This window comes from Luteimonas suaedae (assembly GCF_008312895.1).
GTDB classification, from domain to species: domain Bacteria; phylum Pseudomonadota; class Gammaproteobacteria; order Xanthomonadales; family Xanthomonadaceae; genus Luteimonas; species Luteimonas suaedae.
This window is the reverse complement of record NZ_VSSP01000010.1, coordinates 113,745-168,037: the sequence shown is the minus strand read 5'-3', so window position 1 is coordinate 168,037 and position 54,293 is coordinate 113,745. Positions and strand designations below refer to the sequence as shown.

At 69.9% G+C, this 54,293-nt stretch carries 43 protein-coding genes and 1 pseudogene (1 of these 44 only partly in view); 20 read left to right on the top strand and 24 right to left on the bottom strand.

Annotated elements, in window-relative coordinates; all coding sequences use genetic code 11:
• Positions 1 to 1,907, top strand: a 1,907-nt coding sequence (locus tag FXO19_RS14865; protein ID WP_223115519.1) for a cadherin repeat domain-containing protein, incomplete at its 5' end; no start/stop codon positions are given.
• Positions 1,904 to 2,473, top strand: a complete 570-nt coding sequence (locus FXO19_RS14860; RefSeq protein ID WP_149195892.1) for a toxin-activating lysine-acyltransferase — start codon at positions 1,904 to 1,906, stop codon at positions 2,471 to 2,473. The genes FXO19_RS14865 and FXO19_RS14860, both read left to right, overlap by 4 nt.
• Positions 2,474 to 2,624: 151 nt before the next feature.
• Here the strand turns inward: FXO19_RS14860 and FXO19_RS14855 are convergent, their stop codons facing one another.
• The 5 genes and pseudogenes from FXO19_RS14855 to FXO19_RS14835 form a co-directional block, all read right to left on the bottom strand.
• Complete coding sequence (locus tag FXO19_RS14855) at positions 2,625 to 3,293, bottom strand: MBL fold metallo-hydrolase (protein ID WP_149195891.1); 669 nt, start codon at positions 3,291 to 3,293, stop codon at positions 2,625 to 2,627.
• A gap of 303 nt (positions 3,294 to 3,596) precedes the next feature.
• A complete protein-coding gene (locus tag FXO19_RS14850) occupies positions 3,597 to 4,379 on the bottom strand; it encodes an endonuclease/exonuclease/phosphatase family protein (protein ID WP_149195890.1) in 783 nt (260 codons plus the stop codon).
• 33 nt (positions 4,380 to 4,412) lie between these two features.
• Positions 4,413 to 5,228 carry a thiol:disulfide interchange protein DsbA/DsbL gene (locus FXO19_RS14845; protein WP_149195889.1) on the bottom strand — a complete coding sequence of 272 codons (816 nt, stop codon included), beginning with the start codon at positions 5,226 to 5,228 and terminating at the stop codon, positions 4,413 to 4,415.
• A gap of 52 nt (positions 5,229 to 5,280) precedes the next feature.
• The gene (locus tag FXO19_RS14840) at positions 5,281 to 5,928 is read right to left on the bottom strand and encodes a thiol:disulfide interchange protein DsbA/DsbL (protein ID WP_149195888.1); all 648 of its coding nucleotides are present in this window, start codon (positions 5,926 to 5,928) and stop codon (positions 5,281 to 5,283) included.
• Between the two features lie 271 nt (positions 5,929 to 6,199).
• Positions 6,200 to 6,973 (bottom strand): annotated as a pseudogene (locus FXO19_RS14835) (c-type cytochrome); the annotation flags it as partial.
• A gap of 135 nt (positions 6,974 to 7,108) precedes the next feature.
• Between FXO19_RS14835 and yihA the strand changes: the two are divergent.
• The 6 genes from yihA to fghA all read left to right on the top strand — a co-directional run bounded on the left by yihA (position 7,109) and on the right by fghA (position 15,312).
• Complete coding sequence (yihA, locus tag FXO19_RS14830; RefSeq protein ID WP_149195886.1) at positions 7,109 to 7,714, top strand: ribosome biogenesis GTP-binding protein YihA/YsxC; 606 nt, start codon at positions 7,109 to 7,111, stop codon at positions 7,712 to 7,714.
• Positions 7,715 to 8,060: 346 nt separating this feature from the next.
• The gene (locus FXO19_RS14825) at positions 8,061 to 9,440 is read left to right on the top strand and encodes a glutamate--cysteine ligase (RefSeq protein ID WP_149195885.1); all 1,380 of its coding nucleotides are present in this window, start codon (positions 8,061 to 8,063) and stop codon (positions 9,438 to 9,440) included.
• Positions 9,441 to 9,837: 397 nt separating this feature from the next.
• On the top strand, positions 9,838 to 12,561 hold the full coding sequence (gene ppc, locus FXO19_RS14820; protein WP_149195884.1) for a phosphoenolpyruvate carboxylase: 2,724 nt from the start codon (positions 9,838 to 9,840) through the stop codon (positions 12,559 to 12,561).
• A 341-nt stretch (positions 12,562 to 12,902) separates the two neighbouring features.
• A complete protein-coding gene (gene frmR, locus FXO19_RS14815; RefSeq protein ID WP_149195883.1) occupies positions 12,903 to 13,178 on the top strand; it encodes a formaldehyde-responsive transcriptional repressor FrmR in 276 nt (91 codons plus the stop codon).
• A gap of 37 nt (positions 13,179 to 13,215) precedes the next feature.
• Positions 13,216 to 14,325 (top strand): S-(hydroxymethyl)glutathione dehydrogenase/class III alcohol dehydrogenase, encoded by a 1,110-nt coding sequence (locus FXO19_RS14810; RefSeq protein WP_149195882.1) that lies wholly within the window; start codon positions 13,216 to 13,218, stop codon positions 14,323 to 14,325.
• A gap of 135 nt (positions 14,326 to 14,460) precedes the next feature.
• Positions 14,461 to 15,312: an S-formylglutathione hydrolase gene (fghA, locus tag FXO19_RS14805; RefSeq protein WP_149195881.1), complete on the top strand. Its 852-nt coding sequence runs from the start codon at positions 14,461 to 14,463 to the stop codon at positions 15,310 to 15,312.
• A 134-nt stretch (positions 15,313 to 15,446) separates the two neighbouring features.
• On the opposite strand, the gene FXO19_RS14800 is transcribed toward fghA, so the two are convergent.
• The 6 genes from FXO19_RS14800 to FXO19_RS14775 form a co-directional block, all read right to left on the bottom strand.
• Complete coding sequence (locus FXO19_RS14800; RefSeq protein ID WP_149195880.1) at positions 15,447 to 16,139, bottom strand: Dph6-related ATP pyrophosphatase; 693 nt, start codon at positions 16,137 to 16,139, stop codon at positions 15,447 to 15,449.
• 40 nt (positions 16,140 to 16,179) lie between these two features.
• On the bottom strand, positions 16,180 to 16,521 hold the full coding sequence (locus FXO19_RS14795; protein WP_149195879.1) for a hypothetical protein: 342 nt from the start codon (positions 16,519 to 16,521) through the stop codon (positions 16,180 to 16,182).
• A gap of 55 nt (positions 16,522 to 16,576) precedes the next feature.
• Complete coding sequence (locus tag FXO19_RS14790; RefSeq protein WP_149195878.1) at positions 16,577 to 17,518, bottom strand: DegV family protein; 942 nt, start codon at positions 17,516 to 17,518, stop codon at positions 16,577 to 16,579.
• A 71-nt stretch (positions 17,519 to 17,589) separates the two neighbouring features.
• A complete protein-coding gene (locus tag FXO19_RS14785; RefSeq protein ID WP_149195877.1) occupies positions 17,590 to 18,213 on the bottom strand; it encodes a 2-hydroxychromene-2-carboxylate isomerase in 624 nt (207 codons plus the stop codon).
• A 298-nt stretch (positions 18,214 to 18,511) separates the two neighbouring features.
• Positions 18,512 to 19,801 (bottom strand): amidohydrolase family protein, encoded by a 1,290-nt coding sequence (locus FXO19_RS14780; protein ID WP_149195876.1) that lies wholly within the window; start codon positions 19,799 to 19,801, stop codon positions 18,512 to 18,514.
• A gap of 146 nt (positions 19,802 to 19,947) precedes the next feature.
• On the bottom strand, positions 19,948 to 21,366 hold the full coding sequence (locus FXO19_RS14775) for an amidohydrolase (protein WP_149195875.1): 1,419 nt from the start codon (positions 21,364 to 21,366) through the stop codon (positions 19,948 to 19,950).
• Between the two features lie 272 nt (positions 21,367 to 21,638).
• Between FXO19_RS14775 and FXO19_RS14770 the strand changes: the two genes are divergently transcribed.
• Together FXO19_RS14770 and FXO19_RS14765 are read left to right on the top strand one after the other, a co-directional pair.
• Entirely contained in the window at positions 21,639 to 22,409 is a 771-nt protein-coding gene (locus FXO19_RS14770) for an AMP nucleosidase (protein WP_149195874.1), read from the top strand.
• Between the two features lie 259 nt (positions 22,410 to 22,668).
• Positions 22,669 to 23,205 (top strand): DUF924 family protein, encoded by a 537-nt coding sequence (locus FXO19_RS14765; RefSeq protein ID WP_149195873.1) that lies wholly within the window; start codon positions 22,669 to 22,671, stop codon positions 23,203 to 23,205.
• A gap of 216 nt (positions 23,206 to 23,421) precedes the next feature.
• Here FXO19_RS14765 and grxD read toward each other — a convergent pair whose 3' ends face one another.
• On the bottom strand, positions 23,422 to 24,354 hold the full coding sequence (gene grxD / locus FXO19_RS14760; protein ID WP_149195872.1) for a Grx4 family monothiol glutaredoxin: 933 nt from the start codon (positions 24,352 to 24,354) through the stop codon (positions 23,422 to 23,424).
• 55 nt (positions 24,355 to 24,409) lie between these two features.
• Here grxD and FXO19_RS14755 point away from each other — a divergent pair, with 55 nt between their 5' ends.
• A complete protein-coding gene (locus FXO19_RS14755; protein ID WP_149195871.1) occupies positions 24,410 to 25,234 on the top strand; it encodes a polysaccharide deacetylase family protein in 825 nt (274 codons plus the stop codon).
• A gap of 288 nt (positions 25,235 to 25,522) precedes the next feature.
• On the opposite strand, the gene FXO19_RS14750 is transcribed toward FXO19_RS14755, so the two are convergent.
• Positions 25,523 to 26,257 (bottom strand): methyltransferase domain-containing protein, encoded by a 735-nt coding sequence (locus FXO19_RS14750; protein ID WP_149195870.1) that lies wholly within the window; start codon positions 26,255 to 26,257, stop codon positions 25,523 to 25,525.
• A gap of 45 nt (positions 26,258 to 26,302) precedes the next feature.
• Between FXO19_RS14750 and FXO19_RS14745 the strand changes: the two genes are divergently transcribed.
• The gene (locus FXO19_RS14745; RefSeq protein WP_149195869.1) at positions 26,303 to 26,740 is read left to right on the top strand and encodes a hypothetical protein; all 438 of its coding nucleotides are present in this window, start codon (positions 26,303 to 26,305) and stop codon (positions 26,738 to 26,740) included.
• Here FXO19_RS14745 and FXO19_RS14740 read toward each other — a convergent pair.
• Positions 26,701 to 27,387, bottom strand: coding sequence for an SGNH/GDSL hydrolase family protein (locus FXO19_RS14740; protein ID WP_149195903.1), 687 nt, complete (start codon positions 27,385 to 27,387; stop codon positions 26,701 to 26,703). The genes FXO19_RS14745 and FXO19_RS14740 overlap by 40 nt on opposite strands.
• A gap of 7 nt (positions 27,388 to 27,394) precedes the next feature.
• Complete coding sequence (locus FXO19_RS14735) at positions 27,395 to 28,651, bottom strand: aminotransferase class I/II-fold pyridoxal phosphate-dependent enzyme (protein ID WP_149195868.1); 1,257 nt, start codon at positions 28,649 to 28,651, stop codon at positions 27,395 to 27,397.
• A 102-nt stretch (positions 28,652 to 28,753) separates the two neighbouring features.
• On the opposite strand from FXO19_RS14735, the gene rsgA reads away from it, so the two are divergent.
• The gene (gene rsgA / locus FXO19_RS14730) at positions 28,754 to 29,857 is read left to right on the top strand and encodes a ribosome small subunit-dependent GTPase A (RefSeq protein WP_149195867.1); all 1,104 of its coding nucleotides are present in this window, start codon (positions 28,754 to 28,756) and stop codon (positions 29,855 to 29,857) included.
• Positions 29,858 to 29,941: 84 nt separating this feature from the next.
• On the opposite strand, the gene FXO19_RS14725 is transcribed toward rsgA, so the two are convergent.
• Both FXO19_RS14725 and FXO19_RS14720 read right to left on the bottom strand, forming a co-directional pair.
• Positions 29,942 to 30,682, bottom strand: coding sequence for a FadR/GntR family transcriptional regulator (locus FXO19_RS14725; RefSeq protein ID WP_149195866.1), 741 nt, complete (start codon positions 30,680 to 30,682; stop codon positions 29,942 to 29,944).
• Positions 30,683 to 30,759: 77 nt separating this feature from the next.
• On the bottom strand, positions 30,760 to 33,720 hold the full coding sequence (locus tag FXO19_RS14720; protein ID WP_149195865.1) for a TonB-dependent receptor: 2,961 nt from the start codon (positions 33,718 to 33,720) through the stop codon (positions 30,760 to 30,762).
• A gap of 235 nt (positions 33,721 to 33,955) precedes the next feature.
• Here FXO19_RS14720 and FXO19_RS14715 point away from each other — a divergent pair, with 235 nt between their 5' ends.
• The 4 genes from FXO19_RS14715 to FXO19_RS14700 are packed head-to-tail and all read left to right on the top strand — an operon-like array spanning position 33,956 to position 40,498.
• The gene (locus FXO19_RS14715) at positions 33,956 to 36,175 is read left to right on the top strand and encodes a polysaccharide lyase 6 family protein (RefSeq protein ID WP_149195864.1); all 2,220 of its coding nucleotides are present in this window, start codon (positions 33,956 to 33,958) and stop codon (positions 36,173 to 36,175) included.
• On the top strand, positions 36,172 to 38,436 hold the full coding sequence (locus FXO19_RS14710) for an alginate lyase family protein (RefSeq protein ID WP_149195863.1): 2,265 nt from the start codon (positions 36,172 to 36,174) through the stop codon (positions 38,434 to 38,436). Before FXO19_RS14715 ends, FXO19_RS14710 begins: the two co-directional genes overlap by 4 nt.
• Complete coding sequence (locus tag FXO19_RS14705; RefSeq protein ID WP_149195862.1) at positions 38,433 to 39,713, top strand: MFS transporter; 1,281 nt, start codon at positions 38,433 to 38,435, stop codon at positions 39,711 to 39,713. The genes FXO19_RS14710 and FXO19_RS14705 overlap by 4 nt, the downstream gene beginning before the upstream one ends.
• 32 nt (positions 39,714 to 39,745) lie before the next feature.
• Positions 39,746 to 40,498 (top strand): SDR family NAD(P)-dependent oxidoreductase, encoded by a 753-nt coding sequence (locus FXO19_RS14700; protein ID WP_149195861.1) that lies wholly within the window; start codon positions 39,746 to 39,748, stop codon positions 40,496 to 40,498.
• Positions 40,499 to 40,542: 44 nt separating this feature from the next.
• On the opposite strand, the gene FXO19_RS14695 is transcribed toward FXO19_RS14700, so the two are convergent.
• Both FXO19_RS14695 and FXO19_RS14690 read right to left on the bottom strand, forming a co-directional pair.
• Complete coding sequence (locus FXO19_RS14695; protein ID WP_149195860.1) at positions 40,543 to 41,442, bottom strand: LysR family transcriptional regulator; 900 nt, start codon at positions 41,440 to 41,442, stop codon at positions 40,543 to 40,545.
• A gap of 53 nt (positions 41,443 to 41,495) precedes the next feature.
• Positions 41,496 to 43,172 (bottom strand): gamma-glutamyltransferase family protein, encoded by a 1,677-nt coding sequence (locus FXO19_RS14690; RefSeq protein ID WP_149195859.1) that lies wholly within the window; start codon positions 43,170 to 43,172, stop codon positions 41,496 to 41,498.
• 310 nt (positions 43,173 to 43,482) lie between these two features.
• On the opposite strand from FXO19_RS14690, the gene FXO19_RS14685 reads away from it, so the two are divergent.
• On the top strand, positions 43,483 to 46,287 hold the full coding sequence (locus tag FXO19_RS14685; protein ID WP_187775803.1) for a TonB-dependent receptor plug domain-containing protein: 2,805 nt from the start codon (positions 43,483 to 43,485) through the stop codon (positions 46,285 to 46,287).
• 97 nt (positions 46,288 to 46,384) lie between these two features.
• Positions 46,385 to 48,127 carry a gamma-glutamyltransferase gene (gene ggt, locus FXO19_RS14680; protein WP_149195857.1) on the top strand — a complete coding sequence of 581 codons (1,743 nt, stop codon included), beginning with the start codon at positions 46,385 to 46,387 and terminating at the stop codon, positions 48,125 to 48,127.
• Positions 48,128 to 48,144: 17 nt separating this feature from the next.
• On the opposite strand, the gene gltS is transcribed toward ggt, so the two are convergent.
• The 4 genes from gltS to dgcN are packed head-to-tail and all read right to left on the bottom strand — an operon-like array spanning position 48,145 to position 53,047.
• Positions 48,145 to 49,356, bottom strand: coding sequence for a sodium/glutamate symporter (gene gltS / locus FXO19_RS14675; protein WP_149195856.1), 1,212 nt, complete (start codon positions 49,354 to 49,356; stop codon positions 48,145 to 48,147).
• 3 nt (positions 49,357 to 49,359) lie between these two features.
• Positions 49,360 to 50,997 (bottom strand): N-acyl-D-amino-acid deacylase family protein, encoded by a 1,638-nt coding sequence (locus FXO19_RS14670; protein ID WP_149195855.1) that lies wholly within the window; start codon positions 50,995 to 50,997, stop codon positions 49,360 to 49,362.
• On the bottom strand, positions 50,994 to 52,010 hold the full coding sequence (gene dgcA, locus FXO19_RS14665; RefSeq protein ID WP_149195854.1) for an N-acetyl-D-Glu racemase DgcA: 1,017 nt from the start codon (positions 52,008 to 52,010) through the stop codon (positions 50,994 to 50,996). The genes FXO19_RS14670 and dgcA overlap by 4 nt, the downstream gene beginning before the upstream one ends.
• Complete coding sequence (gene dgcN, locus FXO19_RS14660; protein WP_149195853.1) at positions 51,995 to 53,047, bottom strand: N-acetyltransferase DgcN; 1,053 nt, start codon at positions 53,045 to 53,047, stop codon at positions 51,995 to 51,997. Before dgcN ends, dgcA begins: the two co-directional genes overlap by 16 nt.
• Before the next feature lie 181 nt (positions 53,048 to 53,228).
• Between dgcN and FXO19_RS14655 the strand changes: the two genes are divergently transcribed.
• Positions 53,229 to 53,867 (top strand): response regulator, encoded by a 639-nt coding sequence (locus FXO19_RS14655; RefSeq protein WP_149195852.1) that lies wholly within the window; start codon positions 53,229 to 53,231, stop codon positions 53,865 to 53,867.
• 217 nt (positions 53,868 to 54,084) lie between these two features.
• Here FXO19_RS14655 and FXO19_RS14650 read toward each other — a convergent pair whose 3' ends face one another.
• Positions 54,085 to 54,293: the end of a hybrid sensor histidine kinase/response regulator gene (locus tag FXO19_RS14650; protein WP_149195851.1), read on the bottom strand. It continues 2,431 nt past the right edge of the window; 209 of the gene's 2,640 nt are visible here — the last part of the coding sequence; the start codon falls outside the window, past its right edge; its stop codon occupies positions 54,085 to 54,087.

The window sequence follows — 54,293 nt, the reverse complement described above, 5'->3', positions numbered from 1 at the left end:
TGGCCGCAGGCGGCGTGACCTTGACCGATGTCGACGGCGACGGCCAGAAGGAGGCGACCTATACCGCGACCGTGCGTGCAACAGACGGCAGCCTCGCTTCAGGTACACGCAGCGTCACCGTGCGAGTCGAGGACAAGAATGAGGCGCCTGCCATCAGTGCGCAAAGCTTCACTGTTACCGAAAATGCGCCGGGAGCCGGGCAGACAGTTGTCGGCAGCGTCAATTACTCCGACCCGGATTCGCAAAGCTACAACAGGAATCACCGCTTTAGCTTGACAGGTGGCGATACGAGCAGATTCTCCGTTGATTCCACTACAGGAAAAATATACCTTCAGGGTTCTTTGAACTACGAAGCTGCGACCAGTCACCAGATACAAGTTACAACGACGGATAGAGGCGGATCGGGGCTGAGTAGTAGTGCCTGGATAACCGTCAACGTTGCCAATGTCAACGAACTCCCGATATTCCCAGGGAAAGTAATCTCCATTAGCGGGCCCGGAAGCCTGCGGTTAGAGGCATCGGATCCGGACGGCGATTCGCTGTCGTTCACCATAGTCAGCGTTGTATCTAGCTGGGAGGCGATGGGTGGAACATTCTCGATATCCGGGTCAACCCTTAACTATACAAATATCTATCAGACGTATGAGCAATATTTTTACCATGTCACGATGAAGGCGACTGATTCTGGCGGCTTGTCGACAATGACCGAATATAGGATCTCCGTTCTTAAGAAGCCAGGCAGCGGAAAACCTCCCGTTGTTCTTGATCTTGATGGAGATGGTGTGGAGCTGGTTCCGTTGGCGACATCTACGGTCAAGTTTGATATGGACGATGATGGAGCTCGTGATCTAAGTGGCTGGGCTGGCGCCGACGACGGTCTGTTGGTGCTCGATAGAAATGGCAATGGCGTTATCGATGGCGGATCAGAAATTTCGTTCACGAGCGACTTGGCTGGCGCGTACTCAGACCTCCAAGGGTTGGCTGCATTCGACAGCAACGGTAATGCTCGATTCGATTCTGAAGATGTGCGTTACTCCGAGTTCCGCGTATGGCGGGATCAGGATCAGGATGGCATCAGCCAAGCTGAGGAGTTGTGGGGGTTGGCAGACCTAGGCATCGTCTCGATCGACTTGAGCGGAGTGCGGACGGGTCTGGATCCGGAAACCGCGAGCGATAATACGATCTATGCGACGTCCAGTTTTCAAAGAGCTGATGGCTCGCTCGGCATGGTAGGCGATGTGTTCCTGTCCTATGTCGCTGTTGAGAATGTCCCCACGGGAAAGACGTCTCCATCCATGCTGCAGAGAACCGGCTCCTTGTTGGGTGAACATGATGCTTGGGCCCGATTCGCACGCTGGCGAATGGACGGGCAGTGGAGCAACAATAGAACGCTTCCTTACCTGCCGCAGGATGACGATTATCAGGACCGACATGGGAGTCACTGGCATGGTCTGGAAAATGGAAGCGATTCAGATTCTGGTGATGCTGCGCCGGGCAAAGTCGACCGCCGCGCTCATCGTGAGCTAGCTTCTGCACAGGCGATGGCATTTGCGATGCAGAATGTCGCTGGGTCAGAGGCATCGACAGGTGAGCGCACTCCAGAAGCTTCCGCTATGGATCGGGCGCAGTTTCTGCAGTCAATACCGCAGCCGCGCATCGGACAGGATGAGTCGGGATATCTTGGCCAGACGGAGAAAGCACAGAACGAGTATCGCCCGACACACGGGTATTCTCGTTCGGCTTTGCACGACAGGCTAGCGCTAAGTGAGAAAAAGCGCTTTCAGATGGTGGAAGCGATGTCCACGTTCTCGGCACAGCCCTTCGCCGAATCCGGTCTGGGGGTGGCCAACAATCCCAACGCCCTGGAGTTGTTGACCGCGTTGCCTGACCTTAGGATGACGGCATGAACGATAGCGCTGCCAAGCCATCCACAGGTGCATCCGCCCATCCGGGCGCCCCTAAGACCGTTGCCGAAGCATTGGGGCAAGTGGTCTGGCTGCTGAGCCAGTCGCCGCTGCACCGGGAACTGAAGCTGAAGGACCTGGAATGGTCTTTCATGCCAGCTATCCTCAACGAGCAGTTTCGCATCTTTCGCTTCGGCCCCCTGCCGAAGCTGGAGGGTACGGATCCGGAGGAGTTCCGGATGACCGGCTTCAGCAAGGAAGGCATCGAGCAGCTACCGTTAGGTGTGGCAATCTGGGCTCACCTCTCGGAAACGGCCGAAGCGAAGCTGGAACGTGGCGAGCATCTGGAAGCAACGGACTGGCGTTCGGGGGATCGGTTGTGGCTGGTCGAGTTCGTCACGCCGTTCGCGACGCCGGACAACAAGCTTGCAGATACGATGATGCTGGACCTGATGGGCGGCCCCTTCCGTGGCAAGGTTTTCCATCTGCACCGTACCGATCCGACGTCGGGAAGGCGAGACAAGATCAAGATGAAGGGTTTGCCGGTCAAGGCTGTTCCGGACGGCTGACCAGAAAGGTGACGAGTCACTGAGCAGTGGCTGACAAAGAACTGTGGACCTACGATTTGAGGCTATCGCTGCCGAGGATCCGCTCGTCAAGTTCCATGCCCCGTGCCGTCGATCGTGAGCTCGTGCGTGCGGGTGGCCGTCGGGCGTCCGGCTAGGACAGGCTGGCCGTCGCCGCATCCAGTGCCGAGCGCCAGCTTGCCGGCGAGACCTCGCGGCAGGTGTCCGAATTCAATGCGCCCGCGGCGAGGACCACGTCGGGGTCGACTTCGCGCAGCAGTTCCAGGCTCTTCCTGAGCCGGGGCTGGCCCGCGTCGTCCTCGAAAGCGGCCGCCATCCAGGAGTCGCGGTTCGGAACGATGGTGTCGCCGGTGAACAGGTAGGTGCGGCCGTGCGGCGACCGATAGCGAAAGCAGGTGCTCCCGGCGGTGTGTCCCGGCGTCGGAATGACCTCGATGTCGCCGAGCAGCGTCTCGCGCGCTTGCAGCGGCAGGTCGGGGCCGACGCCGCTCGCCTTGCGCACCGCGGCGGCATCGCGCTCGTGCACGCCGAGCGCGGCGTCGAACCGCTGCTTGATCCGCGGCAGCGATGACGAGGCCTCGTGCCAGTGCGCCAGCAGCTGATGGGTGATGCCGCCGAGTTCCTCGATCTGCCGCAGGTCGGCTTCGTCGTCGGCCTGGCCGATGGCCTCGCGCCCGGTGCTGTAGAACAGGATGCCGCCGCCGTCCCGGATGAGCAGGTAAGCATGCGCGGTAGCCTCGGGTTCGCTCGGCACCGGCCGTTCGGGTTGCGTCTGCCAGAGGTCTGGATAGAGCTGCTTCATGTCGCGCTCCTCTCGTGGCGGGAGAGCAGCGTCCGAATCTACACGGGCTGGTGTCGGCTCCGGGTCAAACCGGCGATCGCCGTTCGTGGCGAGCGGCGCACTGCGCCGGAGCGATGTGCGTGCATTCAGCAACCACGCATTCACGCCTGCAGCCGTTCCGCAACGCGGTCGGACGCCTCGGCAGACGGAGGAACGACATGCAGGGAACGGCCGCGCAGTCGCCGCTCCGCCGCAGGCCAAGGTCGGCGATCGCGCCGCATCACGCGCATCGCCTCGATGCCGCAACACCGTGAAGGTCGCGGGTCAGCGATCGATCCGCAGCGCGCTTTCCGGCACCTGCAGCTCCACCGACAATGCCAGGTGGTCCGACAGTGCCGCCGGCATCGCCCGCATGTTGTCGCAGGTCAGCGCACTGGTGACCAGCACGTGGTCGATCGCGCGTTGCGGACGCCAGCTGGGGAACGTGTGCACGGCGCAGGACGGCGGCTGCAGCGAGGTGCTGCGGTACAGGATGTCCATCTCCGGGCGATCCGCGGTGCAGTTGAAGTCGCCCATCAGCACCGCGTGCGGGTGGTCGTGCAGCAGCTCGGCGATGTAGCTCAGCTGCGCGCGTCGCGACTGCGTGCCGAGCGACAGGTGGGCCACGGCGACGGTCAGGCCGGCATCGCCGTCGCCGAACCGCGCCAGCAGCAACCCGCGCCCGCGCACGCGCCCGGGCAGTGGATGGTCGTGGACCTCGATCGGTTCGTACTTGCTCAGCAGGCCGTTGGCGCTGGAGGCGACGTTGGCGACGCGGCGATTGGGCTGGTGGCTCCAGTAGTCGAAACCGCCGCGCTCGGCCAGGTAGTGGGTCTGGTTGGTGAACCCGGAACGCCAGCTGCCCGGGTCACTCTCCTGCAGGCCGACGATGTCGTGCTCGCCGGCCAGCTCGGCGATCTGGTCCAGCGCCCGCCGCTTGTTGCCGGCCGGCAACACATGCGACCAGCTACGCGTCGCGTAGTCGCTGTAGCGGCGCGTGCTGGAGCCGGCCTGGATGTTGGCGCTGAGCAGCCTGAGGCGCTGGACGGAGTCGGGGGCTGACGGCATGGCGTGGGGTCGGCCAGCCTGGCGACGCGCAGCCTACGGCTGCTGCGCGGCGCGCTCGCGGGCGATCAGGTGCTCGGCGGTGTTCAGCACCTGGTCGAAGGAGCGTCCGCTCGTTACCCGGTACTTGCCGTTGATGATCAGGGTCGGCGTGGAATCGACACCGGCGCGGGCGATGAACTGTTCGGCGCGCTTGAGCTTGCCGTTGACCGCGAAGCTCTGCATGGTGCTGGCGAACTTGCCGGCGTCGGTGCCGTGCTGCGCGTAGAACTCGCCGATGGCTTCCGGGGTGGCGTCCTGCACCGGCAGACTGCGCTGGACGTGGATCGCCTCGAACATCGCCTGATGGGTCTTGTCGACCAGTCCCATCGACTCGGCGGCGAAGTACGCCCTGGCGTAGGGCATCCAGTAGCCGCCGAAGGGCGCCGCCACTGCCGTCACGCGGACGTCGGCCGGCTGGCGCCGCTTCCACGCCGACAGCAGCGGCTCGAACTGGGCGCAGGCCGGGCAGGTGTAGCCGAACACCTCGACCACCTCGATCTGGCCGTTGAGCGGCTGGTAAGGCTGGCCGTTGGGGATCTCGACGTAGTCGGTGCCCGGCTGCGGCTCGGGACCCTGCGGTTGTGGGGCCGCGGCAGCGGCCGGAGCATCCGCCGGGGCGTCCGCTGCTTCGGTCGCCGGTGCGGCGTTAGCGTTGGCACCCGGCGCAGCATCGGCGGGCGCCGCAGCGTCCGCGTTGGCCGCCAGCTGCGTGGCCGCCGCCGGTGTGGCGTCGGCGGGGGCGTCGTTCTGGGAGCAGGCCGCGAGGAGCACGGTGAGAAGCAGGGGAAGCAGGCCCAGGCGCTGGTTCATGGCGGTATGCCTCGATCGGTGGAATTCGGGAGTGGCGAACGGCGCGGCCGGGTCAGCGGCTTTCGGCGCGCACTTTTGCGATCAGCTGGTCGGAGATCCGCAGCAGATCCTGCAGGCTGCGCGCCTGGACCCGGTAGCGGCCGTTGATGATGACCGTTGGCGTGCCCTGTGCGCCACTGCGCAGCAGGAATTCGTGCGCCGCGTTCAGCTTTTGCCGGGTCTCGTCGGCGGCCATGGCCTGTTCCAGGCGCTCGCGATCCACGCCGAGTTCGCCGTAGTACGAGGCGATCTCGCCGGTGCTGGCGTTGCGGGCGAGGCCGCCGTTGCGATGCACGGCGTCGAACGTCGCCCCGTGCACCCGCGGCAGTTCACCCAGCGCCTCGGCGGCGAAGAAGCCAGTCGCGAACGGGTCCTGTGCCCGGTAGACCACCGGTAGGTAGGTGAAGCGCACGTGCTCGGGCTGGGCGCGCCGCCAGGCCTCGACCTGGGAGTGCAGTTCGTCGCAGATATGGCAGGCGTAGGAGAAGATCTCCACCACCTCGACTTCACCCTCGGCGACCGGCTGCCAGGGGCTGCCGTCGGCGATCAGTACGTAGTCGCGGCCTTCCACCGGGAGATCGGCGGCCGCGGCCGCGAGCGGCAGTGCCAGCAGCAGGCCGAGCAGCCAACGGAATTGTCGAAAGCCGGGGGAAAGCCTCATCCGGATGTTCTCCGCGCGGACAAAAAAACGCCGGCCGAAGCGGCCCGGCCGGCGGATCGATTCAAGGGCTGTGAAAGTTTCGACCCGCGACCGGCCCGGAAGTTCACTGCCGGGTCGGTTGTTCGGTTTCGGGTGTGGCTTCGGTTTCCGTCACGCCTTCCTCGTCGGAGGCGGCCTCCGGCTCGGGCGCGGTGGCGTCCGGCGCGCCGTCTCCGGCGTCGGCCGGGGCCGCCGGCAGCGGCACCTTGTCCGGGTCGACCTGCGCCATCGCCGCGCGCATGGCGGCGTCGAGGCGCGGGTGCAGGCCTTCCAGATAACTGGCCAGCGCCTGGATCTCCTCGTCGGTCAGGCCCTCGGCCACCGTGTGCATGATCTCGAACATGCCGCTGTCGCGCTCGTTGGTGGTGCCGTCGCGGTACTCCTGCAGCCGCCGCGCGGTGTACCAGGCGGGCTGGCCGCCGACGTGCGGATAAGCCGGGCCGGGATTGCCGGCGCCGGTCGGGCCGTGGCAGGCCAGGCAGGCCGGGATGTCGCGTTCGCTGTCACCGCCGCGGAACAGCTGCTGGCCGACCTCGAAGAACTTCATGTCCGCGTAGGGGCCGGACTCGACCACGGTGTCGTCGGCGATGCCGGCGCCGGCTTGCTGTTGCGCGAAATGCGCGCCCAGGTCGCGCATGTCCTGCGCGCTCAGCGGCGCGGCGAACGGCTGCATGATCGCGTTGGCGCGTTCGCCGCTCTTGAACAGCGCCAGCTGCCGGGCGATGTAGCGCTCGCTCTGGCCGGCGATGCTCGGGTAGATGTCGCGCACCGTGCTGTTGCCGTCGAGCCCGTGGCAGGCGGCGCAGGTACTGGCCAGGGTGGCGCCGCGTTCGGGGTCGCCCCATTCGGCGTCGGCCAGGTCGGCGACCGCGGACTCCTCCAGCGGCGCGGCCTCGATCGGCACCTCCTCGGGCAGGGGAACGGTCGTGGACTGGGCGAAGGCGACCGCACCGGCCACCGCGAGGGCGGCCAGGACAGCGATACCGTAAGCGCGAGCGTGGCGCATTGCTGGGCTCCGAAACACGGGGATCGGGCGCGACCTGCGCCCGGCATGACGCGGAATTATCGTCGGCGGCCGCAAGCGCGGTCAAACCAGCATCGCCGATCGGCGAGGGCGGCCCGGCCGTGCGATGCTAGCGCCATGTCCGATCCCCTCGCCCGCGCGCAATACCGGCTGGCCGCGCACACGCCGGCGCAGCTGCCGCCCGATACCGGTTACGAGGTCGCCTTCGCCGGTCGCTCCAACGCCGGCAAGTCCAGCGCGCTCAACGCCCTGTGCCGGCAGAACGCCCTGGCGCGGGTCTCGAAGACGCCCGGCCGCACCCAGCAGCTGGTGTTCTTCCAGATCGCGCCGCACGAGGACCGTCACCTGGTCGACCTGCCCGGCTACGGCTACGCCAAGGTGCCGCGCGAGCTGCAGGCGCACTGGCAGGCCTTCGTGGCCGGCTACTTCGAGCGCCGCCAGGCGCTCAAGGGGCTGGTGGTGGTGATGGACATCCGCCATCCGCTGCGCGACTACGACCGGCAGATGCTTGGTTACGCGGTGCCGCGCGGACTGCCGGCGCACGTGCTGCTGACCAAGGCCGACAAGCTTGGCCGCGGCGGCGCCGGCAACGTCCTGCAGACGGTGCGCCGCGACCTGCAGGCGGACTATGGCGACAGCGTCAGCGTGCAGACGTTCTCGGCCCTGGCCAAGCAGGGCGTCGACGAGGCCCGCGCGGTGGTCGCCGGCTGGCTCGGGCTCTGAACGGCACCTCCGCCGACCCTCTGTAGGAGGGGCTTCAGCCCCGACCTGCCGAGGATCACGGCGATGAAACGGCGAGCGCACGGTGCCGACCGGGAAGCTGGGTGCGTGGGCCTTTTTCCCGCGTCCCGTTTTCCGGGATCGGGGCTGAAGCCCCTCCTACAAAGGCAACGGGCGTGAAAAGCGAATGTCGAAGCGCCTCGGAGCACGCCCGGCGCCCGCACGACAGCGGCACGCGCGGAACACAGCAGCCCCGGTGGTGGCGCGGATCGGCCGCGGGGCAGCCGTTATAGTGCGCGATTGCGGCGGCGGAAAGGCCGTCGCGCCCGTTCCCGAACCGAGCGCGTCCTTGTCCAGCCCGAGCCACGCCAGCGACGCCCCGATCCGTGCCCGGCAGCAGCTGGTCGACTACATCGCCGAGGGCGAGAAGCCGCGGCAGGACTGGCGCATCGGCACCGAGCACGAGAAATTCGGCTTCCGCCTGGACGACCTGCGTCCGCCGACGTTCGACGGCGAGCGCGGCATCGAGGCGCTGCTGCAGGGCATGGCCCGCTTCGGCTGGGAGGAGATCCGCGAGCGCGGCCGCACCATCGCGCTGCTGCGCGACGGCGCCTCGGTCACCCTGGAGCCTGCGGGCCAGCTGGAGCTGTCCGGCGCGCCGCTGGAAAGCATCCACCAGACCTGCAGCGAGGTCGGCGCGCACCTGCTCGAGGTCAAGACCGTCGCCGATGAACTGCGCCTGGGCTTCCTCGGCATGGGATTCCAGCCGAAGTGGCGTCGCGACGAGATGCCGTGGATGCCCAAGGGCCGCTACGGGATCATGCGCGCCTACATGCCCAAGGTCGGCGGCCTCGGCCTCGACATGATGACCCGCACCTGCACCGTGCAGGTCAACCTCGACTACGCCGACGAGCCCGACATGGTGAAGAAGTTCCGTGTCTCGCTGGCGCTGCAGCCGATCGCCACCGCGCTGTTCGCCGACTCGCCGTTCACCGAGGGCCGGCCCAACGGCTATCTGAGCTACCGCTCGCATATCTGGACCGACACCGATCCGGACCGCACCGGCATGCTCGACTTCGTGTTCGACGACGGTTTCGGCTACGAGCGCTACGTCGACTACATCCTCGACGTGCCGATGTACTTCGTCTACCGCGAGGGCGCGGCTTCAGGACAAAGTTACGCGGATGCCAGCGGGCAGAGCTTCCGCGATTTCCTCGACGGCCGCCTGCCGGCCGCGCCCGGGGTGCTGCCGACGCTGCGCGACTGGTCGGACCACATGACCACCGCCTTCCCGGAAGTGCGGCTGAAGAAGTACCTGGAGATGCGCGGCGCCGACGGCGGCCCATGGAACCGGCTGTGCGCGCTGCCGGCGTTCTGGACCGGACTGCTGTACGACGATGCCGCGCTCGACGCCGCCTGGGACCTGGTGAAGGACTTCACCCTGGCCGAGCGCCACGCATTGCGCGATGGCGTGCCGCGGCACGCACTGCGGCTGCCGTTCCGCGGCGCGACGGTGCGCGAGCTGGCGATGGAAGCACTGAAGATCTCCGCCGCCGGCCTGCGCCGCCGCGACGCCCGCAACGCCCAGGGCGCCGACGAGACGCGCTTCCTCGAGCCGCTGATCGAGTTCGCCGAATCCGGCGAGACCCCGGCCGAGCGCAAGCTCGCCCTGTACCACGGCGAGTGGGGCGGCGACATCGACCGCGTGTTCCGCGAATTCGCGTACTAGTCGCCGGTTGGAAAGAATATTCAGCGATCGTCATGGACTCCCTTTCCCCCGCTTGTGGGGGAGAGGGCTGGGGTGAGGGGGAATGCCGGAGCCGGTTGACGATTCGTCGAGTGGATTGATTCGAGTGGAGCGGGATCTGCGACGTTCGACCTTTCCTCGGCGCCGTGGATCATCAGGCTCCGTCGCCCCCTCACCCCAGCCCTCTCCCCCACAAGCGGGGGAGAGGGAGCAAGCAGCGCTCGGCTCGAGCCGCCTTCGCACGACTGCGGCGAAACGCCGGACTACGAAGGCGAACGATCTCCTGCCTCCGAGACTGCGAAGACGAACGGCCTTCTGCCTCCGCAACCACGCTTGCACTCGAAACCAAGTGTCCGACGGAGTTGTGTAGGCTTGGGGCATGAATTCCCCCACCCCCGATACCGACACGCCCCTGCGTGAACCCGAATTCGCCGAGACCGACGCGCTGCTGCGCGACGACGTGCGCCGGCTAGGCACGCTGGTCGGCGAGGTGCTGGCCGAACAGGGCTCGCCGGCGCTGCTGGACGAGGTCGAGGCGGTGCGCCGCGCGGCCATCGCGCGGCGCGAGGCCGGCGATCCGGTCGACGACCTGGCCGAGCAACTCGCGCGGGTGCCGCTGGCCGACGCCGAGGCGCTGGTGCGCGCGTTTGCCGCGTATTTCGGTGCGATCAACCTGGCCGAGCGCGTGCACCGCATCCGCCGCCGCCGCGACTACCAGCGCGTCGGCGGTTCGCCGCAGCCGGGCGGCCTGGAGGCGGTGCTGGCGCAGCTGCGTGCCGACGGCGTCACCCTCGACGAGGTCGCCACGCTGCTGCCGCGCCTGCGCATCGAGCCGGTGTTCACCGCGCATCCGACCGAGGCGATCCGCCGCGCGCTGCTGGAGAAGGAGCGCGACATCGTGCGCCGCCTGGTCGTCGACATCGATCGCGGCCGCACCCCGGACGAGCGCGTGTCGGACACCGAGCGCATCCGCCAGGCGCTGACTGCGACCTGGCAAACCTCGGAGGCGCCGCCGACGCGGCCGACCGTGATCGACGAGATGGAGCACGTCGGCTTCTATCTCGGCGACGCGCTGTACCGGGTGCTGCCGGCGTTCTTCCGCACCTTTTCCGAGGCGATCGAGCGTGTTTACGGCCATCCGCTGGAGCTGCCGACGCTGCTGCAGTTCGGCACCTGGGTCGGCGGCGACATGGACGGCAATCCCAACGTCGGCGCCGACACGATCCTGGCGACGCTGGCCGCGCAGCGCGCGCAGGTGCTGGGCAACTACCGCCATGACCTGCGCCGGCTGATGAGCATCCTGACCCAGACGCAGGACCGGGTGACGATCGACGACGCGGTGACGCGGCGCATCGAGGAATACCGCACGCTGCTGCCGGGCGCGGCGGCGCGGCTCAAGCCGCGGCAGGCGGACATGGTCTACCGCCAGCTGCTGGCGCTGATGGTCGCGCGCCTGTCGGCGACCGAACGCGAGGACGCGAGCGGCTACGACAGCGCCTCGGATTTCATCGCCGATCTCGCCCTGATCGACGCCAGCCTGGCCAACGGCCGCGGCGAGCACGCGGGTCGCTACGCGCTGCAGCGGGTGCTGCTGCGCGCGCGCAGCTTCGGCTTCCACCTCGCCGCGCTCGACCTGCGCCAGGACTCGGCCGTGCACGACGCCGCGATCGCCGCGCTGCGCGATGATCCCGAGTGGCCGTCGCGTGCGCTGGATAGCCGCACCGGCGATCTGCACGCCTGGATCGAGGGCGAGGCGCCGGCGCTGCCGGACGCCGCCGAGGCCGAGTCGACGCTCGCCGTGTTCCGCGCCGTGCGCAGCGCGCGCGAACGCTACGGCGAGCATGCGTTCGGGCCGTACATCATCAGCATGAGCCGCAACGCCGCCGACGCGCTGGCGGTGCTGGCGCTGGCGCGCATCGCCGGCTGCGTCGAGGACGATGCGGTGCCGCTGGACGTGGCGCCGCTGTTCGAGACCGTCGACGACCTCGAGGCCGCGCCCGGCGTGATGCGCGCGCTGTTCGAGGACCCGCTGTATCGCCGGCACCTGGCCGCGCGCGGCGGACGGCAGACGGTGATGCTGGGCTATTCCGACAGCGCCAAGGACGGTGGCCTGCTGGCCTCGCGCTGGGCGCTGCAGCGCACCCAGGTGGAGCTGACCGCACTGGCGAAGGCGGCCGGCGTACGCATCGTGTTCTTCCACGGCCGCGGCGGCTCGGTCAGTCGCGGCGGCGGCAAGACCGAGCGCGCGATCATCGCCGCGCCGCGCGGCTCGGTCGACGGCAGCCTGCGCGTGACCGAGCAGGGCGAAGTGATCCACCGCAAGTACGGCATCCGCGCGCTGGCGCTGCGCAACCTGGAGCAGGCGACCGGCGCGGTGCTGCGCGCCAGCCTGCGCCCGCGCCCGCCGGAGCCGCGCGAGGACCGCTGGCGCGCGATCATGTCGGAGCTGGCCTCGGTCTCGCGTGCGCACTACCGCGCGCTGGTGCACGAGCGCGAGGGCTTCGTCGACTACTTCCGCGCCGCCACCCCGATCGACGTTATCGAGCGCCTGCAGATCGGCTCGCGGCCGTCGCGGCGGCGCGACGGCGGGGTTGGCAACTTGCGCGCGATCCCGTGGGTGTTCGCCTGGTCGCAGAACCGCTCCGGCCTGACCGGCTGGTACGGCGTCGGCACCGCGCTCGCGCACGGCATCGAGCGCCATGGCCTGGAGGAGATGCAGGGGCTGGCGCGCGAGTGGCCGTTCTTCGCCGCCGCCATCGACGACGTCGAGATGCTGCTGGCCAAGTCCGACCTGGCGATCTTCGAGCGCTACTCGCTGCTGGCCGGCGAGGCGCACGCCGCGTTCTTCGACGATATCGCCGGCGAGTTCGCGCGCACCCGCGACGCGATCCTGGCACTGAAGCAGCGCGACGAGATCCTCGCCGACGACTACCGCCTGCGGCTGTCGATCCGGCTGCGCAATCCCTACGTCGATCCGATCAGCCTGTTGCAGGTGGAACTGCTGCGCCGCTGGCGTGCCGGCGGCGGCGAGGATGCCGCCACCCTGCGCGCGCTGATCGCGACCGTCAACGGCATCGCCGCGGGCATCCAGAACACGGGGTGAGCGCCGGCGAATCGCGCCGGTGCGATTGCCGACACGTCCGCCCTCGTAGGAGCGCGCCATGCGCGCGATGCCGCGGGTATCGTGCCGCCTGCGAATTTCGGTGACCCGCGCGCCGGCCGGTCCGGAATCGCGGCGTCCACCGGATTCCGCTGGCACCCGCGGCATCGCGCGCATGGCGCGCTCCGCGGGGTACTGCCCGTAGGAGCGGCCCATGGCCGCGAAGCCGCGGGCGGCTCCGGTTGCCGTGGCGGCGAACCGCGGCGGCTTCCAGCTGCGACGGCATCGCGCGCATGGCGCGCTCCTACGCGCTATACTCCCCTCCAGTATTCAGGGCGCCGCGAATGCCGCACTCCCCAGCCGAAAAGAAGCGCGTCCTCACCCGCCTGCGCCGCATCCGCGGCCAGGCCGAGGCCCTCGAGCGCGCGCTCGAGGCCGGGGCCGAATGCGGCGCGGTGCTGCAGCAGATCGCCGCCATCCGCGGCGCGGTCAACGGGCTGATGTCGGAGGTGCTGCAGAGCCACCTGCGCGAGGAACTCGGGCAGATCGCCGCGCCGTCGCCGCGCAGCCAGGCCAGCATCGACGACGCCGTCGCGCTGGTCCGCTCCTACCTGAAATGAGCTATCCCCAAATGATCCGGATCCGGGAGGAAACCCCATGAAGTCACGTGCCGCCGTCGCGTTCGCAGCCGGCAAGCCGCTGGAGATCGTCGAGATCGATGTCGCCCCGCCGCAGGCCGGCGAGGTGCTGGTGCGGATCACCCATACCGGCGTCTGCCACACCGATGCCTTCACCCTGTCCGGCGACGATCCGGAAGGCGTGTTCCCGGCGGTGCTGGGCCACGAGGGCGGCGGCGTGGTGGTGGAGGTCGGCCAGGGCGTGACCTCGCTCGCGCCCGGCGACCACGTGATCCCGCTGTACACGGCCGAGTGCCGCGAGTGCAAGTTCTGCAAGTCCGGCAAGACCAATCTGTGCCAGGCGGTGCGCGCCACCCAGGGCAAGGGCCTGATGCCCGACGGCACCACGCGCTTTTCCTACCAGGGCAAGCCGATCTACCACTACATGGGCACCAGCACCTTCAGCGAGTACACGGTGGTGCCGGAGATCTCGCTGGCGAAGATCGATCCCGAGGCGCCGCTGGAGAAGGTCTGCCTGCTCGGCTGCGGCGTCACCACCGGCATCGGCGCGGTCCACAACACCGCGAAGGTCGAGGCGGGCGCGACGGTCGCGGTGTTCGGCCTCGGCGGCATCGGCCTGGCGGTGATCCAGGGCGCGGTGCAGGCGAAGGCGGCGCGCATCCTCGCCATCGACACCAATCCCGGCAAGTTCGAGCTGGCGCGGTCCATGGGCGCGACCGACTGCGTCAATCCGAAGGACCACGACCGGCCGATCCAGGAGGTCATCGTCGAGATGACCGATGGCGGCGTCGACTACAGCTTCGAGTGCATCGGCAACGTCGACGTCATGCGCGCCGCGCTCGAGTGCTGCCACAAGGGCTGGGGCGAATCGGTGATCATCGGCGTCGCCGGCGCCGGCCAGGAGATCCGCACCCGGCCGTTCCAGCTGGTCACCGGCCGTGTCTGGCGCGGCTCCGCGTTCGGCGGCGTCAAGGGCCGCACCCAGCTGCCGGGCATGGTGGAACAGTCCATGCGCGGCGAAATCGACCTCGATCCCTTCATCACCCACACCTTGCCGCTAGAGCAGATCAACGAAGCCTTCGACCTGATGCACGAAGGCAAGTCGATCCGCACCGTTATTCATTTTTGAGAGCCGTGATTGGGGATTCGTGATTCGTGATTCGCAACAGCGAAGAGCGGCTGCCGGATCACCAACGATCGCCCCCTTGCGGCTCTACCGCTCTTTCGAATCACCAATCACCAATCACGAATCACGGCCCCCCCCATGACACAACGCCTCGAACACCGCGCCTGCTTCGGCGGCTGGCAGGATGTCTATCGGCATCGTTCCGAAGTGCTCGGCTGCGAGATGACGGTCGGCGTGTACTTTCCGCCGCAGGCCGATCCGGCGCACCCGCGGCACGCGCCGTGCCCGGTGCTGTACTGGCTGTCAGGGCTGACCTGCAACGAGCAGAACTTCATCACCAAGGCCGGCGCGCAGCGCTACGCGGCCGAGCACGGGATCGTCCTGGTGGCGCCCGACACCAGCCCGCGCGGCGAAGGCGTCGCCGATGCCGAGGGCTACGATCTCGGTCAGGGCGCCGGCTTCTATCTCAATGCCACGCGCGAGCCGTGGGCGCGGCACTACCGGATGTACGACTACATCGTCGACGAGCTGCCGGCCTGGGTGGAAGCCGATCCGGTGGTCGGCGATGCACGCGCGATCAGCGGTCATTCGATGGGCGGCCACGGCGCGCTGACGATCGCGCTGAAGAATCCCGGGCGCTACCGCAGCGTCTCGGCGTTCGCGCCGATCGTGGCGCCGTCGCGGGTGCCCTGGGGCGAGAAGGCGTTTGCCGCCTATCTCGGCGACGATCGCGAGGCATGGCAGGCGCACGACGCCACCGAACTCGTGCGCTCGGCCACCGAAAGGCTGCCGCTGCTCGTCGACCAGGGCGGAGGCGATGAGTTCCTCGACACCCAACTGCGTCCGCAACTGCTGCAGGCCGCCTGCGAGGCGGTCGGCCATCCGCTGCAGCTGCGCATGCGCCGCGGTTACGATCACAGCTACTACTTCATCGCCAGCTTCATCGGCGAGCACATCGCCCATCACGCCCGCGCCCTCGCCTCCTCGTAGGAGCGCGCCATGCGCGCGATACCGCGGGCATGGCGCCGCCTGTGAATTTCGGTGGCCGGCGCGCGTGCCGGTCCAGAATCGCGGCATCCACCGGATCCTGCCGACGCCCGCGGCATCGCGCGCATGGCGCGCTCCTACGAAGCTGGGTCGTGCAGCAGGAAGTCGGTGTAGGCGAAGCGATCGTCGCGCAGCACGGTCTCGCCGCGCACCAGGTCGAGTGGAGACGCGAACATCGGGCCGTCGCCGACGCAGGTGTGGAATTCGCCGTTCTCGCCGCAGGGATCGACCCCTTCCGGCAGCTCGGCCAGCAGCGCGCGATCGAAATCGCGGCCGGCGAACCCGGCATCGAGTTGCTGCGTATCCACGCAGCACAGGTGCGTGCGCATGCCGGCGGCGAGCATTCCGGCGGCCAGCGCCGCGGTGTCGGCGCCGAACAGCGGGAACAGCGGCGTCCAGTCGAGCCGTTCGCACAGCGCCTCGCGCCAGGCGCGGATATCGGCCAGGAACAGGTCGCCGAACGCGATCCGCCGCAGGTCCGGCCAGCGCTGCCGCGCCTGCGCCAGCGCCTCGGCGAACGCCGCCTCGTAGATCGCGTTGTCGCAGTCGCGCGGAATGCACGCCTCGATCAGCGGCAGCCCAGCCGCGGCGGCCTGTGCCAGCAGCACTTCGCGCCGGACGCCCTGCATCGATGAACGCCCGTAGCCCTCGGTGAGCGTGGTGACCAGCGCGATCACTTCGACATCGTCGCGCTGCCGCAGCACATGCAGGGTCCACGCCGAATCCTTGCCGCCGCTCCACGACAGCAGCACCGGATCGGGGCGGCTCACCGCGGCGCTCCTGGTGCTGCCTTGACCTCGCGGGCCGGGCTCATCCGGCGCGGACGTCGCGCAACTCCCACGCACTGCCGGCCAGCAGCCGCAGGCGGTGTTTGAACACACTGCCGGGAATCGAGGTGGTGGCCACCAGGTCGATCTGCAGGTCGTTCTGCTCGCCGCGCACGTGTGCCTCCGGATCGGTGACGCCCAGGGCCGGGTCGACGTTGTCCGGATCCTCCTGCGCATCGCGCCAGCGCGAGAACAGGGTGTCGGTGCGCAGGGCCTCCTGCAACTCGTCGGCGAAGCCCTCGGCGCCCTGCGAGCGGAACGAGAACTCGCCGCTGCCGCGCAGTGCGTCCGGGTCGGGCAGGCGGATGAAGTAGCGTGCAGTCATGAGTGGTCCGATGGTGACGGAGCGGCAGCGTGCCGCGCAAGCCGTGAGCAGATCGTCACGAGAACGTATGCGCCTCGGCGGCGAAGCCGATCGTCAGCGAGCCGACGCCGACGTTCACCATGCCCGTCAGGCTCATCACTGTCTCGAACACTTCGACGTTGTGCGCCTGGCAGGCGGCGATCAGCGGCTCGTAGCCGGGCAGCCAGCGCATCGCATCGATTTCGCCGCCGTAGCTCAGGCACAGCGTCGGGGTGAGCAGGCCAGCCTCGACGCGCCGGGTGGCGAATCCGAACAGTTTCTCGATGGCAGGGTCGAACCCGCGCAGCTTGGCGACCGGGCCGGTGTCGCCGCGATGGCAGTGCAGGATCGGCTTGATGTCGAGCGCGCCGCCGATGGTCGCGGCCAGCAGGCCGACGCTGCGGTCGCCGCGGTGCTTGGTGCGCGCGCGCAGGTAGCCGAGGTCGCGGGGCACCATGTAGGTGTAGCTGCGGCTGGCGAGGAACTCGAGCCGCGAGCGGATGTCCGGCGCCGCGGTGCCGGCGTCGCGCAGGCGCACCGCCTCCACCGGCAGGATGCCCTGCCCGGCGAACACCTGCTGCGAGTCGATCACCCGCAGCGCGAACGGGGTGTTGTGCCCGGCCTGGACGCGGATCAGCCGGTATTCGTTGAGGATCGCGAAGCTGGCGGCGGTGGCGTTGTCATAAACCTGGCTGCGGCTGCGGGTCACCGTCAGGCAGAACACGTAGTCGTAGTCGATCACCAGCTGGTCGAGGAACAGGTCCTTGATCTTCTCGGCCGGGAATGCCGCCGTTTCGGCGGTGTGTCCGCGTTCGACCACGTGCGCATGGACGAAATCAAGGGTGGCCCGCTCGTCGCGATGATCGGCCAGTTCGGCGCCGCCGATGCGCACGGTGACCGGCAGCAGCCGCACGTCGTTCGCCTCCAGCCACGCCAATGGCAGGTCGCAGGCCGAATCGACCACGATGCCGATGCGCATGTGCATCCCTCCCTGGGAGCGGTCCTCCAACGCACTTTACGCCATCCCCGCGCGGCGATCACCGCGGGCGGTCAGCCGCGCGTGACGCCGACCGGCAGCGAGGCCAGCCGCCGCATCTCCGGATCGTCCAGCAGGTCCGGCTGGCGCAGCACCGCCATCGCGAACTCGTGCGCGTCGTCGCCCCAGAAGCGGTCGTCGCCGATCGCCAGGGTCGGCACCCCGAACACGCCGGCCTCGATCGCGGCACGGGTATTGGCGTGCAGCGCGGACTTGACCGGCGGATCGGACACCGCCGCCGCCCGCAGACCCAGGTGCTCGATCACCGGCGCCAGCGCCAGCACGCTGTCGCCGGCGTTGCCCTGTGCCCAGATCCAGTCGAACACGGCGTCGATGGCGTCCACCGTACTGCCGGCGGCGATGCACAGCCGCAGCGCCGCCAGCGGGTTGAACGGGTGCGCCGGCGGAAACCGCAGCGGCACGCCGTCGCGGCGCGCGCGCCACAGGACGTGGCGGTAGGCGAACTCGCGCTTGCCGGGGATCTCCGCCGGTCCCCGGTTGCCGACCGCATCGAGCACCGCCGCGAACAGGATCGGCACCGGCGTGATGGCGTGCGCTTGCAGCGGGCCGCTGCGCAACTTGCGCCATTGCAGGTAGGAATAGGGGGAAATGAAGTCGAAGTACCAGCGGGCTGTCATGGGAGCCTCCGCGATGGGATTTCGATTGTCGCCGATCGGCGGGCGATGTCCTGTCATCGGTTTCCGTCGTCCGCCAGCCTGGGGCACATCGACATTCGCTCCCATGCCCGCTGTCCTAGTAGGAGGGGCTTCAGCCCCGACCGCGCCAAGCAACCCTGTCGGCGGCGACCACGATGAACGCGCCGCCGCGCGTTGCGAAGGCAAACAGCGGCAGAGAGTATCTACCGTCGGACCGCGCGCGCTGTCGGGGCTGAAGCCCCTCCTACAGGTGGGCGGAGGGAGCGACCGTAGAGACGGTTTAGTGCGAATAGGCCCTCGGCAGCCCGCCCTCCGACGCCGGCGTCAGCGTACGCAGGTAGCGGTCGCGCAGCTCCGTCTGCCGCGAGCGCATCGGGATCGCGCGGCCGTCGAACCAGACCTGCTCGGCGACACTGGCGACGTCGAGCGGATCGCCGCTCCACAGCGCCAGGTCCGCGCGCATGCCCGGGGCGATGGTGCCGAGGCGGTCGGCGACGCCGAAGGCCTCGGCGGGCACCCGGGTCAGTCCGGCGAGGCCGTCCTCCCAGGGCAGGCCGTTGGCGACCGCGTTGCCGGCCAGCTGGCGCACCTTGCGGGCGTTGTGCGAGGCGTCGCCGGACTGGGTGAAGCCGACCTCCACCCCGGCGGCGCGCAGCCGCGCCGCATTCTCCAGCGTGGCGCCGAGCTGGTCGAAGTTGCCGGGCAGGTTGGCCAGCGGATCGACGAACACCGGCACCTTGGCGGCGGCCAGCTGCGGTGCCAGCTTCCAGGCCTCGGCGCCGCCACTGATGGCGATGCGCACGCCGTGCTTCTTCGCCCAGCGCAGCAGCTGGCGGATGTCGGCGGCGCGATGCACGCCGACCACGATGCGGCCGTTGCCATCGAGGTAGCGCGCCAGCGTGGCGCGGCCGGCGGGCGTGAGCAGGGCGGCGTGGGAGTCGGCGGCGATGCGGCCGCGGGCCTCGTCCACCAGCTGGTCGAGCAGCATCCACTGCGCCGCGCGCGCGTTGCCGGTCAGCTCGGCCGTGTGCGCGCCGATCTGCACGAACAGCAGCTTCGGCCCGGCCGGCTCCGGATCGCCGTCCAGGCGCATCACCGCGCCCTGGCCGCCGATGATCGATCCGCCGGCGTTGCTGCCGGCACTGAGCACGGTGAAGCCGATGCCCTCGATCGTCGAGACCGGGATCAGCACCGATTCCGGGTTGTAGCCCAGGGTGACGTCGAACTCCGGCCGCACCACCATGTGCTTGGCGTCCATGCCCAGCGCCAGCGCGGTATCGTTGGTGCTGTCCTCGGCGGACACCTCCTCGATGCCGAGGCCGGTGATGCCGCCGAACAGCGCCGGGGTCAGCGGCTTGCCCTGCGCATCGACCGTCTGCACGCCGTCGGCGACCAGGCCGCTGCCGACCTCGACGATACGGCCGCCGCGCACCAGCACGTCGGCGTTCTGCAGCGTGCCGCGGCCGGTGGCGGTGTGCACGGTGGCGTTGCGGATCAGCAAGTCCTGAGCGAGGGCGGGAGCTGCCAGGGCCAGTGCCAGCAGGCAGGCGAGGCCGGTTTTCGTCGCCATCTCTGCGGATGCAGGAAGCGCCTTGCAACGGCTTGCAAGGCTGGTCATCCATTTTGTTTTTCGCCTTCCGATCGAAGAGGCAGGATCAAAATGGATTCCAGCGTTCGCTGGAATGACGGCGCGGGGGTTGGCACGGTTGCCGGCGTTCATCGCACACCTCCCTGCGGGCCGTACTGGCCGAGCATGAAGTCCGAAACCGGCTGCCGCGAACGATCGCCGCGGTCGTAGATGCGGGCGCCGTCGACGTAGACCTGTTCGGCCTGCGCGTACACGCTGAAGGGATTGCCGTTCCACAGCACCACGTCGGCCATCTTGCCGGGCTCCAGGGTGCCGGTCTGCTCGAGGATGCCCATCGACAGCGCCGGATTGCGCGTGACCCAGCGGATCGCGCGTTCCGGCGGGATGTCCATGCCGGCGCGGCGGGCGTTGGCCATCACCTTGGCCGCCTCCTGGTTGAGGCGCTGGATGCCCTCGCTCGAATCCGAATGCACGATCGCGCAGCTGTTGGCAGGGCGGTCGACCAGGGCGATGTTCTCCTGGATGCCATCGAAGGCTTCCATCTTGAAGCCCCACCAGTCGGCCCACAGCGCACCGCAGATGCCTTCCTCGGCGAGTCGGTCGGACAGCTTGTAGGCCTCCACGCCGTGGTGGAAGGCGGCGATCCTGAAGTCGAACTCCTTCGCCAGGTCCATCATCACCGCCATCTCGTCGGCGCGGTAGCAGTGGATGTGCACCAGGATGTCGCCGTTGATGGCGCCGGCCAGGGTGTCGAGCTTGAGATCGCGCTTGCCGTTGTCGCCGTTGTCGTCGTCGCTGGACGACGATTGCCACCAGCGTCGCGGCTTTTCGTCCTTCGGCTTGTGCTTGCCGAGGTATTCGGCGGCGTCGATGAACGCGGCGCGGTAGCCGGCGACGTTGCCCATGCGCGTGGCCGGGCCGCCCTTCTCGCCGTAGACGCGCTTGGGGTTCTCGCCGCAGGCCATCTTCAGCCCGTGCGGTGCCCCGGGAAACTTCATGCCCTGCACGGAGGTGGCCGCGACGTTCTTCAGCGTGACCCCGCGGCCGCCGACCAGGTTGGCCGAGCCGGGCAGGATCTGCAGCGCGGTCACGCCGCCGGCGAGCGCCGCGGCGAAGCCGGGGTCCTGCGGCCAGACCGAATGCTCGGCCCAGACGGCGGCGGTGACGGGACTGGTCATCTCGTTGCCGTCGCTGTGCGCGCGCATGCCCGGGCTGGGATAGACGCCCAGGTGCGAGTGCACGTCGATCAGCCCGGGCGTGACCCACTTGCCGCTGCCATCGACCCGGGTGGCGCCTTCCGGCGCCTGCAGGCCGGCGCCGACCGCGGCCACCTTGCCGTCGACCAGCAGCACGTCGGCGCCGTCGAGGCGTTCGCCGGTGCCGGTCAGCACTACCGCGCCGGTGATCAGTACCGGCGGCGCCGAGATCGGGCGATAGGTGCTGGCATAGGGATCGTCGGCGAAACGCGACTTGCGTGCGTCGTCGTCGGCGTGGGCGGGAGCGATCAGCAGCACCGCGGCCAGCGCGGCGGTCAAGGGTCGGAGCATCGGCGGTTCCCCGGGAGCGACGGAGCAAACCTGCAAGCTAGCCCGCGCCGGGCCGGCTGCCAACCCGACGGAAGTCATGGGGGGCGCAGACCCGTGTCGCCCCGTGGGAGCGCGCCGCGCGCGCGATGCCGCGGGCATTTCGCCGCCCGCGAATTCCGGTGGCCGGCGCGCCTGCCGGTCCAGGATCGCGGCATCCATCGGATCCTGCCGGCACCCGCGGCATCGCGCGCATGGCGCGCTCCTACGGAGATCGGCGGTTATGATCGGGTCCCATGAAGGAAAAAGAACAGATCGTCGAAAACTGGCTGCCGCGCTACACCGGCGTGCCGCTCGAATCGTTCGGGGAACACATCCTGCTGACCAATTTCGGCGGTTATCTCGGCCATTTCGCCAAGATGACCGGTGCCGAGGTGATCGGCATCGACCGGCCGATGCCCAGCGCCACCGCCGACGGCATCACCATGATCAACTTCGGCATGGGCAGCCCCAACGCCGCGACGATGATGGACCTGCTGTCGGCGATCCGGCCGAAGGCGGTGCTGTTCCTGGGCAAGTGCGGCGGGCTGAAGAAGAAGAACAAGCTCGGCGACCTGATCCTGCCGATCGCGGCGATCCGCGGCGACGGCACCAGCAACGACTACCTGCCGCCGGAGGTGCCGGCGCTGCCGGCATTCGCCCTGCAGCGCGCCGCCTCGACGATGATCCGCGATCTCGGCCACGACTACTGGACCGGCACCGTGTTCACCACCAACCGCCGGGTGTGGGAGCACGACGAGACCTTCAAGCGCTACCTGCGCCGGCTGCGCTGCATGGCGATCGACATGGAGACCGCGACGATCTTCGCCGCCGGCTTCGCCAACCGCATTCCCGCCGGCGCGCTGCTGCTGGTCTCGGACCAGCCGATGATCCCGGAAGGGGTGAAGACCGAGGCCAGCGACGCGCGGGTCAGCAACGAATACGTCGAGAGCCACATCCAGATCGGCATCGAGGCGCTGCGCCTGATCCGCCGCAACGGCAAGTCGGTGCGGCACCTGCGGTTCTGAGGCGTTGCCGCAGATTGCGGGCGTAGTGGTGCCAGGACAAGAACTCCGCGGGGGCGCGGCGTCGCGACTTCCGTCGCTCCCACAAAAGAAGGCAGGCTTGCCGCGTCACCTGGTCGCCGCCACACCTGTGGGAGCGACGGGAGTCGCGACAGGGCCATCCGGCGTGATGCGCCATCGCAGGCCCGCTGCCCATGCGACGGGTGCCGGACGCGCGCGCGCCGGCTATCCTGCGGGCCTGCTTTTCAGGAGAGCGCAGCCTATGACCACCGCCGTGGACGTTGTCACTTTCTGGCGCGAAGCCGGCTACAAGAAATGGTTCCAGGGCGGCGACGTCTTCGATCGTGAATGCGAGACGCGCTTCCTGGACGCGCACCTGGCCGCGGCGCGGCGCGAATACGAGCACTGGCTGGACAGCGCCGAGGGCGCGCTCGGCCTGGTGCTGCTGCTCGACCAGATCCCGCGCAACGTGTTCCGCGGCAGCGGCCACGCCTTCGCCACCGACGGGCTGGCGCTGCACTACGCCGGGCGCGCGGTGGCGGCCGGGCTGGACCACGAGATCGAACCGATCTTGCGCGCCTTCCTCTACCTGCCGTTCGAGCACTCCGAGGATCCGGACGACCAGCAGCGCTCGGTGGAGCTGTTCGCCACGCTCGGCGATGCCGGCTACGACGAGTACGCGATCGCGCACCGGGAGGTGATCCAGCGCTTCGGCCGCTTCCCGCACCGCAACCGCGCGCTCGGGCGCGAGAACACGCCGGAGGAGCAGGCCTGGCTGGATGCCGGCGGCGGCTTCTGAGACGTCCGCCGGATGCCCGGCATGAATCAACTTCATGCGTAGGAGCGCGCCATGGGCGCGATACCGCGGGTGCCCGCCGGATCCGGCGGATGCCGCGATTCTGGACCGGCAGGCGCGCCGGTCAGCGGGATTTGCGGGCGGCGCGATGCCCGCGGCATCGCGCCCATGGGGCGCTCCTACGGGGGGCGGGTCATCCCTGCTGCCGATGGACGCCGATCAATACCGCGGAATCGAGGCGTCCACGTCCTGTGCCCAGGCCTCGATCCCGCCTTCGACGTTATAGACCTCGCCGAAGCCCAGCCCGCGGAAGTGCTCCGCCGCCTCCCGGCTGCGCTGGCCGGTGTGGCACAGGAAGGCCAGCGCGGTGTCTTTGGGCAGCGCCTCGAGCGTGCGCCGGGCGTCGCCGTCGAGCACCTCGAACGGCGCGGTCAGCGATGCCTGCGCGCGCTCTTCCGGCGGCCGCACGTCGACCAGGGTCAGGCTGCCGGCGCGCACGCGGGCGTCGGCCTCGGCCGGCGTCAGCGCCTGCACCGGCTTGGGCGCATTGGGATTGTCGATCGCCAGGCCCTTGCCGCGGATGTCGTCGACCCAGTCGATGGTGATGCCGTCGGCGCGGCGCGCGCTGGCGGGATCGAACTGGATGCGCACGCCCTCGCATTCGACCGTGATCGCGTTGTCGCTGGCCGCGGCGATTTGGAAGCGCGGCTGGAAGCGTGCGTCGATCGCCAGCGCCAATGCGGTGTCGGCACCGGCATCGGCCAGCGCCTGGCGCAGCATCTGCGCCGCGGCCGGGGTGACGGTGACGTCCTTCGGCGGCGTGCGGTCGACCGGCGGCAGCCCGAGCGCCTGGTTCAGTTCGCCGGAGTTGGCCATCTCCTCGATGATGTCGCTGCCGCCGACCAGCTCGCCGTCGATGTACAGCTGTGGGATCGTCGGCCAATTGCCGTAGGCCTTGATGCCTTCGCGGATCTCCGGATCGGACAGCACGTCGACGTGCGTGAAGTCGACGCCGAGGCCACTGAGGAGGCCGGTCGCCTTGGCCGAGAAGCCGCACTGCGGCATGTCCGGCCGGCCTTTCATGAACAGCACCACGCGGTTGCCGTGCAGCAGCGTGTCGATGCGTTCGCGCAGGGCGGGATCGAGGGTCATGGCGGAGCTCGGTGCGGGAGAACCGGCCATTTTACGCGCGTGGCATCATCGCGGGATGAGCGGCCGGCAAACACTGCATCGCATTCCCCGCCGCCCGCACGCGTGGCTGGCCTGGCTGCTGCCCTCGCAGGTGCTGGTGATCGCGCTGTGGTGGGGATTCGGCTGGCGGATCGGACTGCCGGCGATGATGCTCAGCCACGTGCCGTTCTGGGTGTCGGTGCTGCTGCCGCGCGCCACGCTCTACGGTCCGGTGCTGGCGCGCCTGCCGGTCGAGGAGCGGGCGGTATGGCTGACGATCGACGACGGCCCTTCGGACGATACCGCTGCCATTCTCGACCTGCTCGACCGGCATCGCGCACGGGCGACGTTTTTCCTGGTCGGTGCCCGCGCCGCGGCGCGGCCGGACCTGGTGCGCGAGATCCTGCGCCGCGGCCACGACATCGGCAACCACAGCCAGACCCATCCGCAGGCCTGGTTCTGGGCGCTGGGGCCGCGGCGGATGGCGCGCGAGATCGGCGAGGCGCAGGCGACGCTGGCGGCGCTGACCGGCACGGCGCCGCGCTGGTTCCGTTCGGTCGTGGGCATGACCAATCCGTTCGTCGCCGCGTCACTGCGGCGGCACGGCCTGGCGCGTGTGGCCTGGAGCGCGCGCGGCTATGACGCCGTGCGCGGCGATCCCACGGCGGTTGTCGCCCGCATCGAGCGCGACCTGGCGCCGGGCGCGATCGTGCTGCTGCACGAGGGCGCGCCGCACGGGCGCAGCGTCGAGACGATCGAGTGCCTGCTGGAGCGGTTGCAGGCGCTGGGTTACCGGGCCACGCTGCCGGAAGCCGTGCTGCCGGCGCCCGGTGACGTCGCGGCCGATGCGGCGAGGTCTTAGCCGGAGCGCCGCCCGCCCGCATTCGTCCTGGTGATCCGGCGGCGCCGACATCGCGCGCATGGCGCGCTCCTGCGGGTGGAGCGGTGCGCGCCTTCGTAGGAGCGCCTCACAGGCGCGATACCGCGGGCATTTCGCCGCCGTGGAGCGATGGGCACCGACGCGCTTTCCGGTTCGCGTAGGAGCGGCCGATGGCCGACACCGGAAACACCCGCGGCATCGCGCGCATGGCGCGATCTTACATTGACGAAACCCGTGGCGACGGCCCGTCTCTCACCGCAGCGGAAACGGCTACCCGGCGCGGGCCGCCACGATCAGCCAGTTGTTGAATGGCGTGTTGCCGTACAGCGGTGTGAACGTCGTCCGCAGCCCCGCAGCCTCGAGCGTCTCGCGCAGGCCATCGGCGGTCGGGTAGCACTTCGGCCGTTCCTGCATCCAGCCGATCAGGTTGGCGAGGCGGTCGGTGATGCGGGTGGTGCGGCCGCGACGGCTGTCGTCGCCCAGGCCGGTGCGGATCACCAGCCGCGCGTCGGCGGTGAGCATCGCCGACGCCGTGGTCAGCAGTTCGCGCTGCGCCGCGTGCGAGAGGTACTGCAGGACGTCGAGGATGGCGACGCTGCCGCGATGCGGCGGCATGCCATCGGCGAGATCGGCGGTTTCGAACGTGGCATCGGCCAGCCCGGTCGCGGCGGCGCAGCGTCGCGCCCGTGCGATCTTTGCCGCGTCGATGTCGACGCCGCGGTAGGCCATCGTCTGCCCGTCGCTGCGCAGCGCGTGCGCCAGCAGGCCGAGGCCGCAGCCGAGGTCGAGCAGCGGCGCGCGGCTGCCACGCAGTGCCGCCAGCACCCCCGGATACAGGGGATCGCTGCGCAGCTTGAACAGCGTGTAGAAATAATCGTGGCGATTGCCCAGCGGATGCTGCGGCAGGAACGCGCGGGCGATCCGCGCCGAACGCGCGCGGTCGAGCGGACGACCATCGCCGGGCGGCGGGTCCGCGGGTGCGGATTCGAAGGACGGGGTCTGCATGCGTGGGATCATGGCGCCGCGTTGCCGACACGCTACCATGCCGCCATGAGTCTCCGTCGCCAACCGAAGCTCGCCGCGGCCGCACTGGGCATCGCCCTGGCGCTGGTGCTGGTCTGGGTGGTGGCGGTCCCGCTGCTGTCGGGCCGATGGCTCGATCGCCTGACACCGCTGGATGAGCCGACGCTGCTGCCGATGCTGTCGCTGATCTGCGGCGGACCGGTGCTGGCGCTGGCGGCGCTCATGGTCGCGGCCAGGCTCGAACACCGGCGGGCGCTGCGCGCGCTGCTCGCCGGCACGCTGGCGACCTCCGCCTTCTGGGCGCTGTACCACGGCTGGGCCGCATGGCGGGCGATCGCCTCGGCGGCCGGCGATGCCAACATCGGCATCGGCCTGTTGATGCTGGCCTCGCCGCTGCTGGTCGCGGCGGCGATGACGCTGGCGTATCAGTTCCCGGGCACGCCACCCGGGCCCGACAATCGTTGACGCGCGGCCGGCAGCGCCAGCCGCGTCCACGCCGTGTACATCGCCGCCGAGGGATGCAGGCCGTCTTCGGCCAGCATGCCGGCCTCGGCGCCGCGCGCGCGGCTGACCGCGGTGATGTCGACGAAGGCGACGCCGTGTGCGGCGCAGACCCGCGCCGCGGCCTCGTTGTAGGCATCGAGCTCGCGCGCGATCTGCGCCGGATCGCGGCCCGACTGCGCCGCGAACGGGGTCACGCCCCAGTCCGGGATCGACAGCACCAGCACGCGGTCGGCGCGGCCGCCGGCGAAGCCGATCGCGCGCTGCAGCAGCGCCGTGAACTGCTCCCGGTACTCGTTCACGTCGCGGCCGCGATACTGGTTGTTGACGCCGATCAGCAGGCTGACGAAGCCGTACGTCCCGAGCGGCTCGGCGGCATCGATCGCCGCGGACAGCTCGTCGGTGGTCCAGCCGGTGACGGCGATGATGCGCGGGTCGGCCAGCGGAATGCCTTCCGCGCGCAACGTCCGCGCCAGCTGCCGCGGCCAGCGACCGGCCTCGGGCACCGATTCACCGATGGTGTAGCTGTCACCCAGCGCCAGGTACGACACCTCGCCGGCCTGCGCGCCGGTGGCGCCCGCGCCTGCGGTGGCGGCCAGCGCGGCGGCCATCAGCGCCTCAGGCCACCGCGGCACGCGAGGCTTCCCCGGGCGGCCGCGCGCGCTCGACGTGCCGCTGCAGCACCCGGTCGATGCGGTGGAACACCTCGCGCAGCGTCGCCGGCTCCGGCAGCAGGGTGACGCGGAAATGGTTGCGGTAGGGCACGTTGAAGCTGGAGCCGGGCACGATCAGCACGTCCTCGGTCTCCAGCATCTCCAGCGCGAAAGCGTGGTCGTCGAAGCCTTCCGCGGCGGCGCCGGCTACGCCCGGGAACGCATACAGCGCGCCGGCTGGGGCCACCAAGCGCAGATATTCGCTGGCCTCGCAGCTCTCGATCACTGCGCGCCGCGCCTCGAACAGGCGGCCGCCGGGCGCGCACAGCGGGCCGATGGTGTCGCCGCCGTCGAGCGCCGCCTCGATCGCGAACTGCCCCGGCACGTTGGCGCACAGCCGCAGCGCACCGAGCAGGTCCATGGCGTGGTGGAAGTCGCCGCAGGCGGTGGGGTCGCCCGACAGCACCGCCCAGCCCACGCGCCAGCCGCAGGCGCGATGCACCTTGGACAAGCCGCTGAACGACAGGCAGGGCAGGTCGCCGGCCAGCGGCGCCAGTGGTTCGAACCTCGCGTCTTCATAGACCACGCCGTCGTAGATCTCGTCGACCATCAGCAGCAGCCGGTGCTTCTCGGCGACAGCGACGATCCGCTCGAGCAGCGCGCGCGGATAGACCGCGCCGGTCGGATTGTTCGGGTTGATCAGCACGATCGCGCGGGTGCGCGCGGAGACCAGCGATTCGATCTCGTCCGGATCGGGCAGGAAGCCGTGCTCGGGATTGCAGCGGTAGAACACCGGGCGGCCGTCGTTGAGGATCGTCGCCGCCGACCACAGCGGGTAGTCGGGCGAGGGCAGCAGCACCTCGTCGTCGGGATTGAGCAGCGCGCGCAGCGAGATGTCGATCAGCTCGCTGACGCCGTTGCCGATGAACACGCGTTCCGGCGAGGCATTCGGCGTGCCGCGGCGGCGATGATGCGCGGCGATCGCCTCGCGCGCCTCCGGCAGCCCCTGCTGGTGGGTGTAGGGATCGGTGTCGTGGATGTGGTCGGCGATCGCGCGCTGCAGGTGCTCCGGCGCGCGGAATCCAAACGCGCCGGGATTGCCGATGTTGAGCTTGATCAGCGTGCGTCCCTGGCCTTCCAGTTCGCGCGCGCGTCGGGCGAGCTCGCCGCGGATCTCGTAGCGGACTTCGGACAGGCGTTCGCGGGTCTTGAGCGGGGGCATGGGCGGCACGCGTGGATGCGGCGAAACAGCGGCAAAGCCTAGCGGAAATTCCGCGCCGCCGCGCGGGTAGAATCCACGCATGGCCGCCGTCCGCCCACCCGCTTGAATTCCGCCCCGCCCGAGGCCGCCGCCGCATTGCGCGCGATCGGCTGGCCGTTCGAGGGCGCGCCGGCCGAAGCGGGCGATCCACGCTGGCGCGAGGCGATCGCCGCGCACCCCGGCACCCGGCCGGCGCGGGTGGTCGAGCAGCATCGCACCGGTTACCTGGTGGCCGAGGGCCTGTCCGCGGGTTTTTCGGTCGAGTCGCCGCCGGAATGGCAGCGGGCGACGCTGCCGCCCGAGCAGCGCGCCGCGGTCGGCGACTGGGTGCTGCTGGAGGGCGCGCGCATCGTCGCGCTGCTGCCGCGGCGCACGGTGATCAAGCGCGGCGCCGCCGGCGAGCACTACCGCCAGCAGGTGATCGCCGCCAACGTCGACGTGGTGCTGGTGGTGTGCGGCCTGAACGCCGACTTCAACCCACGCCGGATCGAACGCTACCTGCTGCTGGTGCGCGGCGGCGGCGCCGAGCCGGTGGTGGTGCTGACCAAGGCCGACAAGCCCGGTGCCGACGTGGACGCCGCGCTGGCGGCGCTGGCCGACGTCGCCGGCGCCGAGGTGCCGGTGCTCGCGGTCAACGCCAAGGACCGCGACAGCGTCGCCGCGCTCGAGGCGTGGCTGCGACCGGGCGTCAGTGCGGTGCTGGTCGGCAGCTCCGGCGCCGGCAAGTCCACCCTCACCAACACCCTGCTCGGCAGCGAGCGCATGAAGACCGCCGCGGTGCGCGAGAGCGACGAACGCGGCCGCCACACCACCACCCACCGCGCCCTGATCCCGCTGCCCTCCGGCGCCTGCCTGATCGATACGCCGGGCATGCGCGAACTCAAGCCCACCGGCGAGGAGGACGTCGCCGAGAGTTTCGTCGACATCGAGGCCCTGGCCGAGCAGTGCAGGTTCCGCGACTGCTCGCATGCGCGCGAACCCGGCTGCGCGGTGCGCGCGGCGATCGAGGCGAGCGAGCTGTCTCCGCAGCGTTTCGCCAGCTACCTGAAGCTGCGCGACGAGGTGGCCGGCGCGGCCGGCAAGCTGGCCCACCGCAAGGCGCAGAACGCCGAGGAGAAGGTGCCGGGCAAGAACAAGCGGCTGGACGACAAATACGGCAAGCGCTAACGGGCAAGGGTTTCCCATGCCAGGGTGATCGAGAAAAAGGCGCCGCCGGAGATCCGGACCGGCGAGGCTCCCGCGGCCGCTCGATCAGAGCCGCGTGGCCGCCAGGAACCGTTCGCGATGCTGCTGCATGCGCTGCTTGACCTCGGCCAGGGCATCGCTCTCGGTGGCCTCGAGCATCGATTCGAACAGGCGCTGGAAATGATCCTGCATCGCGGTGCGGGCGGCAGCGGGATTCCGGTCGCGCAATGCAGCCAGGATCGCCGCATGTTCCCGTTTCCGGTCACCGGCATCGTTGTGGCAGACGCGGGCGTAGACCTGCCGGACCCGTGGCAGGTCGTTGCGCATGCGCCATATCAGCTGGATGCAATGTTCGATGACGGGATTTCCGGCGATCCTCGCGATCGCCATGTGGAACGACTGGTCGGCTTCCCCGGCCGTCTGGTCGGTGGCGCTCGGTTCCGCCATGACCGCGATCAATGCCTCCAGCTCGCCGATCTCCTCGTCGCTGATCCGGCTGGCCGCCAGCGCGGCCGCCTCCGCCTCGATCACCGAGCGCGCGGCGGTGACGTCGAACGCGGTGACGTCGGGAAGCGCGCCCGGCGCGTCGAGCCGCGATTTCACGTAGACGCCCGAGCCGGTCTTGATCGTGATCCAGCCGCGGGCCTCCAGCGCGATCTCGGCCTCGCGCACCGTGACCCGGCTGACGCCGAACCGCTCGGCCAGGTCGCGCTCCCCCGGCAGGCGCGACCCGGGCGGGAATTCTCCCGATTCGATCAGTTTCAGCAGTTCCGCGACGATGGACTGGTAAAGGCGGCTCTCGGACATTTCGGGATCGTCTGCACTCTGGAGAACGTGGGGCATCCGCCACCGCACCGGACCGGGGTCCCGGACCGCACCGGTACTCAGAAGCGGTAGCGTACACCCAAATAATAGCGTCGTCCGTAGCCGTGGTACTCGTGGAAATTGCCGGGCACCGGCATGTAGGAAATGCGCGGTTCGTCGGTCAGGTTGGAAGCTTCCAGCGAGAACGAGAGCTGCTCGCTCGCGCGCCAGGTGGCGCGGAAGTCGACCGTGCTGCCGCTCTGGATGTAGCGGTTCTGGGACGGGCCGCCGACGAAGCGCTGGTAGTACTCGGAACGGTATTTGTAGATCGCCTGCAGATCGACCGGCCCCAGCGTCCAGTACAGCGATCCGGAGGCCACGTGCTTCGACAGGCCGAAGATGTTCGCCGGCTCGACCAGCCCCGGCGTGGTCTCGCCGGTTTCGGGGTCGATCTGGTCGCCGAGCCTGAGGTCGTGGTTCTCGAAGTTCGAGTCGGCGTAGTTATAGCTGGCCTTGACGCCCAGGCCGTCGAACGGCGCGGGCAGGTAGGAGAAGCGGTGCGAGCCGGTGAACTCGAAGCCGAACAGGTCGCTCTTCCTGTCGGTGGTGTCGAGCTGCTCCACCGGCACCACCACGGTCTCGCCGTCGATCACGAACGTCTCGTCGACCAGCACCGGGATCTCGCCGCCGGTGAACTGCTTGTAGTAGAGCGCCACGGCGAGCAGCGAGTCGGGATTCGGATACCACTCGAAGGAGATGTCGCCGTTCCAGGACAGCAGCGGCCTGGTGCGCGGGTTGCCGGTGGCGGCGATGCTGTCGATTGCGTCTCCGACGTTGCCGAATTCGCCGTCCTCGATGTCGATGACGCGGCCCGCGCCCATCGCGCTCAGGTCGGGCCGGGCCATGGCGCGGTACACGCCCAGGCGCAGGATCTTGTCCTCGGTCAGTTCCAGCGCGGCGTTGAAGCTGGGCAGCAGCACGTCGTGGGACGCCTTGATGACCTCGGTTTCGAACTCGCCGGTGGGCTCCAGGCTGATGCTGCCGTCGGCGTTGCGTATCACGTCCAGGTCGCTGCGCAGGCCCATGGCGCGTACATCGGTCTTGACCCAGCGCGTGCCGAAATTGCCGGTGACCGGCAGGCCGAACCACTCCGAGGCGAATTCGCCCATCAGGTAGAGCGCCTGCGTCTTCTCGCCTACGTCGTTGTTGGCCGGGTTGCGCAGGTCCGGGTTGCGGCCGGTGTCGTCCACCCCGGTCAGCGCCCGGAACAGACAGCGCGAGTCGAAGGTCGCCCAGCGTTCGATGGTGTTGCCGCCGGCCTCGTCCAGGAAATCGTCCTGCGGGAAGTCGACCCGGCAGCCGATGTTGGCGTCGCGGATCAGGTCCAGGTTGTCGTTGCGATCCAGTTCGATCTCGACCCGGTCGTCGTAGTCGCGATAATCCGACCGGGCATGGCGCACGCCGGCCTTGACCGCGGTCAGGAAGCCGCGCTCGGGAAAGTAGGCGCCGTCGAAGCGGAATGCGCGCAGGGTGTGCTCGCGCTGCTGTTCGTCGCGGCGCATGCGCGGGACGTCGCCGAAGTTCTCCCAGCGGGTGATGTCGAAGGCCGGATCGATGATCACCGACGGCATGTCGCCGCGGTAGTCGTAGCGGTAGTTCACGCGGCGCGCGTCGACGATGCCGGCCACGTCCTCACCGTCGATGTCCTCGTCGTCGGCGCGCAGGCGCGTGGTCCAGTCGTTCTCGGTGCGCAGGGTGTGCGAGTACGCCAGGTCGGTGGAGAACAGCCACGCGGCACTCGGCCGCCACTGGAAGTTGAGTCCCGCGCCCTCGTATTCCTCGGCGCGGATCTTGTAGTTGGAGTTGGCCTCGATTGCGCTCTGGCCGTCGAACGATTGCATCGCCCCGTTCTCGTCGAACACTGCATTCCTGATTCCGCGCCTGCCTTCGGAAAGCACGAGTTCACTGCGGTCCTCGGTGAAGGTCCGGTCCGACCACTGGTAGTCGAAGTTGACCTCCATGGTGTCGTTGGGCTGCCACTGCAGCGCCGCGAACACCGCATCGCGTTCGTCGTGCTCGACGATCTGGCGATAGGTGCGACCATTGGGCACCAGGTAGAACGGCGTGTTGCCCGCCCTGGGGTCGCCCGGGACGATGTTGCCCGAGAGGTCGTCGTTGATGGCGCTGTCGCAATTGCCGGACAGTTCCACCGTCGCGTCGCAGGCTCTCCAGGTGGAGCTGGTGGCCGCCACTTCCTCCGGATTGCTGCTTTCCAGACTCTGCACGCCGAGCGAGACGCCGAGCCTGCCGCCGTTGGCGAACTCGAACTGGTCCAGGTAGCTGGCCGTGCCGCGCCAGCCGATGCCCTCGCCGTCGTCGAGCTTGCGGTCGTATTCCGGATAGGTCGCCCGCCCATCGAGCTGGATCCGGCGCTCGCCGAACGACAGCGGCTTGACCGTCTCCATGTTGATGGTGCCGGCGATGCCGCCCTCGATGAAGTCGGCGCGCTGGGTCTTGTAGATCTCGACGGTATTGATCAGTTCGGACGGGAACTGGTTGAAGTTCACCGAACGGTCGCCGCTGCCGTTGGTCGCCTCGCGGCCGTTGAAGCTGGCCGAGCCCAGGAACGGCCCCAGGCCACGGATCGAGATCTCGGTCGCGCCGCCCTTCTCGCGGTGGGTGGACGCGCCGGTGATGGTCTCGATCGCCTCGCCGATCGACAGCGCCGGCAGGTCGCCGATGTCCTTGGCCGACAGCGCGTCCGAAACCACGGTGGCGTCGCGCTTGTTCTGGATCGAGGACTGGATCGAGGCGCGGATGCCGGTGACCACGACCGCGTCGAGTTCGGTGGCGTCCTGGTCCTCGGAGGCCGGCGTCGGTACCGGCCCGGAAGGCTGGCCGGCCGGCGGCGGCTGGGCCGGCGTTTCCTGCGCCTGCGCCGCCTGGGTGCCGAACGCGGCGCAGATGGCACAGAACAGCGCATTGCGCAGCGCCGAGGGTCGTATCGGGTGAACGCGGGCAACCTGTTGCTGGCGACGCATGTGCTCCCTCCGGAATTGGCGCCCGTCGTCGTCGGGCTCGACAGGAGGTTTCACCCATTGCCGGCCAATGTCAAACAATTGGTAGATTTAATCGCACTAGTTCATTGGCTAGGCCATTTCAGCGAGATTTGATGTGCAGTTGCAGCAAATTTGCGCCAGATATCCGGACCAGATAGTCTTCATTGGACTGACCACTTGCTGGTGCAGCAAATGGCAGCCGGGCGGGAGGAACGAGATGCGGGACATTCCATCGACACGATCCTGGCGCCTGCGCTGCAGCCTGGCGGCTCTTTGCCTTCTGCTACCGGCGACCGCAGGCGCAGCGCAGGGGCGGTCGCTGCGGGTCGCCACCCAGGCCGAGTACGCCGAGGCCGTCGAATCCCTGCAGCCCGGCGACACCCTGGTGCTCGCCGACGGGGAATGGCGCGACTTCCAGGTCGTGCTGACCGGGAAGGGTGAATCGGGACGGCCGATCACCCTGACCGCGCAGACGCCCGGGAAAGTGCTCCTCACCGGCCGCTCGAACCTGCGCATGGCCGGCGAATATATGCACGTCTCCAACCTGGTGTTCCGCGATGGCTGGTCGCCGACCGGTGAAGTCGTCTCCTTCCGCCGCACGCGCGAACAGCGCGCCAACCACAGCCGCGTCTCCGGCATCGTGATCGACCGCTTCAACAATCCCGATCGCCGCCTGTCCGACCACTGGGTCGCGCTGTACGGGCACGACAACCGCTTCGACCACAACCACATCGTCGGCAAGACCAATGCCGGCGCGACCCTGGTGGTCGTCCGCGACGAGCAGCAGGGGCTGGACAACCGCCACCGCATCGACCACAACTGGTTCGGCCCGCGCCCCAACCTCGGCGCCAACGGCGGCGAGACCCTTCGCGTCGGCACCAGCCACGACTCGCTTTCCGATTCCCGCACCGTGGTCGAGTCCAACTGGTTCGAGCGCTGCGACGGCGAGGTCGAGATCGTCTCCAACAAGTCCGGCGGCAACGTCTATCGCGGCAACGTCTTCTTCCGGTCGCGCGGGGCGATGGTGCTGCGCCACGGCGACGGCAATCTGGTGGAGGACAACGTGTTCCTCGGCGGCAACGAGCCGCACACCGGCGGCATCCGCGTCATCAACCGCAACCAGACGGTGCGCAACAACTACCTGGAAGGCCTGGCCGGCGATGGCTTCGCCTCCGCGCTGAGCGTGATGTACGGCGTGCCGGACTCGCCGCTCAACCGCTACACCCGGGTCGACAATGCGGTGATCGAGCACAACACCTTCGTCGACGTGCGCAGCATCCTGCTGGGGCTGGGCATGGACCAGGAGCGCTCGGCCGCGCCGGTGGACAGCCGCCTCGCCCGCAACCTGATCGTGGCCGACCGCGACCCGGTCGAGGTGCTCGGCGACATGGGCGGCATCGCCTTCGAAGGCAACCTGCAGAGCCCGGCCGCGTCGCCGCGGATCCCAGGCGGCATCCAGGGCCGCGAGGTCGCCATGACCCGCGCGGCGACCGGACTGCAGGTGCCGGCGCGGCCGGAAGACGCCGGCGCGCGCCGCGACCTGCGCCCGGTCCCGCGCGAGGAGGTCGGCGTGTCGTGGTATCCGAAGGAGGTCCCGGCCGCCGCCTTCGACGGCGATGGCGAGCGCAGCGTGGCGCCGGGCGAGGACACCCTGTCGGCGGCCATGGCCGCCGCCGCCGCGGGCGACCGGCTGCAACTGGCGCCGGGTCGCTACGTGGTCAACCAGGTGCTGAAGGTCGATCGCCCGCTGTCGCTGCACGGGCCACGCGACGGCGTGGCGACGATCGCCTTCTCGCGCTCGACGCTGTTCGAGATCCAGCGCGGCGGCTCGCTGAAACTCGGCCGGCTGGCGATCGTCGGAGAGGCCGCGCCCGACCAGGCCGGCAACGCGGTGATCCGCGTGCCGCCGGGTTCCGGCGCGGCGAACTACGTGCTGGTGCTCGAAGACCTGCGGATCGCAGGCCTCACCGTCAACCGCGGCTTCGACGTCATCGCCACCGGCAAGGACACCCTGGCCGATGTGATCGCGCTGCGCCGGGTCGAGGTCGACGACATCAGCGGCGCTGTGCTGTCGGCCGCCGCGGAGATCGACGACCGCGGCACCTACAACGTGGAACTGGTCGAGATCGAGGCCTCGCGGTTCCACCGGGTGGGCGGCACGGTGGTCGACCTGTACCGCGGCGGCACCGACGAGAGCACCTTCGGGCCGAAGATCCGCATCCACGATTCCACTTTCGATCGCGTCGGCACCCGGTCCGGCGCCTCGCTGCGCCTGCACGGCGTGCAGCGCGCCGTGCTGGTCGGCAACGATTTCAGGGACAGCGCCGCGGTCCTGTTCGAACGCACCGTCGGCACGCCGTTGCTGGTGGCGGAGCGCAACCGGTTCGACGGCACGCCGGAGATCCGCTCCGACGTGCCCGCGGCGACGCTGCAATGAGGGGCGCCGCGCTGCTTGCCGCCGCGCTGCTCGCCGCCGTCGTCGTCGTCGCCCCGGCGCGCGCGGCGCAGGCGGACACGGCAGCGTCCGCGGTCGCATCCGACGGGCCGGCGCCGGTGCTGGTTTCCGCGCCGGAGTGGCGGCGAATGCGGGAGCAGGGCGAGGGCTACCCGCTGTTCGCGGGCGAACAGGCGCGCGTCGCCCGCAGCGTGCACGCGGCGATGGCCGAAGGCGTGGTCGTGCCGCAGCCGAAGGATCCCGGCGGCGGCTACACCCACGAGCAGCACAAGCGCAACTATCTGGTCATCCAGGGCGCCGGCATCCTGTATCGGCTGACCGGCGACCGCGCCTACGCGGATTTCGCGCGCGACCTGCTGCTGGCCTACGCGCGCCTGTACCCGGCTCTCGGCCCGCATCCCGCCGGCCGCGGCCAGATTCCCGGACGCCTGTTCTGGCAGACGTTGAACGATTCGGTGTGGCTGGTGCACGCCGTCCAGGGCTACGACGCCATCCGCGAGACGCTCGATCCGCAGGACCGCCGCACCATCGACGAGCAGCTGTTCCGGCGCATGGCGCATTTCCTGTCCGACGAAACGCCCGAGAACTTCAACCGCATCCACAACCACGCCACCTGGGCGGTCGCCGGCGTGGGCATGACCGGCTACGTGCTGCGCGATCGCGAGATGGTGGAAAAAGCCCTGCTGGGCCTGTCGCGGGACGGCGAGGCCGGGTTCCTCGCGCAGATCGACGAGCTGTTCTCGCCGGACGGTTACTACGAGGAAGGTCCGTACTACCAGCGCTACGCACTGGCGCCTTTCGTGATCTTCGCCAACGCGATCGCGCGCAACGAGCCGCGGCGGCAGATCTTCGCGCACAAGGACGGGGTGCTGCTCAAGGCGGTCGATGCGCTGATCCAGAGCAGCTACGCCGGCTATTTCTTCCCCATCAACGACGCCATGCTCGACAAGGGCCTGGACACCGAGGAACTGGTCGCCGCGATCGCGATCGCGTACGCGCGCAGCGGCGACGACCGGTTGCTGTCGATCGCGCAGCGGCAGGGCCGCACCGTGCTGACGCCCGAGGGCCTGGGCGTGGCGGAAGCACTGGCGGCGGGTCGCGCCGAACCCTACCGGTTCGGTTCGCTGATGTTGCGCGACGGCGCCGACGGCAACGGCGGCGGCCTGGCGATCTTGCGCGAGGGCGGCGAGGACGGCCAGGCGCTGGTGATGAAGAACACCTCCCAGGGCATGGGCCACGGCCATTTCGACCGGCTGAACTGGCTGTTCTACGACAACGGCCAGCGCGTGGTCACCGACTATGGCGCCGCGCGCTTCCTCAACGTCGAGGCCAAGTCCGGCGGCACCTATCTGCCGGAGAACAGCAGCTGGGCCAAGCAGACGATCGCGCACAACACCCTGGTGGTGGACGAGCGCAGCCACTTCGACGGCGACTGGAAGCGCGGCGAGGCGCACGCGCCGACCCCGCTGCTGTTCGACGTGGCCGACGGCGTGCAGATCGCATCGGCACGCATGACCGGCGCCTACGACGGCGTCGGCATCACCCGCACGTTGGCGCTGCTGGCGCATCCGGACCTGCGCTTCCCGGTGGCGGTGGACCTGTTGCGGGTCGACGGCACCGCGCCCGCGCGCTACGACCTGCCGCTGCACTTCAACGGCCACGTCATGACCGTGGGGTTCGAGGCAAACCGCAACGTCGAGGGGCGCCCGGTGCTGGGCGAGGCCAACGGCTACCAGCACCTGTGGGTGGACGCGGACAGCGAAGCCTCCGACCGGACCCGCGCGCTGACCTGGCTGCTCGACGGCCGCTTCTACACCTTCCGCTTCGGCGCCAGCGCGCCGACACGTGCGCTGCTGGTGGAGAGCGGCGCCAACGATCCCGAGTTCAACCTGCGCCGCGAGCCCGCCCTGCTGCAGCGCATGGACGGCCGTGCCGACGCCGCGTTCTTCAGCGTGCTGGAGCCGCACGGCGCCTACGACGGCACCGCCGAGACCGTGCGCGGCGCCGACAGCCGCGTCCGCGACGTCGTCCACGTCCGCGGCGAGGACGCCGACGTGATCGTGCTGACGCTCGCCTCCGGCGCCACCCTGGCGCTTGCCGTGGCCGACGATGCCGATGCCGGCCGCGCCCACCGCGTGGCCGCGAACGGCCGCACCTATGCCTGGACCGGCGCGTATGCCCGCTTCGGCGCGCAGGCCGGCGCCGACGGCAGCAACCGACCCCGGACCGAGGACATGCCGTGAAGCGACGCTCCGCCGTGCGCTGGATCATCATCGGCCTGATCTCGGTCGCCACCATCGTCAATTACATCGACCGCAACGCGCTCGCCGTGATGTGGCCGGAGATCGCCGGCCAGATCGGCGCGACCAAGGAAGATTACGCGCTGCTGGTCACCGTGTTCATGCTGTTCTACGCCGCCGGCCAGTTCGGGTTCGGGCGGCTGTTCGACATCATCGGGGTGCGGCTCGGCTTCACCCTGTCGGTCGCGGTCTGGTCGGTATCGATCGCCCTGCATGCCGTCGCCAGTTCGATCCTTTCGTTCGGCGTGTTCCGCGCCATGCTCGGCGTCAGCGAAGCGGGCGCCTGGCCGGGTGCGGTCAAGGCGATCGCCGAGTGGTTCCCGTCGCGGGAGCGCGCGTTCGCGCAGGGCATCTTCAACGCCGGCGCGTCGCTCGGCTCGGTGGTCTCCGCACCGCTGATCGCGCTGCTGTTCCTGTCGCTGGGCTGGAAGAGCACCTTCGTGGTGATCGGCGTCCTCGGCTTCGTCTGGCTGCTGCCGTGGCTGGTGATCTACCGGTGCGGCCCGGACCGCCATCCCTGGGTGAGCGAAGCCGAGCGCGTGCTGATCCTGGACGCGCCGGAGGATGCCGGCGATGCCGTGCAGCCGGTCTACGCGCCCGGCGTGCGCGGACTGATGTCGCATCGCCAGAGCTGGGGCATCGTGCTGGCGCGGTTCTTCCTCGACCCGATCTGGTGGCTGTTCCTGGCGTGGCTGCCGATCTACCTGGCGGAAACCTTCGGCTTCGACATCAAGCAGATCGGCCTCTTCGCCTGGGTGCCGTATGTCGGCGCCATGTTCGGCAGCCTGTTCGGCGGCTGGCTGTCGGGCCGGCTGATCGCCCGCGGATGGAGCGTGGAACGCGCACGCAAATGGAGCATCACCGTCGGCGGCGCGATCATGGCGCCGGGCCTGCTCGGCGCGGTGCTGGCCGTGCAACCGGTCTTCGCGGTGCTGACCATCGCCGCCGTGCTGTTCGGCTTCCAGGTCGCCATCGGCAACATCCAGACCCTGCCGAGCGACGTGTTCCACGGCAGGTCGGTCGGATCGCTTGCCGGCATCGGCGGCATGGCGGCGGTCGCCGGCACCCTGGTCACGACTTGGCTCGTGCCGGTGATGACCAAGCAATCCTTCGCTCCCATCTTCATCCTGGTCGGCACCCTGGTGCCGCTGTCGTTGATCGCGATCTGGTGGATCGCCGGCCCGATCAGGAAGCTCGACGGCCCCCCGGCAGGCAAGTGACTGCCGCCCAACATTCCGAGGAAAGCAACACTATGGACTTCAACAACAAGGTGGCGATCGTGACCGGCGGCGGACGCGACATCGGCCGCGCGATCTCGCTGAAGCTGACGGCGGCGGGTGCGCGCGTGTGCATCAACTACGCCAACGACGAGGCGAACGCGCAGGACACCCTGCGCCAGGTCGAGGCCGGCGGTGGCACCGCCATCGTGCATCGCGCCGACGTGACCTCCGCGGACGCGGTCGCCGGATTGGTCGCGGCCACCCGGGCCGCGTTCGGCGAGCACGTCGACCTGCTGCTCAACGTCGCCGGCGGCATGGTCGCGCGCAAGCCGCTGGCCGAGATCGACGAGGCCTACTTCCACAAGGTCATGGACCTCAACCTGAAGTCGGTCTACCTCACCACCCGGGCGGTGGCGCCGCTGATGCGCGAAGGTTCTGCGATCGTGAACTTCGCCTCGCTCGCCGGGCGCGACGGCGGCGGCCCGGGCGCCGCGATCTACGCCACCTCCAAGGCCGCGGTGATGACCTTCACCCGCGCCATGGCCAAGGAACTCGGCCCGCGCGGCATCCGGGTCAACGCGCTGTGCTGCGGCATGATCGCGACCCGCTTCCACGACGAGTTCACCAAGCCGGAGGTGCGCCAGGCGGTGGCCAATGCGACGCCACTGCGGCGCGAGGGACGCCCGGAGGAAGCGGCCGACGCCGCGTTGTACCTGGCGTCGGGTGCCGCCAGCTTCATCAACGGCGCCAACTTCGACGTCAACGGCGGCGTCTTCTTCTCCTGAGCGTGGAACTTCTCGGCAGGGTGGCGAAGGCAATGCATGCACGGTCATTCCGTGGCGACGCGCATCTCGCGCAATGTCGAGGCGAGCGTGGCGACGAATACGTCGGCCGCCTTCGACGGCGGGCGGTCCTCCAGGTACACGCATTCGACCTTGAACCGGATCGCCGGATCGAACGGACGGAAGGCGGTGGCCTCGTCGATGCTGGCGCGCGCCGTGAATTCGTCCACCACGGCCATGCCGGCGCCGCAGCGGGTGAGCGCGGCGGCGATGTAGAAGGTCTGGTTGGAGACGACCTCGCGGATCGAGACGTTGTGGCGCTGCACCTCGGCCGCGAACAGGTCGCCGACCGGGCCACTGGTGGTCAGCCCCACCATGTCCTGGCCGTCGAGCAGTCGCAGCGGCACGCTCGCGCCCACGTCGGGCAGGCTGCCCTTCTGGAACAGCAGCATCAGTTCGCCGGTGTCCAGTTCGCGCCGCTGCATGCGCGGATGGGCCGGCGGATCGTAGGCCACGGCGATGTCGCAGGTGCGCTCGTACAGGGCCTCGAACAGGTTGTCGTGGTGCAGCGTCTGCACGTCGAACGTCACTTCCGGATGCTCGCGGCGGAAACGCATGATCGCCATCGGCGCCACGTGCAGGCCGAGCGAGGGCACAACCGCCAGGCGGATGTGGCTGCCGCCGAGGTTCTTGATGTTGCTCACCGTCTTCTGCAGCGAAGTCAGGCGCTTGAAGATCTCGGCGACCTCGAGGAACAGCGCATGCGCCTCGTCGGTGGCGACCAGGCGGCCGCGCACCAGCGTGAACAGCGTCAGTCCCAGCTGCGACTGGGTGTGGTGCAGCACCTTGCTGACCGAGGGTTGCGAGACATGCAGCGAGCGCGCGGCGGCGCTGATGGAGCCGGTGGTGTAGACGGCGTAGAAGACTTCGATCTGGCGAAAGCGCATCGGCCGATCCTAGGCCACCGCGCGCGCGGCGGCCAGCAGCACTGGTGCCGCGCTCATGGGCGGCCCACCACACCCTCGCGCCGCGGGTCGGCCGCGCCGTCGAGCCGCCCGTCGCGCAGCAGCACACCGTGCAGTCCCGAGTCCTCTCCCGCGCCCGGGCGCACCTCGATGCCGCGGCGCGCCAGCGCCGCACGCAGTTCGGTCGACATTCGCGTCGCCTCGCCGTCGACGCGTTCGCCGCGCGCGACCAGGTTGGGCAGCGCGATCGCCTGCGCCAGCGGCAGATCCCAGTCGAACGCGCCGGTCAGGGCCTTGGCGATGTAGGCCGGGATCGCGCTGCCGCCCGGCGATCCGATCGCGCCGAGGAACCGGCCGTCGTGGTCGAGCAGGATCGCCGGCGTCATCGACGAGCGCGGGCGCTTGCCGGGCGCCACGGCGTTCGCTGCCGGCACTGGCCGGTCCGCGTCCGCCCAGGAGAAATCGGTCAGCTGGTTGTTGAGGAAGAAGCCGCGCACCATGCGCCCGGAGCCGAAGTACGACTCCACCGTGGTGGTCACCGAGACCGCATTGCCCTGCGCATCGACGACCACGAAGTGGCTGGTGCCGGCCGGCTCGCGGGTGGCGTCGTCCACGCGCGGCGGTGCGCCCGCAGGCGTTCCGGCCGCGTATTGCGGGGCCGCGGTGTCGCCAATCAGGGCCCGGCGCGCGTCGAGGTAACCGGCGTCGAGCAGGCCGTCGACGGGAACGGACACGAAGCGCGGATCGCCCACGTACCGATCCCGGTCGGCATACATGAGACGGCTCGCCTCGGCGAACAGGAACCAGGCCCGCGGATCGTCCGCGCCGCGCGTGCCGATGTCGGTCCCGTCCAGCAGCAGCATCAACTGCAACAGGCCGACGCCGCTGGCCGGTGGCGGCGGCACGCACAGCACGTAGGCGCGCAGCGGCCGGCACAGCGGGCGAACGGTCTCGGCCGTGTACGCGGCCAGGTCTTCCGTGGTCATGCCGCCTGCCAGCGGTGGTGCGGCGGTGCGCGCAACGATGTCGGCGGCGATCTCGCCGCGATGGAGCGCGGTGGCGCCCTCGCGCGCCAGCGTGCGCAGCGTTGCGGCGTAGTCGGGATTGCGCAGCCGGTCGCCGGCCTGCATGCGCGTACCGTCGGGATGCGAGAAGTAGCCGACTACGTCCGGTGCCGAGGCCTGCGGGAAGCGGCCATCGATGTGCCGCGCCAGGCGCGGGCCGATGACGAAGCCCGCTTCGGCGCGGTCGATGGTGTCGCCGAACAATGCCGCCCACGGCAGGCGCCCGTGCGCGCGGTGCGCGGCGGCGAATGCCGACACCGCGCCGGGCACGCCGGTGGCCACGCCGCCCAGCATCGCCTCGGCGCGCGGCAGCGCGCGGCCGTCGTCGTCGCGCAGCATTGCCGGTGAGGCGGAGGCGGGCGCGGTTTCGCGCCCCAGATAACCGGTGACCTCGCCGGTGGACGCATCGTAGGTCATGACGATCGCGCCGCCGCCGATGCCCGAGCTCTGCGGCTCCACCAGTCCCAGCATCATCTGCACCGCCACCGCCGCATCGATCGCGCTGCCACCGCCTTGCAGGATGCGCGTGCCGGCTTCCACCGCGAGCGGATGCGCGGCCACGACCATGCCGTGATCCGTGCCGGCATCGCCGCCGGCGCCGGGCGTGCGACATGCCGCCAGCAGCAGCGACGACAGCAACAACGGCATCCACAGTGCGCCACCACGACGCAGCGGATCCAAGACGGCGGGAGGCCGGTGAAGCAACGGAGTGGGGCATGTGCGCATGCCACCAGACTAGCCGCCACCGCGCATTGCACAACTCACCTTGCATCGCACGCGGATAACCTGCGGTTATGGATGCGCCATAGCCTCAAGTTATACCGCTGCCCAGCAATCCTGCACGACAAACACGCCATCCGCGGCCACTCTCCGTGGTAGAGGGCAGCAGGGACGACTGCAGCGCGAAACACACGGACCGTACCTCCCGACCGCATCCGACTCCGGGGAGAGCATGAGCATGAGCGCCATCAGGATCGTCACCCTTCTTTCCGGCAGCGCGTTGTTGTTCGCCGGCGGGCTGGGTCTTCCCGCCGCCGCCGCGGCGCAGTCCGTGCCGGCGCCCGCCGCAACCGCAGATGCACAGGATCCGGCGGATCCCGCAGAGCCGACGCAGGCGCCACCACCTGCCGCGCAGGATACGGCCGCCACACTCGACACGGTGCAGGTGACCGGCTCGCGCGTGCTCAAGGCCGGCTACGCATCGCCGACGCCGGTGACCACGATCGATTTCGAGCAGATCGAACTCGCCGCGCCCAACAACATCGCCGACTACCTCAACACCATGCCCTCGCTGGTCGGTGACGCCACCACCACCCAGGGCAACAACTCGATCAGCTCCGGCACCACCGGCATGAACCGCCTCAACCTGCGTGGCCTCGGCACCGACCGCACCCTGGTGCTGGTCGACGGTCGCCGCTTCGTCGGCTCCAACCTGCAGGGCAACGTCGACGCCAACGGCCTGCCGAACGCGCTGATCCGCCAGGTCGACGTGGTCACCGGCGGCGCGTCGTCGGTCTACGGCTCCGATGCGGTGGCCGGCGTGGTCAACTTCCTGCTCGACACGCGCTACACCGGCACCAAGGGCTACGTGCAGTTCGGCGAGTCCGCCGAGGGTGACGACAGCCAGCAGAACATCGGCCTCACCTTCGGCCGGCCGTTCGCGGAAGGGCGCGGACACCTGCTGCTCAACGCCGAGTACGCGCACAGCGACGGCATCGGCGCGGCGCGCGACCGCGACTGGTTCCGCGGCTGGGGCAACATGATCAATCCCGACTGGACCGAGAACAACGGCCAGCCCTACCGCATCACCGTGCCGTTCCTGAACCGCCCCAACGAGGCCTTCGGCGGCCTGATCACCGGCGGTCCCTTGCGCGGCACCACGTTCGATCCCGACGGCTCGCCGCGCCCGTTCGACTACGGCACCCTCGATCTCACCGGATCCAACTCTTCCGGCGGCGAGCTCGACGGCCATTTCGCGGCGATGTCGCTCAAGGGCGACGTGCGCCGCAAGAACGTGTTCGGCCGCGCCTCATTCGAGATCTCCGAGGCGTTCGAACTGTTCGCCGAGGCCAGCGCCGCCAATTCGGTGGCGACCACCAATTCGTCCTACAACTACTTCGGCGGCAGCCTCACCATCCGCGACGACAATCCCTATCTCGATCCGCAGACGCGCGCCGCGATGGCCGAAGCCGGTGTGGACAGCGCCCCCTACGGCCTGCTGCTGGGGGTCGCATCGCCGCGGGTGGAGGTCGATACCTACCGCGCCGTGGTCGGCCTGAGCGGCATGGTCGGCGAGACCTGGGATGTCGACGCGTACTACCAGTACGGCGAGAGCCGGCTGTCCACGCGCGTGCTCAACGTCGCCAACAGCGGGCGGCTGGCGCAGGCGATCGACGCGGTGGTGGATCCCGACAGCGGGCGCATCGTCTGCCGCTCCAGCCTCGCCGATCCCGGCAACGGCTGCGTGCCGCTCAACACCTTCGGCGGCGCGGCGCCCGACGATCCGGCGCTGGACTGGGTGAACGGTTCGCCGTGGATCGACCAGACCGTCACCCAGCAGGTCGCTTCGGCGAGCATGAGCGGCGAAGCGTTCTCCACCTGGGCCGGACCGGCGACGCTGGCGTTCGGCGCCGAGCATCGCCGCGAGAGCGTGCGCGGCCGCAGCGACGAGGCCGGACAGCGGCGCGAGTGGCTGTTCGGCAACTTCCTGCCCACCCGCGGCTCGAATCGGGTCAACGAGGCCTTCGCCGAAGTGCTGATGCCGCTGGCGGAGACGCTGGAGTTCAACGGCGCGGTGCGCGTGGCCGACTACAGCTATTCTGGGATCGAGGTGCCGTGGAAGACGGGACTGACCTGGCGGCCGCTGCAGTCGCTGCTGCTGCGCGGCGTGCGTTCGCGCGACATCCGCGCGCCCAACCTGAGCAACCTCTACCAGGCGGGGCTGACCCAGCGCCAGAACGTGCTCGACCGCTGGAACGGCGACGTGCGCCAGAACATCCTGCGCATCTCGCAGGGCAACCTGGACCTGAACCCGGAAATCGCCGACACCACCAGTTTCGGCGTGGTGTTCACGCCTGCCGGCCTGCCCGGCCTGCAGGGCGCGATCGACTACTACAGCATCGACATCAAGGACGCGATCTCCACGTTGAGCAACCAGGAGACCGTCGACGGCTGCTACGACGGCGACCAGTCGCTGTGCCAGTTCGTCACCCGCGACGCCTCCGGCACGATCACCGAACTGCTGATCCAGCCGATCAACATCGCCAACCAGAAGGTCCGCGGCGTCGATGTCGACCTGTCGTACCGGCATGGCCTGCCCACTCTGGGCAACGATGCCGACCTCGACTTCCGCGTGGTCGCCAGCCGCCTGCTGGAGGATACCCGCGAGACGCCGTTCTCCAGCCACGACTATGCCGGCGAGAACCGCGATGGTGCGCCGAAGTGGCGCGCGCTGGCCACCGCGACCTTCCGCAGCGGCCCGGCCCGGCTCGGCGCCTCGGCGCGCTTCATCGGTCCCGGCGTGCTGCGCAACGACTGGGTGCACGGCGTGGACATCGACGACAACACCGTGCCCAGCACCTGGTACCTGGGACTGTTCGGATCCTACGCCTTCGCCGGCGACCGGATAGAGGCGTACTTCCGGATCGACAACGCGCTCGACCGTGATCCGGTGGTGATCGCCACCGACAGCAACGGGATCAATGCCACCCTCTATGACGTGGTCGGCCGCTACTTCACCGTGGGGCTGCGGTTCGAGTTCTGAGGGCGGCACCACGGGCGCGGCGGGCACGGCCCGATCGTCGCGTCCGTCTCCCGGCGCGCATGTGCGTCGGTCTCCGCCGCGGGCCGGGAGAGACGTCATGCCATTCCGTTCCGTCCCGCCGCGCTCGCTCGCGCGCCTGCTGTTCGCGGTGGTGCTCGCCTGCTGCACCGTCTGCACCGTGTCCGCGCAGACGCGGCAGTTGCTCAACTACGCCGCGATCCAGAAACCGGAGATCGGCGCGCGCGGCATGGTGGTCAGCCAGAACGCGCTCGCCAGCCAGACTGGCGCCGGGATCCTGCGCCAGGGTGGCAATGCGGTCGACGCGGCGGTGGCCACTGCGTTCGTGCTGGCGGTGACCCTGCCGCGCGCCGGCAACATCGGCGGCGACGGCTTCATGCTGGTGCACCTGGCCGAAGAAGAGCGCACGGTGGCGATCGACTACCGCTCGGCGGCGCCGGCCGCGGCCACCCTCGACGCCTACCTCGACGGGAACGGCGAACTGTCCGGCGACCAGTCCGCCGGCTACCGCTCGGCCGGCGTGCCGGGCACGGTCGCGGGGCTCGCATTGGCGCATGAACGCTACGGGCGCCTGCCCTGGGCCACGCTGCTGCAGCCGGCGATCCGGCTGGCGGAAGAGGGCGTGGTGCTGAGCCGCGACGAGGCCTTCGCGCTGGACTGGGGCCGCGAGCGGCTGGCCCGCAGCGCCGCCGGCGCCGCCGTGTTCCTGCACCAGGACGGCAGCGCGTTGCGCGCCGGCGAGCGGCTGGTGCAGACCGACCTGGCCTGGTCGCTGCGGCAGATCGCCGAACACGGCGCAGACGCGTTCTATCGCGGCGCGATCGCGCAGCGCCTGGCCGACGGCATGCGCCGCCACGGCGGCCTGCTGACGCTGGAGGACCTGGCGGCGTACCGCGCCATCGCGCGCGAGCCGCTGGTCGGCCGCTACCGCGGCGTCGAGGTGGCGACGATGCCGCCGGCCAGCGGCGGCGGCCCGGGCATCGTCTCCATGCTCAACCTGCTCGAGACCTTCGACATGCGCGCGGCCGGCGCGCGTTCGGCGGATGCGCTGCACCGCATGGCCGAGGCGATGAAGCTCTCCTGGCGCGACCGCATCCGCCACGCCGGCGATCCCGGCTTCGTCGACGTGCCGCTGGCGGGCATGACCGCGAAGGCCTACGCCGCCGCGCGCGCGGCGTTGATCGATCCCGCGCGCGCGACCCCGGCCGACGAGGTCGACGCCGGCGATCCGTGGGCGTTCGAGAGCACCGAGACCACGCACCTGTCGGTGATCGACGCCGACGGCAATGCCGTCAGCAACACCTACACCATCGGCGCCGACTTCGGCTCCGGGGTGATGATCGAGGGCACGGGGTTCCTGCTCGGCAACCTGATCGGCAATTTCTCGCTCGGCGACCAGGCCGCCGAACGCGCGGACGGCCGCGTGCGCAGCGCGAACACGCTCGCGCCCGGGCGGCGGCCGATCTCCAGCATGTCGCCGACCATGCTGTTCCGCGACGGCCGGCTGTGGATGGTGACCGGCAGCCCCGGCGGCAACACCATTCCCGGCACCGTCATGCAGACGATCGTGGACGTGGTCGATTTCGACCTGAACATCGCCGAGTCCACGCACGCGCCGCGCATCCACCAGGACATGGGCTCGGGCGAGCTGCGCATCGAGCGCGGGATCAGCCCGGACACGCTGCGGATCCTCGCCGCGCGCGGCCACCAGGTGGTCGCCGACGAGACCATCGGCAGCACCCAGACCCTGCTGGTCGGGCCGGACGGCGTCGAGGGCGCGGCCGATCCGCGGCGCCCGGGCGCGACCGTCGCCGCGGAGTGAGCGACAACGGCGCGGGCTCAGTGCCAGAAGTTGATGAACCCGGTGATCACCAGCGCGTTGGTGAAATCGATGAAGAACGCGCCCACCAGCGGCGCCACCAGGAACGCGCGCGGCGCCGGGCCGTAGCGCTCGACCAGGGTCCGCATCACCGCCATCGCGTTGGCGGTGGTGCCCAGCATGAAGCCGATGAAGCCGCCGCCCATCACCGCCGCGTCGTAGTCGCGGCCCATCAGCCGAAACACCACGCCGCAGAACAGCGCCACGATCAGCACCTGCAGCGCCAGGTTCACCAGCAGCGGCGTGGCCAGGCCCGCCAGCTCCCACAGTTTCAGGTTCATCAGCGCCACTGCCAGGAACAGCGCCAGGCAGATGTTGCCGATCAGGTCGGTGGTGCGCACCGGCAGGCCGATCCAGCCGGTGCGGTCGTCGATGTTGCGGATCAGCGCGCCCACCAGCATCGCGCCCACGTAAGCGGGCAGGGTGAGGCCGGTCGCGGAGATGCCGGCGCTGACCCACGAGCCGAGCCACATCGCCACCAGGATCACCACGATGCTCTTGAGCGCGCCGAACTCGCGCGCCGCCTCGTCCGGGGCCGGGTCGTCGCCGCCGTCCGCGACTGCGGCGATCGCCGCCACCGTGGCGTCCGGCGTTGGCTCCGGCGTGCGCAGGTGGAAGCGCCGGATCAGCATCGTCACCACCGGGCCGCCGATCAGGCCGCCGCAGACGATGCCGGCCATCGCCGAGGCCAGCGCCACCGATTCGGCGCCGGCCACCCCCGCCTCCTCGAACAGCGGCGCGAACGCCAGTCCGGTGGCCGGCCCGCCGGTCAGCGTGGTCGATCCGGCCAGCACCCCGAACAGCGGGTGCAGGCCGAAGCCGGTCGCCACCAGGATGCCGAGCAGGTTCTGCACCACCGCGAAGCCGCTGGCCAGCGCCAGGAACAGCAGCACCTGGCGGCCGCTGATCTTCAGCAGCGCGACGCTGGCATTGACGCCGATGGTGGTGAAGAACGCGATCATCAGCGGCGTCTGCAGGCTGGTGTCCAGCGTGAACAGCGTGGTGTCCTGCGTGTGCGCCACCAGCACCGCCAGCGCCACCACCAGCCCGCCGATCACCGGCGCCGGCAGGTTGTAGCGCGACAGCACCGGAATCGCGCGGCACAGCGCGTAGCCGAGAAACAGGGTCAGGCCCGCCAGGGCCAGCGTCTGTACCGCGTCGAGTTCAAGCATGCGTCATGGTTCCGGAGCTCCGGGTTGGATCGGACAGGTTGCCGCCGGTGGCCGGTGCCGCAGCGCGCGCCCGGGCGCCGCGCCGGTCAGGCGTCCGTCGGCGATCACCGGCGTGCCATTGACCAGCGCGTGCTCCACGCCCACCGACAGCCGGCGCGGGTGCACGTAGTCGGCGCGCGAGGCGAAACGCTTCGGGTCGATCACCACCACGTCGGCATGGTAGCCGGCGCGCAGGTATCCGCGCTCCTCCAGCCCCAGCGTCTCCGCGGTCAATCCGGTCGAGCGGTGGATGAACTGTTCCAGTGTCAGGGTGCCGCGCTCGCGCACGTAGCGGGCGTACTTCTGCGAAAAGCTGGCGTACTGGCGCGGATGCCCGTCGCTGCCGTCCGAACTGGTCAGCACCCACGGCTGGCGCATGAAGCGCTCGACGTCGTCCTCGTCCATGTTGAACGAGGCGACCCGCTCCGGTGACGGCGCGTCGTCGTCGCGCAGGCCGCCGCTGGCGATCACCCGCAGCGCGGCGTCGCGCGGATCGACGTCCCACATGCGTGCCATCGCGGCCAGGGTCTTGCCGCTCCATTCCTGGCCCTCGCTGACCAGCAGCAGGCTGTCGGCGCCGCCGCGGCGGCGCAGGTTCTCCGCCATCTCCGCGCGGATCCGCGCGCGCGTCGGCGCGTCCTCGAGCCGGCGCAGCAACGCGGCGCGGCCGCCGTCCACCGCCCAGCGCGGCAGCACTGCCGCGCCGAGTTGGGTGCCGGACGCCAACCACGGATATTGGTCGGCGCTGACCGCCTGGCCGCCGGCGCGCGCGGCCGCGATCATCGCGACCACCGCGTCGGCGCTGCCGTGCACGTCGGTGCCGAGCGCCTTGATGTGCGCGATGTGCACCGGCAGCCCGGCGCGACGGCCGATCTCCAGCACTTCGCGCAGCGAATCCATCAGCCCGAGGCCGTAGGAGGACTCGTCGCGGTGGTGGGTGTCGTAGCGGCCGCCGCGGCGGGCGGCCTCGCGCGCCAGCGCGACCACCTCGTCGGTGGTCGCGAAACTCTGCGGCGCGTAGAACAGCCCGGTCGACAGGCCGAAGGCGCCCTCGCACATCGCGTTCGCCACCAGCGCCCGCATGCGCGCCAGTTCCTCCGGGTCCGGCGCACGGTCGTCGCGCCCGATCACCCGCGTGCGCACCGCGCCGAAGCCGACGTACGCGGCCAGGTTGGTGCCGACGCCGTGGCGCTCGAACCAGGCGCGGTCCGCCGCCACGTCCGGGGTGCCGCCGCCGTCGCCGCCGATGAACAGCGTGGTCACGCCCTGGAACAGCCACGGCGCGTTGAGCCGCTGGCCGGCGTCGCCCGAACGGATGTAGCGGTCGGGATGGGTGTGCGGATCGATGAATCCCGGCGCGACGATGCGGTCGCGCGCGTCGAGGGTGCGCGCGGCGTCGAAGCGCAGGTGCGCATCCGGGCCGACGTGGACGATGCGGTCGCCGGTCACCACCACGTCGGCGACCACGGCCGCGGCGCCGCTGCCGTCGTGCACGTGGCCGCCGGCGATGATCAGGTCGGCGGCCGCGCGGGGCGTCGGGTCTTGGGCGGTGCAGGCCGCCAGCGCCGCGCACAGCAGCGCACTGCCCAGCGCGCGCCTCATCGTGCGCCCCGCAACGCCAGCGGCACCGGCTCGCCCCAGAACCCGGGCTTGGGCGGGGACAGCAGCCCGGCATGCGCGCGCGCGCCGCCGGCATGGTCGCGCTCGAGCCACAGCGGGCCGTCCAGGTCGACGAATTCCGCCTCGCGCGCCACCTGCAGCGCCGGCGCGATGCCGAGCGAACTGCAGATCATGCAGCCGACCATGATCCGGAACCCGTCCGCGCGCGCGGCGGCCAGCAGCCGCAACGCTTCGGTCAGGCCGCCGGTCTTGTCGAGCTTGATGTTCACCACCTGGTACAGGCCGCGCAGGCGCGGCAGGTCATCGCCGACATGGCAGGACTCGTCGGCGCACATCGGTACCGCCGGGCCGAGCCCGGCCAGCGCGGCATCGTCGGCGGCCGGCAGCGGCTGTTCGACCAGGTCCACGCGCGCCTCGGTGAGCACCGGTTGCAGCGTGCGCAGCAGGTCGATGTTCCAGCTCTCGTTCGGATCCACGATCAGCCGCGCGTCCGGGCAGTGCCGGCGTACCGCGCGGATCTGCGCCTCCGGACGGCTCGCGTCCACTTTCACCTTGACCAGCGCCGCGCCGGCCAACGAACGCGCCGCCTCGGCCATGCGTTCGGGCATGTCCAGGCCGACGGTCAGTGCCGTGGTCAGCGACTGCAGCGGGCCGTGGCCGAGCGCGGCGGAGACCGTCTCGCCGCTGGCGGCCGCCTCCAGGTCCCACAGCGCGGCGTCGATCGCGCTGCGCGCGGCGCCCGGCGGCAGCGACCGCGCGAGATCCTCGCGCGTCGCGCCCGCCTCCACCAGGCCGGCGACCGCGCGCACCTGCATCAGCACCGAGTCGACCGACTCGCCGTAGCGCGCGTAGGGCACGCCTTCGCCGCGGCCGCTCATGGCGCCCTGGCGGATCTCCACCACCACCACCTCGGCCGAATGCTTGACCCCGCGCGAGATGCGGAACGGCGCGGCCAGCGGCCAGCTCCGGTGGCGCGCGATCAGGCGGCGAAGCACGAGAGCAGCCGGTCGACGATCCGGTCCATGCCCATGGTCACCGGATCCTGCGCCGGCAGGCCCAGCAGGTCCTCCACTTCGCGGCAGGCGCGCACGGCCGCCGCCGGCGCCAGTCGCGAGGTGTTCAGCGCCACGCCGACCGCCTGCACGTCGGGGTTGGTCAGCCGCGCCGCGCGCAGGTTGGCCTGCAGGCACTCGCGCAGGTCGGGCAGCGGAAAGTGCGGCAGGGCGCGCATGTGCGGGCGGCCGGGCTCGTGGCACAGCACCAGCGCGTCCGGCTGCGCGCCGTGCAACAGGCCGAGCGAGACCCCGGCATAGGACGGGTGGTACAGCGAACCCTGGCCCTCGATCAGGTCCCAGCCGTCGTCCAGCCGCGCCGGCGATACCCATTCGATGCCGCCGGAGATGAAGTCGGCCACCACCGCGTCGATCGGCACCCCGCGCCCGGCGATGAAGATCCCGGTCTGGCCGGTGGCGCGGAAGTCCGCGCGCATGCCGCGCCGGTGCAGTTCGCGCTCCAGCGCCAGCGTGGTGTACATCTTGCCCACCGAGCAGTCGGTGCCGACGGTGAGCAGGCGGCGACCGGCGCGGCGCGCGCCGGTGCCGACCGGCGTCTTCGGCGGTTCGCGCGCATCGAACAGCACGCGGCCGTTGCGCTGCGCGGCGGCCGCGATCTCGGGATGGGAGCCGAGCCGCTCGTGCAGGCCCGACGCCACGTTCATGCCGGCGTCGAGCGCCGCGACCACGTGCGCCACCGTGCGCGGGTCCATCCGGCCGCCGGCGTTGGCCACGCCGACGATCATGGTATTGACGCCGGCGGCGCGCGCCTGCGCGAAGTCCATGTCGACCAGGCCGAGCGTGGTGCGGCAGTCGGCATCGCGGAACTGGCCCACGCACCACTCGGGCCGCCAGAACGCCAGGCCGCGCGCGGTCTTGGCGGCGAGGTCGTCGTGCGCGTTGCCCAGGTACAGCAGGAACGGCGGCGGCCAGCCCGCCGCGGGATCGAAATGGGCGCGGGCTTCATCGGGTCGGGACATCGGGTCACGCATTCCTTGTCGGCAGGTTCCGGAGTAGGGGCCGGCGCTACCGCCGAGAGTGCCGGCCCTGCGGCCACCATAGGCATCACGCCGGGCGCGCACCATTGAAAAGACGCCCGTCACGCATAACCGCAGGTTATGCGCGGCGGCGGCACGTGTCGCGCCGTGCCAGACTGTTCCCATGGACGCCCCGACCATCCTCATCGCCGACGACCACCCGCTGTTGCGGGCCGCCGTGCTGCATGCCCTGCAGGACAACTTCGGTGCGATCCGCGTGGTCGAGGCCGAAAGCGCGTCGGCGCTGACATCAGCCCTGGCCGCCGACCCGGCGATCGAACTGGTGCTGCTCGACCTGGCGATGCCCGGCGCGCGCGGACTGTCGTCGCTGGTCTACCTGCGCGGCGAGCGGCCGGAACTGCCGGTGGTGGTGATCTCGTCGAACGACCATCCGCGCATTGTGCGCCGCGTGCAGCAGTTCGGCGCAGCCGGCTTCATCTCCAAGTCGGCACCGGCCGAATCGATCGGCCAGGCGGTGGCCGCGGTGCTCGACGGCGGCAGCTGGTTCCCGCCGCTGACGGTCGAGCGTTCCGAGGACGACGCCCGGCTCGCCGCGCGCCTGGCGCAACTGACCCCGCAGCAGTTCCGGGTGCTGATGTGCCTGGCCGACGGCCTGCTCAACAAGCAGATCGCCCACGCGCTAGGGCTGGCCGAGAACACGGTGAAGGTGCACGTCACCGCGATCCTGAAGAAGCTCGAGTGCCATAGCCGCACCCAGGCCGCGGTGCTGGTCAAGGCGCTCGAGCGCGACGACGAGATCTAGGCCGTATCGACATCCGCTTCCCATCCCCGCTGTCGTTGTAGGAGGGGCTTCAGCCCCGACCGGAAAACGAGCGGAGCGCGGAAAAGGACTCATGCACGCAGCCTCCCGACCGGTACCACGCGCTCCCTAGTTTCCTCGCCGCGATCTTCGGCAGGTTGGGGCTGAAGCCCCTCCTACGGGGTAGGCGGAGGGCGTGAATATCGAGTCGGCTGGGGCGTCACCCGCGCCGCAGCAGCAGCTGCGTCATCAGCGCGCGCAGCGCGGGCGGGCGCACCGGCTTGGCCAGGAAGCCCCAGCCGGCCGCGCGGGCGCGCTCGCACAGTGCCGGATCCGTTTCCGCGGTGACCAGTATCACCAGCGGCATGTGCTGCCAGCGCTCGCACAGCATCTCGAGCAATGCCGGCCCGTCCTGCGCACCCATGCGCA

Coding starts and splice junctions, on each gene's coding strand:
- FXO19_RS14860 (WP_149195892.1), top strand. CDS start 1,904: ATGAACGATAGCGCTGCCAAGCCATCCACAGGTGCATCCGCCCATCCG.
- FXO19_RS14855 (WP_149195891.1), bottom strand. CDS start 3,293: ATGAAGCAGCTCTATCCAGACCTCTGGCAGACGCAACCCGAACGGCCG.
- FXO19_RS14850 (WP_149195890.1), bottom strand. CDS start 4,379: ATGCCGTCAGCCCCCGACTCCGTCCAGCGCCTCAGGCTGCTCAGCGCC.
- FXO19_RS14845 (WP_149195889.1), bottom strand. CDS start 5,228: ATGAACCAGCGCCTGGGCCTGCTTCCCCTGCTTCTCACCGTGCTCCTC.
- FXO19_RS14840 (WP_149195888.1), bottom strand. CDS start 5,928: ATGAGGCTTTCCCCCGGCTTTCGACAATTCCGTTGGCTGCTCGGCCTG.
- yihA (WP_149195886.1), top strand. CDS start 7,109: ATGTCCGATCCCCTCGCCCGCGCGCAATACCGGCTGGCCGCGCACACG.
- ppc (WP_149195884.1), top strand. CDS start 9,838: ATGAATTCCCCCACCCCCGATACCGACACGCCCCTGCGTGAACCCGAA.
- frmR (WP_149195883.1), top strand. CDS start 12,903: ATGCCGCACTCCCCAGCCGAAAAGAAGCGCGTCCTCACCCGCCTGCGC.
- FXO19_RS14810 (WP_149195882.1), top strand. CDS start 13,216: ATGAAGTCACGTGCCGCCGTCGCGTTCGCAGCCGGCAAGCCGCTGGAG.
- fghA (WP_149195881.1), top strand. CDS start 14,461: ATGACACAACGCCTCGAACACCGCGCCTGCTTCGGCGGCTGGCAGGAT.
- FXO19_RS14795 (WP_149195879.1), bottom strand. CDS start 16,521: ATGACTGCACGCTACTTCATCCGCCTGCCCGACCCGGACGCACTGCGC.
- FXO19_RS14790 (WP_149195878.1), bottom strand. CDS start 17,518: ATGCGCATCGGCATCGTGGTCGATTCGGCCTGCGACCTGCCATTGGCG.
- FXO19_RS14785 (WP_149195877.1), bottom strand. CDS start 18,213: ATGACAGCCCGCTGGTACTTCGACTTCATTTCCCCCTATTCCTACCTG.
- FXO19_RS14780 (WP_149195876.1), bottom strand. CDS start 19,801: ATGGCGACGAAAACCGGCCTCGCCTGCCTGCTGGCACTGGCCCTGGCA.
- FXO19_RS14775 (WP_149195875.1), bottom strand. CDS start 21,366: ATGCTCCGACCCTTGACCGCCGCGCTGGCCGCGGTGCTGCTGATCGCT.
- FXO19_RS14770 (WP_149195874.1), top strand. CDS start 21,639: ATGAAGGAAAAAGAACAGATCGTCGAAAACTGGCTGCCGCGCTACACC.
- FXO19_RS14765 (WP_149195873.1), top strand. CDS start 22,669: ATGACCACCGCCGTGGACGTTGTCACTTTCTGGCGCGAAGCCGGCTAC.
- grxD (WP_149195872.1), bottom strand. CDS start 24,354: ATGACCCTCGATCCCGCCCTGCGCGAACGCATCGACACGCTGCTGCAC.
- FXO19_RS14755 (WP_149195871.1), top strand. CDS start 24,410: ATGAGCGGCCGGCAAACACTGCATCGCATTCCCCGCCGCCCGCACGCG.
- FXO19_RS14750 (WP_149195870.1), bottom strand. CDS start 26,257: ATGCAGACCCCGTCCTTCGAATCCGCACCCGCGGACCCGCCGCCCGGC.
- FXO19_RS14745 (WP_149195869.1), top strand. CDS start 26,303: ATGAGTCTCCGTCGCCAACCGAAGCTCGCCGCGGCCGCACTGGGCATC.
- FXO19_RS14740 (WP_149195903.1), bottom strand. CDS start 27,387: ATGGCCGCCGCGCTGGCCGCCACCGCAGGCGCGGGCGCCACCGGCGCG.
- FXO19_RS14735 (WP_149195868.1), bottom strand. CDS start 28,651: ATGCCCCCGCTCAAGACCCGCGAACGCCTGTCCGAAGTCCGCTACGAG.
- FXO19_RS14725 (WP_149195866.1), bottom strand. CDS start 30,682: ATGTCCGAGAGCCGCCTTTACCAGTCCATCGTCGCGGAACTGCTGAAA.
- FXO19_RS14720 (WP_149195865.1), bottom strand. CDS start 33,720: ATGCGTCGCCAGCAACAGGTTGCCCGCGTTCACCCGATACGACCCTCG.
- FXO19_RS14715 (WP_149195864.1), top strand. CDS start 33,956: ATGCGGGACATTCCATCGACACGATCCTGGCGCCTGCGCTGCAGCCTG.
- FXO19_RS14710 (WP_149195863.1), top strand. CDS start 36,172: ATGAGGGGCGCCGCGCTGCTTGCCGCCGCGCTGCTCGCCGCCGTCGTC.
- FXO19_RS14700 (WP_149195861.1), top strand. CDS start 39,746: ATGGACTTCAACAACAAGGTGGCGATCGTGACCGGCGGCGGACGCGAC.
- FXO19_RS14695 (WP_149195860.1), bottom strand. CDS start 41,442: ATGCGCTTTCGCCAGATCGAAGTCTTCTACGCCGTCTACACCACCGGC.
- FXO19_RS14690 (WP_149195859.1), bottom strand. CDS start 43,172: ATGCCGTTGTTGCTGTCGTCGCTGCTGCTGGCGGCATGTCGCACGCCC.
- FXO19_RS14685 (WP_187775803.1), top strand. CDS start 43,483: ATGAGCGCCATCAGGATCGTCACCCTTCTTTCCGGCAGCGCGTTGTTG.
- ggt (WP_149195857.1), top strand. CDS start 46,385: ATGCCATTCCGTTCCGTCCCGCCGCGCTCGCTCGCGCGCCTGCTGTTC.
- gltS (WP_149195856.1), bottom strand. CDS start 49,356: ATGCTTGAACTCGACGCGGTACAGACGCTGGCCCTGGCGGGCCTGACC.
- FXO19_RS14670 (WP_149195855.1), bottom strand. CDS start 50,997: ATGAGGCGCGCGCTGGGCAGTGCGCTGCTGTGCGCGGCGCTGGCGGCC.
- dgcN (WP_149195853.1), bottom strand. CDS start 53,047: ATGTCCCGACCCGATGAAGCCCGCGCCCATTTCGATCCCGCGGCGGGC.
- FXO19_RS14655 (WP_149195852.1), top strand. CDS start 53,229: ATGGACGCCCCGACCATCCTCATCGCCGACGACCACCCGCTGTTGCGG.